Below are 56,597 nucleotides of genomic sequence, written 5' to 3' on the forward strand. Positions count from 1 at the left end.
AGGAGGCGCGGGTGGCATCGGCATAGCCGGGGAGGCTGATCGTGCGGCTCACCTGGCTGTCGTGCTGCGCCACCACCGCGCCCAGACGCAGGCTGAGGTTGCCCCACTGGCCGGCGCCATACAGCGCGCCGAACACGCTCTCGGTGGTGCCCGAGGACAGGCGGGCATCGACATCGAACGAGGTCGAGAGATAGCCGCCGGCCAGACCCAGGCGGATGCCGTCGGAGACCAGGGCATCGGCGCCGAGGAGAAAGCCGCCGGTGGCGGTGTCGAGCGCGGCGGCATTGCCATTGGCGCGGGTGTGGCCCCAGGCGCCGAAGCCTTCGCCCCACAGAGCATAGCGCGGCGCAACGGGAACCGGCGCCACCGCCACCGGGGCCCTTGTCTGGCCGGGGCGATCGGCGGCGAAGGCGGCCGGATACGCGCCCTGGGCGAGAGAGGGCAAGGCCGAGCCGGTGAGCGGCTGGCGCAGGCGGGTCAGAAGCGCCTCGCGCACCAGCCGCTCCTGCTCATAGGCCACGCTGACGGCCGAGGCATGGGCCTCGCCGGACAAGGCGTCAAAGGCCTGGCGGGCGCCGGCAACGCTGGATCCGAGCACGGTGTTGTAGAGCCGGTGGCCGGGCCGCAGCGCCTCGATGGCATCGGCGGTGCGGTACTGGTTCTCCGACAGCGCCACGGAATGGAAGGCGAGGGGATTGGTCGGCGGCTGGGGCGTTACCGGCGTTACCGGATCTGGCGTGGCCGACTTGCGCCGCATGGTCAGGGTGACGGCGTCGGTCGCGTAGCCGAGGGTGGGGGAGATGAAGGCGAACTCGGCGCTTTGCGTGCCGGCGAAGGTGCCGGTGACGCCGCCCTGGGCGGTGAGGATGGTGTAGGGGGTGTTTTCGACGAAGTTGATGCCCTGGTCGGGCAGCACCTGGACGGTGCCGCCAGTGAGCGTCGCGGTGCCGGTGGCGGCGATGCGGTCGCTTTGGCCGGCGCCGTTGATCTCAACCGCGTAAAACGAGCCGGGGCCAAACGCCACGTTGCCGTTGACGTTCAGCGTGCCGATCGAGTTGCCCGGTTTGACAAAGCCGCCGCTCTGCACGCTGAGGCCGCCGATCGTGCCCGAGCCGCCGAGCGCGGCACCGTTGAGCACTGTGACGGCGGAAGCCAGCGAACCGTTCACCCCCAGATAGCCGGCCCGCACGGTGGTCGGGCCCGTATAGGTGTTGATCCCGTCGAGGTTGAGCGGATTGGCCGAGATCTTGTCGAGCCCCATATTGCCGCTGAGGCGGCCGTCGAAGTCACCCGCCAGGATCTGCAGCGTGCCGTTGCTGTTGAGCGTGCCGGTACCGCGCAGATCCCGGACCGTGGCGCCGAAGGTCCCCAGATCCAGCGTGGCACCGCCGGCGATCGTCGTCCGGGCCGCCGCGAGCAGGGTGGGAAGCTGCCCGCTGCCGGCGCGGACGGTGCCGCCGTTCACCTCGAGGGTGGCGGAGCCGGCGGCGGTCAGGGCCGGGCCGGTGGCGACGAGGGTGCCGGTATCGGTGGCCGAGCCCAGGAGCACGATGGCGCCGTCGGCGACGTTGGCCAGGTTGATGTTGAGGGTCTGGCCCGGCGCTGCCGAGAGGAGGCTGGCGTTCACCAGGCTCAGGGGATTGGCCAGGGTCGTGGTGCCGGTGATGTTGGAGCGCAGATGGCCGCCATTGAGGGTGACGCCACCGCTGCCCAGCGCGGCGCCATTCTGGATCTCGAGGGTGCCGGTGAGCACGCTTGTGCCGCCAGAATAGGTGTTGGCGTTGGTGAGGGTAGCGGTGCCGGGGCTGGTCTTGGTGAGGGTGCCGGTGCCGGCGAGCACGCCGTTGACGGTGCCGGCCTGCAGGTCGAACGCGGTGCCGGCATTGATCGTCGCATCGGCAACGACGGTGCCGTCCGTCATCTGGAACTGGCTCACGTTCATGGTGCCGCCGCGCACCCTGCCGGAGAGATTGAGCGTGGCCTGGGTATGGGTTCTGCCGCCGAGATAAAGGGAGCCCGCGTCGAGGACGTTGGTGGTGTTGGTGGTCGCGCCCAGCGTGCCGTTGCCGTTGAGCATAAGGGTGCCGTTCTTGATCGTCGTGCTGCCGACGTAGGTATTGGCTCCCGTGAGCTCCAGCGGCGTGGTGCCGTCCTTGACGAGACTGCCGGTGCCGGAGATCGCACCCGCCATCGAGAAGCCGGTGATGTTCTCAACAGTGAGGGTTGCTCCATTGAGCGTGACCGCATTGGGGAGAGTCATGCCGCCCAGCGTGGCGGTGAGCGCCGCCGGGCCGTTCACGGCCAACGTGCCGGTGCCGAGAGCCGCGGCGTTGCTGACCACAAGCTTGCCGCTGTTGAGGTTCGTGCCGCCGCTATAAGCGTTGACGCCGGTCAGCGTGAGGGTGCCCGCGCCCAGTTTCGTCACACTTCCCGAGCCCGAGATGATGCCCGCAAAGGTGGGATTGTCGGAGCGGTTGAAGGCCAGCGTGCCGTTGTTGGTGACGTTGCCGAGGATCGATCCCGATGTTCCACCATTGCCGATCTGGAGTGTGCCTTGGGAGATCGTGGTCCCTCCCGTGAACGTACTCTCCCCGGTCAGGGTCAAGGTGGTGGCGCCTGTCTTGGTGACGAAGCCTGACCCGGTAATGGCACTCGACAGGACCACATCCGATGTCAATTGCTGGAGTTCGAGCTGTCCCGCCAGACCGATGTCGCCGATGATGTTGGAGGTATTGGACAGTGCCAGGATGTTGCTCCCGCCTGTGAACGTGATGGCGTTGGCCGTGCCGCCTCCGCCATTGGACCCACCCTGGATGACACCCGTGTTCTGAATATTCAGCCCCGAGCCGATGATTCCTGCGCCACCGCTGCCCGCGGTAGTGCCCTGGTCGGCACCGAAACCGACCATTCCTCCATTGCCACCCCGGATCGTTCCGGCGTTGGTGATGGTCAGGCTGTTGCCGACGACGCCAGCTCCGCCATCGCCACCAGCGCCGCGCGGCCCGCCATTGGTGGTGTTTCCACCCGCTCCACCGGCGCCACCGGTGATGAAGCCGGACAGAGTGTTGTTCAAGGTCGCCGAGGCGCCGGTGAACAGGATACCGACGCCGCCGTCGCCGGCGCTGCCGGCACCCCCTCCATTGATGGTAATGCCGCCGCGCCCACCGGCGCCACCGAGGATGAAGCCATTATTCGTGTTGAGAAATCCCCCCGTCACGATGGCGCCGTAGCCACCGGCTCCGCCGCCGCCAGCGTTGCCGCCGTTGTTCGTGTCGCCCCCACGGCCGCCATCCCCGCCGAAGAGCGTGGTGCTGTTGTTCAGAAATGTGGCGCCAGCGCCGTTGCCGTTGTAACCCCCACCGCCGCCGGCGCCCGCTGCTCCAAACATCGCATCGCCACCGGCCTGGCCATTGCGAGAGCCGGCGGTGCCGCCAAGGCCCGGCGCCGCTCCGTCCGCGTTTCCACCGCCTGATCCGCCGCCCGCTGCGCCACCGCCGCCACCGACGCTCGGAAAGCTGTTGCCGTCTTCGCCATTCTGGCCGGAATACCCTGTGCCTCCCGCTCCGCCGGTGCCCCCATACGCGTTGCCGCCCGCACCCCCGTCGGCGAGGGCGGAAACCTGCGAGCCCAACAGCAGCAGAAGCGCAAGGACAGATGCCACGTCATAGCGCATGCGCGCCGACAGCCTGCGACGGTCCGAATGTTCAGCAAGGGTTCGAGACGAAAGGTGCGTTGCATTCGCCACAGCGAATTCCCCCATTGCGAGCATTAGGCGTGACGGCAAAAGGTCGTTCAATCCGGTTCGACGCCGACGGTCGGAGGGCACTTTCTGGGTGTGCGCCTCAATGCGCTTTGCGGACTACTTTCCTGGCCTGAGTCGCATAAAAGCCATATGAGCGACTGCGTCGCTAGGAACTTTTGGGTGCTGTTAAAGGAAAAATCCGAATCTGTTGCCGTCCAGCAACGTAAATCGAGCGGTTTTTTCTTCGTTACATTGTAAACTCACGAGACATCATTCCATGGTCCCTCGTTTCGACCGAATTCTACTGGCGGATGCCGTATCCGTCACAGGGGGATATGCCAATTTATTCTTGATATAACATTATGTGACCTCGAGCTATGCACGGCAGGAGGGTGCGGTCATGGGACATCCCTGCGAAAGTTGACGCCGGGCGCGCATTCCCGCACAAGAGCGCGCCTTCTGGCGCGGAAGGAGCAGGGCGCGCCGTCTGACCCCTTTATTGTGCGATGCTCTTCAACTCATTCGTCTTTCTCTTTGCCTTTCTGCCGATCGCGCTCCTGGCGCATTGGCTTGTGGAGCGGTTCCGGCCCGAATGGCGCCTGCCGGTCCTGCTTCTCTTGTCCCTGTTCTTCTACGGCTACTGGGATTGGCGCTTCGCACCGCTTCTCGTCATCTCCATCCTGGTGAACTGGTTCATCGCCCAGGCCTTCGTCCGCTCCGGACGGGACGTGCTGATCCCCCTGGCCATCACCGCCAATCTGATCGTTCTGGCGATCTTCAAGTATTTCAATTTCTTCGCCGATGTCGCCAACCTCATCCCGGGCGTTGCCACGCCCCATTACGACATTGCGCTGCCCTTAGGCATTTCGTTCTTCACCTTCCACCACATCATGTATCTGACGGATCTGAAGGCCGGCAAAGCGCCGCGCTTCGATCTTGTCCGCTACGGCCTCTACATCGCGTTCTTCCCGCAGGTGCTGGCCGGCCCCCTGGTGCGCTGGAGCGAGATCATGCACCAGTTCGAGGAGCGGCCCTATGCGCGCCCGGACGCGGCGGAGCGGTTCGCCCGCGGATTGATGCTGCTGGTGATCGGCCTCGCCAAGAAGGTGTTTCTCGGCGACCAGCTCGCCGAGTACGCCAACCCGATCTATCAGGCCGCCACGGCCGGGCATGCGATCAGCATGGGCGAAGCCTGGCAGGCGGCTCTCGGCTTCACGTTCCAGGTTTATTTCGACTTTTCCGGCTACACGGACATGGCCCTCGGACTGGGGCTCCTGTTCGGCATCGTGCTGCCGCAGAATTTCGATGCGCCTTATCGGGCCGTGTCGCTGCAGGATTTCTGGCGGCGCTGGCACATGACCCTGTCGCGATTCCTGCGGGATTATCTTTACATCGCCATGGGCGGCAGCCGCAAAGGCCTTGCGGTGCAGATCGGTGCCCTGACAGCGACCATGACCCTCGGCGGCCTTTGGCACGGCGCGGGCTGGACCTATCTCGTGTGGGGAGCCCTTCACGGGGTCGGGCTTGCGGCGAACACGCTCTGGCGCAAGGCCGGCTACACCATGCCCAAGCTCCTCGGCTGGTTCCTCATGTTCAGCTTCTTCGTGCTGAGCATCATCGTGTTCCGGGCTCAGAGCTTCGACGCCACATGGCGGATTTATCAGGGTCTCATCGGCCTTGGCGGCGATGGCGCCGGAATGAAGTGGCGGGCCATCGCGGTCGGCGCCGCCTTCGCGTTCATCGGCCCGACGGCCTGGACTCTGGTCCACAAGCTGCCGCCTCGGCGCTGGATCGCGCTCGCCTTCGCACTCCTCTTCGTGATCGTATTGTTCAAGATCGGCGACGATGTGAATTATGAATTCATCTACTTCCAGTTCTGAGGTCTCGTCCGAAACCGCTTGGCGGCGCTTCGCGATCTTCCTTCTTGCCGTCACGGCCGTCGCGGTCGTCGGCATCATCGCGGCTGCCTATGTGATCGATCCCTACGATACGGGGCGATCCCGCCTATTCGCCCGTGACGGCGTTCGTCCGCAGGGTCCCCGGACGGCCAATGCCAGCCGGGGGCGCGATCCGTCCTACGATTCCGCCATCTTCGGCAATTCGCAGATCCAGCTCCTGTCTCCGGAGCGTTTGAACCAGCGCACCGGGTTCAATTTCCTGCAGCTCGCGGTTCCGGCGACGGGACCGAAGGAGCACTTTGTCCTCATCGACTGGTTCCTGAAGCACCGGACCGGGCCGGTGAAGGCGCTCGTGGTCGATTCCGACGAGACGTGGTGCACGTCGGATCCGGCGATGCCCAATTTCCGGCCCTTCCCATTCTGGCTCTATGCGGCGAACCCTCTGGAATACGCCAAGGGATTGATGCGCTACGATATTCTCGAAGAACTGCCGCGCCGCCTCGGCTATGTGTTCGGCAAGAAGCCGGAGCGCGCCCGTCCGGACGGGTATTGGGATTATGAGCCCAACTACCTCAACCTGGGCTACGATACGCGGCCGGAGATCCGGGCCCGGCTGGAAAAGCCGTATTACGCCAGCGAACCGACCTTCGAGCGCGATCCGAAGGAGGGACAGCGCACGTTCCCGGTGGCCGATAAGCTGAAGGAATTGGCCGGTTCGCTCCCGCCCGAGACCGCCCTGATCGTGGTCCATCCGGCGCGCTACAAGAATTATCTCCCGCCTCCGGGCACGGAGGAATGGTATCAGGACAAGGCCTGCAAGATGGCCATGAAAGCGGCTCTCTCGGGACATTCCCGGAGTGCCGTGGTCGATTGGCGAATCGACCGCCCGGAGAACCGTAATGCCGACTATTTCTTCGACCTGAGCCACTACCGCCAGCCCATCGCCATGGCTATCGAGGCGGATATAGCCAAGGCGCTTCAAGGACTGAACTGACGGTAAGACCGGGCCGCCCCAAGGATTCCCGGGGTTTCCTGCCCCCGGAACCGGGCGAGCCCTCCCGACCTGCGGCGTCTTAGACAAATCGATGACGCTCTTGCGCGTTGTCGTGGGCTTCGCTTGGCGATATAGGGGCGCCACAGTTCATCGGGGATACACGGCCCACAATGACAAACATCGTAATCGATGAGGGTTATCGTCCGACTGAGGACGAGCCTTTTATGAATGAACGCCAGCGGGAATACTTTAGACGTAAGCTTATTCGGTGGAAGGGAGAGATCCTGAAGGAGGCCCAGGAAACCTTGGCCGCTCTTCAAAGCGAGAACGAGAACCATCCGGATCTCGCGGATCGCGCCTCCTCGGAAACGGACCGGGCCATCGAGCTCCGGGCCCGGGATCGCCAGCGGAAGCTGATTTCCAAGATCGACGCCGCCCTCGCGCGGATCGACGATGGAACCTACGGCTATTGTGAGGAAACAGGGGATCCGATTTCGCTGAAGCGGCTCGAGGCGCGCCCCATCGCAACCTTGTCCCTCGAGGCGCAGGAGCGTCACGAGCGGAACGAGCGGGTTTATCGGGACGATTGATCCCATGAAAAAGGGCTCCGGTGACGGAGCCCTTTTTCATTCAGATAATCGAACCCAGCCCTGTCAGGCCTTGTTGGCGGGATCGCGCGGGCGTCCCAGCAGCCGGGCGAATTCCGCCTCGATCTCCTCGACCGAGAAGGGGTCGCTGACTTTCGGGTTCGGCGCTGCCTGCGGCTGAGCCGCTGGCGGTATCGGCGCAGGACCAGGAGCAGGAGCAGGAGCAGGAGCAGGATTTGGCGAAGCCGGCTGGGTCGGCGGCGCGACAGGTTGTGGCGCTGCGGCAGCGGGCCGTACGGGCTCGGGAGCAGGCCGCGGAGGCTCGGGCTTTTCGACAACAGGCTCCGGTTCGTTCCGGCTGTCGGAGGGCGGAACCAGGAGTTCATCCTCGTCGAGATCCGCTTCCGTCACATCGTCGTCTCGACCCTCGTCGAAACGATCGCTCAAGTCTTCATGGAACGCTGGCGCGGCAGGCGCAGCTTGAACCGCCTGCGGCGGAGCTGCGGGCTGGGCCGGTCGCTTCAGAGCTTCCTCGAGCTGCTTTGCCATGTCGGACAAAATGGCGGCATCCGGAGTCTTCGCTTCCGCGGGAGCCGGCTGCGGCGGACGAACCACCTCGGATGCCGAGACGGGCGGGGTCGGCGGGCTGGGCGGCGTCGGAGTCGGGCGCGACTGGAACGGGGTGGGGGGCACGGGACGGATATCGGCCCGCGGGGGTTCCGGACGCACCGGCGGGGGAGCCGGCGGCGTCGCCGGCGCGCGCAGGAAGCTCGAGGGTTGCGGTTCCGGGCGCAAAGGCTCCAGGGAGGGGCTGGCCGTGACCGTGACGTGATCCGGCTTGAGGACCGGTTCGGTTCTCGCGGGCGTCGGCATGCTGGCCGATGCGACGGGAGCAAGCTCCTGATCGGCGTCCGATTCTTCCGACGGCCGGCGGATAAAGGCGCCGAGCTGGGCGGCGAGCTGAGTCTCGATCGATGGCCGTCCGCCGGTCGCTTCGACTTGCGGGCGTGGGGCCTGATCGAGACTGGGCTCAAACCGTTCGGGCCCGGCTTCGTTCGTCGGTGCCGGGATGCGGGCGCCCGCGACGCGCACGATATTGGTTTCGATCACGACGTCGTTCAGGCCGCCAATGAGCAGCAGATGTTCGACATTGTCCCGGCGCAGCAGGACGAGTTGGCGCTGCCGGTCGAGATCGTAGATGTCAACGACGCCAAGGCGAGGCTGCCTGCCGCGCCCCCGGTCGTGACCGGGGATCATGAGGCGGCCACCTGTCAGCTTGCGAAGAACCAGTCCGAAGAGCGCAACCAGAACCAGGATGATCGCAAACGCGATGACATATTGGGCTGCGCGTGACGCTTCGATACCTAAAAGAGATGACACGATGAACTCTCAAGCGTTGTGGAGACCTTGTGAGGCCCTGTTCTTGACGCCGTTTGTACCACAATGGGGATCAAAGGGAGCCTCAAGGTTAACGGATGGTTAACGGGACGGGTTCTGCACCCATGTTCCCCTACGGCATGGATCTTGCATAATAACGGAACCGAAAGCGACAGATCGAGCGTGAGAAATCCTTGCCAAGCCCTTATCGATAAAGGCAGATGTGGCTCGACGCGCGCAAAGCTCAAGGGCGTCGGTCCCGAATGGGCGCCAATAGAAGACCGGGTTCTGGGTTCGCGCCTTAGAAGTCGGTCAATAATTTCCAGATATCGTTCCCGAAAGCGGCGGGGCGATTTTTTTGCAGTCCCGCGAGGTCAGTGCGGCCCGTGCGCCATTTCTTGGAGATGCTGAAGTTCCATGGCTCATCAAGGCGAGATGCCAAAGAGCGCAACGATCGACCGGTCCGACCGGCACGGCCATATCGGCTTGGTGCTGCTTCTGGCCGCCATTCTCGTGGGTGCGATTCTGGGCCTGCGCTTCCTCGAGGCGAACCAGGCCCAGCTCCTGATCCTCAGCCTTCTGGCGTTTTTCGCCATGGCGGGCGTGTTCTTCCTCTTCGCCTCGGCCATCGGTGTCATCCGCTTCTCGGGCCATACCGTCCGAAACGATATTACGCAGTCCATGATCGACACGTCCACCGATGGGGTGCTGGTCGTCGAGGATGACGGGCGGGTCGTTTATGCCAACCAGGCCTACCTTGCTCTCTCCGGCTCGGCCGCCGGTGGAGACGTGCGGCCGGTGGAGCGGCTTTTCATCGGCACGCCCGAGGTATCGGAGGCCATCTACCGCCTTGCCCAGGCGGCGCGGGAGCATCGGACGGGAGCGGAAGAGATTCGCCTCTCGCCATCCCTCGACGGGGCGCAGGAATTCGGCTGGTACCGGGTGCGGGTGCGGACCCTGCCGCGCCCGGGGGGGCGGACGGCATCCCTCTGGTCCATCGCCGACGTGACCCATGAGCGCGAGCGGCAGGAGAACGTCTTCCAAGAGCTTCAGCACGCGATCGACTATCTAGATCACGCGCCGGCCGGATTCCTGTCCATCGATCCGGACGGTCAGATCATCTACCTCAATGCCACGCTTGCATCCTGGTTGGACTATGACCTTGCTCAGGTCGGTTCGGGGGGCTTAAGCCTGGCGGATATCGTGCCGCGCAACGTGGTGGCGATGATGACATCGTTCTCCGGGGAGGCGGGGGGCGTGCGCACCGAGACCTTCGATCTCGACCTGCGCCGCCGCAACGGGCAGTTTCTTCCCGTGCGCCTCTACCACCGCATCGCCTTCGGCCAGGACGGACGCATGGGGGCGTCCCGGACGCTCGTTCTCAACCGCTCGCCGGGGGTCGACGTGGACGAGGGTCAGCGGGCGGCCGAGGTGCGCTTCGCGCGCTTCTTCAACAATACGCCGATCGCGATCGCGACCGTCAACCGTTCCGGTCAGATCGTTCAGGCGAACGCACCTTTCACGAAGCTGTTCGGGACTCTTCCGCGGGCAGCCGAGGCCGGGAAGGGGGCCTCCATCGCCGATGCGTTCCGCGACGGCGAAGGCACGCAAGTGGAGGCCGCCCTCAAGGCCGCCGCCGAAAACCGAAGCGATATCCAGCCCCTGGAACTGCATACGGGCGGCAGCAACGGCAGCTCAGTCCGGGTTTGGATCACCTCCGTGGACATGAGCGGCAACGATGGTGAGAGCGCCATTCTGTACGCCCTGGACACCACGGATTTCCGCAAGGTCGAGGAGCAGCTGGCCCAATCCCAGAAAATGAACGCGGTCGGCCAGCTTGCGGGCGGCGTGGCGCACGATTTCAACAACGTGCTGCAGGCGATCATCGGTTACAGCGACCTTCTGCTGGCCAACCATCGGCCGACCGATCCGTCCTTTCAGGACATCATGCAGATCAAGCAGAACGCCAATCGGGCTGCGAGCCTCGTGCGGCAGCTCCTGGCGTTTTCCCGGCGGCAGACGCTCAGGCCCGAGGTGCTCAACCTCAATGACCGGCTCTACGACCTGTCCATGCTGCTCAAGCGCCTGCTCGGCGAACGGGTGGAGCTCGATCTCAGCCACGGCCGCGACCTGTGGTTCGTGAAGGCGGATCTGAACCAGTTCGAACAAGTTGTCATGAACCTTGCGGTCAATGCCCGCGATGCGATGCCGGACGGGGGGCGGCTGGCGATCCGAACCGCGAACATCGCCGCCGCCGAGGCCGCAGGGCGGAGTGTGAGCGGCATGCCGCCGGCGGATTACGTGGTTGTCGAGGTGACCGACACGGGCACTGGCATGTCGCCCGACATCATCGAGAAGATCTTCGAGCCCTTCTTCACCACCAAGGAAGTCGGAAAAGGGACGGGCCTCGGCCTTTCGACGGTTTTCGGGATCGTCAAGCAGTCGGGCGGCTTCATCGACGTGGATTCGACGCTCGGACGTGGCACCACCTTCCGGATCTATCTGCCGCGCCACATTCCCGAGGCGCAGGAGGTGCCCGAGGTCGCCAAGGACGAGACCGCCAAGAAGCCGGCTGCGGACATGACCGGGCAGGGGACCATCCTGCTCGTCGAGGACGAGGATCCGGTCCGTGCGGTCAACGCCCGGGCCCTGTCCGCCCGCGGCTACACGGTCCTGGAGGCCGCCTCCGGCGTCGAGGCGCTTCAGGTCATGGAGGAGCGGGGTGAACCGGTCGACCTCGTGGTGTCGGATGTGGTGATGCCGGAAATGGACGGTCCGACCCTGCTCGTGGAGCTGCGCCGCCTTTACCCGGGCCTGAAGGTGATCTTTGTCTCCGGATATGCGGAAGATGCGTTCCGCAAGAATTTGCCCGAAGGCGAAGAGTTCAACTTCCTCCCCAAGCCCTTCAGCCTGCGCCAATTGGTGGAAACCGTGAAACAGGTGATGGGGCGGTAAGAGTGCCGTCAGGATCTGCGGAAGGGGAGACGAGCTAGTCCACGATGATATGGGGAACGAAGCGCGACAGGTTCATCGTAATCGCGGAGCGATCCTCACGCAGGCCGATACCGCAAGCTTCGTCGCCGACGATCCAGCTTCCGATAACGGCATGGCCATGTTCGCTTCGAAAAAGATCCGTTGCAGCTTGGCGGATCCAGGGGCCGTTGTCGTAGGGACCATCGACCGCTTCAACTGCGGCGCCGTCGCGATGCAACGTGATGTTCGCTCCTTCTCGGGAAAAGAGCGGTTTGCGTGCATAGCTCGTCATGCTGCCGCTACGCGGATCGTCCTCGAAATAGGCCTCGAGCAGATTGGGATGTCCGGGATGCCTTTCCCACAACAACGGCAGAATGGCCTTTGTGGAGAGCATGGCTTTCCATGCCGGTTCGATCATCTGTGTTCCTGAGCGCGGGATCTTGGGGCCGAACTCGTCGTCGAAAAACCACTCCCAAGGATAAAGGTTCGACAAGGTGTCGATGACCAGATCCTCCTTGTCGGTGAAGCGATCCATGAGATCGCAGCCGATATCCGTGATGTCGATGAACTTCACCGCGTGGCCGGCCTGGCTGGCGCAGTCCATCATGTAGGACAGAGTTCCGGAATCCTCGATATCCGAGCCATAGCCTGCAAAATGCATGATGGAGCGCTTGGCGAGGCGGTCATAGGCGTCGATCAGCTTTTCCTGGATGGAGTTGAACTGATCCGCCCCTGGAGGGACGATGCCCAGGGATTTGGCGTCCTGCATCCACATCCACTGGAAGAAGGCCGCCTCATAAAGTCCCGTTGGAGTATCCGCGTTGTATTCCAGCAGCTTCGCGGGTCCGGCTCCCGTGTAGGCCAGATCGAAACGGCCGAAGATGGTCGGGTCGCGCCGCCGCCAGGATTCCGAGACGTAATCACGAAAAGCCTCTGGGACGCCCAGCAGGTCGAGAAGCCGTTCGTCGCGGGAGGCCTGATCCGCCAGCTCGAGACACATCGCATGAAGCTCGGTGCTCGGCGCCTCAAGATCGTGCTCGATCTGGTCGAGGGTAAAAGCAAAGCATGCGCTTTCATCCCAATAGAGCTGTCCGTACATATGGGTGAAATGAAAGCCGTAAGCTTTCGCCTTTGCTTCCCAGTCGGGGCGCGGACAAACACTGAGCCTGCGCATCACCCGCCGCCGGCAAAGGACCGTCCGCCAAAGCCGCTCCGTGCGAAGGTATGGGTCCGGACATTGGGCGGGTTCGACGAGAACTTCGACGTTCTCAGCTCAGATGATCGCCAGTAGCCTTCGGCATGCTTCTGCGAATGATAAAGCGGACTTCCGTGGTATGTGCCTCCATTGTAGCGATAGCCGCCTCCACCGCCTCCGCCGCCTCCCGCGTTTTCGTTCTCGCGCCTCTCCCCTTGAGATTTTCCGATCATGTAACCCGCCATCAGGGGCAGAAAGACATGCCTCATGCTGCCGTCGCTTCCCACGGTGTTGAAGCCGGCGCATTGATCAACATCGATCTGAGCGCGGCACTCGGCTTCCGAACCGAAGGCAGGAGAGGATTTCAGGTGCTCCGCCAGTGCCTCGTTGTATGCGGACTGGCAAAGCGCCACAGGCTTGCCGTACTGAGTGCACTCGGTGACAGAAGTGAAGCTTTGGGGCGCTTCCGAGCATTGGGCGAGGGTAGCGCTTGCACCCATCATCAGAGTCAGACGCAGCGATTTGGAGCTTTTCATAAGGCGCCTCGACCGATTATGGCGTCATGCTTGCCGCGTTGATGAGCCCAAACGCGAGCGCCAGCCCCCCAAGAAGAACCCCGGCCCCGAGATCGTTCGCTGTGATGCGTTTCGAAATGTCAGGAATCAGAAACCGCGTGACGCCATAGGCCAGGATCTGAACCACTGCGGCGATGGACGCCCAGATGATAAAATCCCAGAGATTCGCACTCGACCTCATGGCCGCGGTCAGAGGAATGACATAGCCGAAGATGGCACCCAGAAAGGCCGGGACGGCGGCGGTGCAGCCGGCTCTAATAAGACTGAATTCCCGGTGGGGGGTGATGAGGGTATAGACGGCCCCGAATGCTCCGACCATGGCCAGAGCCGTGGCCAGATAAGCCGCGATGGCCGTTAGCCCTGCGAGGGACGAAGAGAACATCGGGATCTCCGGGGACGTTAAGGATGAAGGTGTAACTGTCGGTTGCTGCAACTTTATTATTCATTCTGCGGCGGGGCCAGCAAGGTCTGGGCGATGGAATTTTCAGACAATCACAGGAAAACAGCAAAGCTTGTTCAAAACCCCCTCTAGTGGCCCTCTGGATTGCTCCCGGAACAAAAAACGAACTTGCTTTTGAGAACAAAAAGGGTACATATATTCCCTCAACACCGCGTTGAGATTCAGTCCCCCTCCGTGCCATAAGGATTCGTGGTCATGTCGCAGTCTTCTCTGAGACTGGTGGAAAGCTCATCAATGGATAAAGATAAGTCGAAAGCTCTCGACGCGGCGCTCTCCCAAATCGAACGCGCCTTCGGCAAGGGTTCGATCATGCGGCTCGGCAAGGGCCAGCAGCCGGTGGAAATCGAGACTGTGTCGACCGGGTCTCTGGGTCTGGACATCGCTCTGGGTGTCGGCGGCCTGCCGCGCGGTCGTATCATCGAGATCTACGGGCCGGAATCGTCGGGTAAGACGACGCTTGCCCTGCACACCATCGCGGAAGCCCAGAAGAAGGGTGGCGTCTGCGCCTTCGTGGATGCCGAGCATGCCCTCGATCCGGTTTATGCCCGCAAGCTCGGGGTCAACCTCGACGACCTGCTGATCTCGCAGCCCGATACGGGCGAGCAGGCCCTCGAAATCGCCGACACCCTGGTCCGCTCCGGCGCGGTGGACGTACTGGTCATCGACTCGGTGGCGGCTCTGACCCCCAAGGCCGAGCTCGACGGCGAAATGGGCGAGGTCCAGCCGGGCCTCCAGGCCCGCCTCATGAGCCAGGCCCTGCGCAAGCTCACCGGTTCGATCTCGCGCTCGAACACGATGGTGATCTTCATCAACCAGATCCGCATGAAGATCGGCGTCATGTACGGCTCGCCGGAAACGACGACGGGCGGCAACGCGCTCAAGTTCTACGCCTCGGTCCGTCTCGACATCCGCCGCGTTTCGACCCTGAAGGACCGTGATGATCCGATCGGCAATCAGGTGCGCGTCAAGGTCGTCAAGAACAAGGTCGCTCCTCCGTTCAAGCAGGTCGAGTTCGACATCATGTTCGGCGAGGGCGTTTCAAAGGTCGGCGAATTGGTCGATCTCGGTGTCAAGGCCGGAATCGTCGAGAAGTCCGGTGCCTGGTTCTCCTATGACAGCCAGCGCCTCGGCCAGGGCCGCGAGAATGCCAAGCAGTTCCTGCGCGACAATCCCGAGGTCGCCGGCAAGATCGAGGCTCTCATCCGCCAGAATGCCGGCCTCCTGGCCGATCGCATCCTGGAGCAGGCGACCCCGACTGCCGAGGATCTCGACGAAGGCGCCGCATAAGGTTTTGCTCTCCTTCAAGGGCAAAGGAAGGGCCGTCGCGAGAGATCGCGGCGGCTTTTCTCATGTTCCGGCTTGTTGGTCTCAGTACCCGACCGTGAAGCGCTGTCGAATGTGCTCAGGATTTTCGATCTCGTCGAGCAGCGCAATCGCGTAATCTTCCGCGGAGATATGACTTTTGCCGGCACCATCCGTGAGAAGCTGGTCGGTGCCTCTCCGGAAACGGCCGGTGCGTTCGCCCGGCATGAACAGGGCCGAAGGAGACAGGAAGGTCCAGTCCAGATCGGCGGCTTGCTTCTTCAGGGTTTCGAGAAACGCCCGACCGCCGAGAGCTTCCGGTTTCCATTCCTCGTGGAATTCCGGCGTATCGACCAGCTGCACGCCCGGCGCCACTTCGAGGCTGCCCGCGCCGCCGACAACCACCAGGCGCTTCACCCCGGCCGCCCGAGCCGGCTCGAGCACCGCCTCGGGCGGCACGATGCTGAAATGCACAGCGCTGACCAGCACGTCGTGACCCCGCAGGAGATCTGACAGCCCCGCTGCCAGAGCATCGCCCTTCCGAAGCGTCAGTCGATCCTGAGGGGGCAGCTTTTCAGGGTTCCGGGCAATCCCGGTGACCTCGTGGCCCCGGCGCAGAGCCTCGGCGACAATACGGGATCCAGCCATACCGGTAGCTCCCAGGACAGCGATTTTCATGAGGTCATGCCTTGTGATGGTTACGATGCGTAACTATCAGCACAACTTGAACCTAGTTTGAAGAACGCACTATACTCTTCCTAAGGAACACCGGAGGTACCGTGACCCCCTTGACCCAGGCCGATCTGACCAAGCCTTGCCCCACCCGGGAACTCCTCGACCGGATCGGGGATGCTTGGAGCGTGCTTGTGGTGCTCAACCTGCAGATGGGCCCATGCCGCTTCAATCAGCTTCGGCGCCAGGTCGGACAGATCTCCCAGCGCATGCTGACCGTGACCCTTCGGCATCTGGAGCGGGACGGGATCGTCAGCCGCACGGTGTTTCCGACAAACCCGCCGCAAGTCCAATACGCCCTCACACCGCTTGGTCAGTCCTTGGCCGAGGTCGTGGTTGTTCTCCATCGTTGGGCGACGGCGAACCAGGGTTCCGTCGACGCGGCGCGAAAGCTCTTTGACGAGCCGGTCGGAGCCGGAATTCAGATCCGGGCCGCCTGAAGCGGAAGCGCTGCGCCTAAACAGGCGATTCCCGCCGAAAGTGCCCCAACCGTGCCTCGACAGCGGGACAGCCTGCGTCTAAAACCGGCCACCATCCTTAATTTTCGGGCTTTGCCCTTACCGAGCTTTGAATTTCATGAGCGGCGTCAACGAAATCCGGTCGACCTTTCTCGATTACTTCGCCAAGAACGGCCATGAGGTCGTGGCATCGAGCCCCCTCGTGCCGCGCAACGACCCGACCCTGATGTTCACCAATGCCGGCATGGTGCAGTTCAAGAACGTCTTTACCGGTGCCGAGAAGCGCCCCTATAGCCGCGCGGCGACGGCGCAGAAATGCGTGCGGGCAGGGGGCAAGCACAACGATCTCGACAACGTGGGCTACACGGCCCGCCACCACACCTTCTTCGAGATGCTCGGCAATTTCTCGTTCGGCGACTATTTCAAGGATCGGGCGATCGAGCTTGCTTGGAACCTGATCACGAAAGAGTTCGATCTGCCGAAGGACAAGCTCCTCGTCACCGTCTATCACGACGACGACGAGGCGGCGAACCTCTGGAAGAAGATCGCCGGCTTCTCGGATTCCAAGATCATCCGCATCCCGACCTCCGACAATTTCTGGCAGATGGGCGATACCGGCCCCTGCGGCCCGTGCTCGGAAATCTTCATCGACCAGGGCGAGAGCCTGTGGGGCGGCCCTCCGGGAAGCCCCGACGAAGACGGCGACCGGTTCCTGGAATTCTGGAACCTCGTGTTCATGCAATACGAGCAGATCGAGCCCGGCAACCGCATCGGCCTGCCCAAGCCGTCGATCGACACGGGCATGGGCCTGGAGCGCATCTCCGCTATTCTGCAGGGTGTTCATTCGAACTACGACACCGACCTTTTCCGCGCCCTCATCGAAGCCGTGGCGCATGCGACCGGCGTCGCGCCGGAGGGTGACCGCAAGGCTTCGCACCGCGTGATCGCGGATCACCTGAGAACCTCCTGCTTTCTCGTGGCTGACGGCGTGCTGCCGTCGAACGAGGGCCGCGGTTACGTTCTTCGCCGCATCATGCGCCGCGCCATGCGTCATGCGCAGCTCCTCGGCGCCCGGGATCCGCTCATGTACCGCCTCGTGCCGACGCTCGTGCGCGAGATGGGACAGGCTTATCCGGAGCTCGTGCGCGCCGAGGCGCTGATCACCGAAACGCTCAAGCTCGAGGAAAGCCGCTTCCGCAAGACCCTGGAGCGGGGCCTCCTGATCCTCGACGAGGAGACGCGCAGCCTCGACAAGGGCGAGAACCTCTCCGGAGAGACCGCTTTCACCCTCTACGACACCTATGGGTTCCCTCTCGACCTGACGCAGGACGCGTTGAAGCCGCGGGGAATCGGTGTCGATATGGAGGCGTTCAACGCCGCCATGGAGCGCCAGCGCGAAAAGGCCCGCGCCGCCTGGTCGGGCTCCGGCGAGGCTGCGACCGAGACCGTGTGGTTCGGAATCAAGGAGCGTGTCGGCGCAACCGAGTTCCTCGGCTACGACACCGAGACCGCCGAAGGTCTCGTTCTCGCGCTCCTGAAGGACGGCCGGGAAGTCACCGAGCTCAAGGCCGGCGAGACCGGTCTTGCGGTTCTGAACCAGACCCCTTTCTACGGCGAGTCCGGCGGGCAGGTCGGCGATACGGGCATCATGCAAGGCGAGGGCGCGCGTGCGCGGGTCACCGGCACCGAGAAGAAGCTCGGCGATCTTTTCGTCCACCACGTTCTCGTCGAGCACGGAACGCTGAAGCTGAGCCAATCGATGGAGCTCATCGTCGATCATGAGCGCCGCTCGGCCGTGCGCGCCAACCATTCGGCCACGCACCTCCTGCACGAGGCCTTGCGCCAGGTGCTGGGCGATCACGTCGCCCAGAAGGGCTCCCTCGTGGCTCCCGACCGTCTGCGCTTTGACTTCAGCCATCCCAAGCCCATCGGCGACGACGAGCTGGCGCAGGTCGAGGGCATCGCCAATCGGGTGCTTCTGCAGAACGAGCCCGTGGTCACCAAGTTGATGGGCGTCGAGGAAGCCATCGAATCCGGCGCTCGCGCGCTCTTCGGCGAAAAATACGGCGATGAGGTTCGCGTCGTCTCCATGGGCAAGGGCGACGGCAACAGGACTTTTTCGGTCGAACTTTGCGGCGGCACCCATGTGAACCGCACAGGCGATATCGGCTTCATCACCATCGTGTCCGAAAGTGCTGTCGCCGCGGGAGTGCGTCGTCTCGAAGCCATGACGGGCGATGCCGCCCGCCGCCATCTCGCCGATGAGAGCCGCAAGCTCCGTGAAATCGCGAGTCTTCTCAAAACGCCTGTGGACGAGGCCTCGGAGCGCCTTACGGCCCTGATCGAAGATCGGCGCCGGCTCGAACGTGAGCTGACCGAGGCGCGCCGGAAGCTCGCCATGGGCGGCGGTTCCAGCGAGAGCGATCCGGTTCGGGACGTGGGTGGAATCAAGCTCATGGCGCGCGCCGTCTCGGGCGTCGAGATGAAGGACCTCAAGAGCCTCGCCGACGAAGGCAAGAAGCGTCTCGGTTCCGGCGTCGTCGCGATCGTCGGCGTGGCCGAGGACGGCAAGGCCGGTATCGTGGTCGGCGTCACCGAAGACCTCACGGCGAAAGTCGATGCGGTGAGCCTCGTTCGCGCCGGCGCCGAGAAGCTTGGAGGCAAGGGCGGTGGCGGGCGTCGGGACATGGCGCAGGCCGGCGGACCCGACGGCGCGCAGGCGGAAGCGGCTCTCGCGGCCGTCGAGGCGGCACTCGCCACGGCGGCATAGGGAGGTTTCACGTGTCCCGGGAGCGGAAGCACCCGACACGACGCCGTCTCTACGAGATTCTCGAACGAAGCCGCGTGGATGAACCCATCGTCCACGCGGTTCATGCCGCCCTGATCGTTCTCATCGTGATCAACGTGGCGGCCGTGGTGCTCGAAAGCGAGCCCGATTTCCGGCACGCCTATCGCGGCCTCTTCATCCTGATCGAGGCCGTCAGCGGGATCCTGTTCACGGTGGAATACGCGGCCCGGCTGTGGTGCGCCCCCGAGCACGCGCCCTGGCGTCAGCTTTCGGCCCGTCGTGCCCGGCTCCGTTGGGCCATGCAGCCGCAATCCATCATCGATCTGCTGGCGATCCTCCCCTTCTATCTCGCCTATTGGGATGTGGGAGGCCTCCGGGCTTTTCTATTGCTGAGGCTTTTCCGCTTCTTCAAGCTCGCCCGTTATTCCCCAGGCCTGACGAGCCTCATGGAAGCGATCTATTCCGAGCGCCGCGCTCTCATCGCCTGCGGCGTCATCCTGCTCGGCGTGATGCTTCTGGCGGCGTCCGCCATGAACTTCGCCGAACGGGATGTGCAGCCCGAAAAGTTCGGCACGATCCTCAACGCGATGTATTGGGCGATCATCACTCTGACGACGGTCGGGTATGGCGATGTCGTGCCCGTCACTCCGTTCGGACGCATGATCGCCGGACTGACCGCTGTAGCAGGGCTGGTGATGCTCGCCCTCCCGGTCGGCATCATCGCGAGTGCGTTCTCGCGGGAGATCCATCGCCGGGATTTCATCGTCACCTGGAGCATGGTGGCGCGGGTGCCGCTCTTTTCGGATCTGAGCGTGGACGAAGTCGCTTCCATCATGCACCGGCTGCGCTCGCAAAGCTGTTCTCCTGGAGAAATCATCGTCCACAAGGGCGAGCATGCCCACGCGGTGTACCTGATCGCTTCAGGCGAGGTGGAGGTCGTTGTTCCGGGCGAGGATGTCCGCCTCGGGCCGGGAGACTTCTTCGGGGAGCATGGCGTTCTGGAACGCCGCCGCCGCACCGTCACCGTTCGCGCCGTGACACCTTGCAAGCTTCTTGTTCTCGACGCCGACGATCTGCATCAGCTGATCGCGGAAAATCCCGCAATGGCACGCCATATCGGGCAAAAGATGGAAGAGCGCCGCAACGGGCGTGAAGCCGTGTGACGTGCGAGAACGCGCCGTCACAGGAATCGGGCGTTGAAAACGGGTCGTGTCCCATCTGGAATTTTCGCAATCCTTCCGGCGTTCAAACCAGACAGGATTTCGTCCATGACAAGTCTCACCGACAAGACCGCGATCGTTACCGGAGCAAGCTCCGGAATCGGCTATGCCACCGCGAAACTTTTTGCCCGCGAGGGAGCAAACGTCATCGTGATCGCACGGCGTGCCGACGTGCTCGACCAACTGGTGCGCGAAATCGAAGGATCGGGCGGCAAGGCCGTCGCGATTGCAGGGGACGTGCGCGAGGAATCCCTGGCGCGGCATTCGGTGGAAACGGCCATCGATCGCTTCGGCGGTCTCGACGTGGCGTTCAACAACGCGGGCGTCAACGGAGAGATGGGACCGACGCCCAACGTCTCCCTTGAAGGCTGGAACGAGGCGCTCGCGGTTAATCTCACCGCCGCGTTCCTTGGTGCGAAGTACCAGATTCCCGCCATGGCGGCGCGGGGCGGCGGCTCCGTCATCTTCACCTCGACCTTCGTCGGTCATACGGTGGGAATGCCCGGTGCGGCGTCCTATGCTGCGAGCAAATCCGGATTGATCGGCCTGACACAGGCTCTCGCGGCGGAGTTCGGGCCCCAGGGCGTCCGGGTGAATGCGTTGCTTCCGGGCGGTACGGACACCCCGATGGCCGAGGCCTGGATGAGCACGCCCGAGGCGAAGTCCTTCGTGGAGGGGCTCCATGCCCTCAAGCGTCTGGCGCGCCCGGAGGAGATCGCCCGTTCCGCGCTTTATCTGGCCTCCGATGCATCGAGCTTCACGAGCGGCAGCGCTCTCCTGGCCGACGGGGGCGTGTCCATCAACAGAACCTGACCTCGGTTTACCGGCGGCCCGGCCCGTCAGTCGTGATCCGGATGCTGATAGGACACCATCGCGGCCAGTTCCTCAGGTGGTGTTCCGTCTTCCGTTCGCTCCCCCGGAAGGGTGTGAAGATGCTCGAAGGCCGGCAGCCGGTTCTCGATACCGTATTGGATTTCGGGCTGGATACGCTCCGGCTCGTCGAGGCTTCCAATCGAAACGGTGATCCGGTTGCCGCGCAGATAGCGATAGGTGAGGGGCGTGCCGCAATCCCGGCAGAAGCCGCGTTCAGCTGCCGATGAACTGCGGAAGATGCTTGGCGCGCCTTTCGTCCAGACGAGATCTTGCATCTCGATCCCTGTCAAGGCCGCGAAATAGTTCCCGAAGGCCTTTTGGCACATGCGGCAATGGCAGATGCTGGCGTGGGTCGGCTCCGATTGCAGCGCATAGCGCACGGCGCCGCATTGGCAGCCTCCGGTCATGACGGGACGAGAGTGTTGTTCCGACACGCGGTGATCCTCCTCGGCGGCTCTCCGCCGTCTTGTCTCTACATATCAGCTTCAGGGTGCGGATGGCGTAATGGCCGCTTCGAGCTCTTCAACGGTCACGCCCGTCTTCTGGGCCAGAGCGCGAAGGGTCGCCTGATGATCCCAGGGCCTTTCGCCGCGCCGGGCCTCGTCGAACAGACGGCGGTATTCCCGAATGGCATAATCCAGGGAGCTTTCGGGAGGGACGTTGTTGGTCATGCGCGCAGATCCTTGTTCTCGGGGAACTGAATTTGGAGCACCGCTCTATTCAGACAAGGATTATACGGGATGACCGACTGCTGATCCGGCGGATCGCCGCTATGAAATGGGAATGCTTGGGCGTCGGCAGGGTGTAGGGTCAGGGCATGAAAATGTCTCGCAAGCCCTGACCGATGGAATGATGCGGCGCGTCCGACGCGCCGCGGAACGGCTACTTAGGCCGACATCGCCTTCTTGAGGTTCTCGTCGATCTTGTCGAGGAAGCCGGTGGTGGAGAGCCACTTCTGCTCGGCACCGACGAGGAGAGCGAGGTCTTTCGTCATGTAGCCGGATTCCACGGTGTCCACGCAGACCTTCTCGAGAGTCGCGGCGAACTTGGCGAGCTCCGCATTGTCGTCGAGCTTGGCGCGGTGGGCGAGGCCACGGGTCCAGGCGAAGATCGACGCGATGGAGTTGGTCGAGGTCTCCTTGCCCTTCTGGTGCTCGCGATAGTGGCGGGTCACGGTGCCGTGGGCCGCTTCCGCCTCGACCGTCTTGCCGTCCGGCGTCATCAGCACGGAGGTCATGAGGCCGAGGGAGCCGAAGCCCTGCGCGACGGTGTCCGACTGGACGTCGCCGTCGTAGTTCTTACAGGCCCAAACATAGCCACCGGACCACTTGAGGGCCGAAGCCACCATGTCGTCGATCAGGCGGTGCTCATAGGTGATGCCGGCAGCATCGAACTTCGCCTTGAACTCGTTCTGGTAGACTTCCTCGAAGATGTCCTTGAAGCGGCCGTCATAGGCCTTGAGGATGGTGTTCTTCGTGGAAAGGTAGACCGGATACTTGCGGTTCAGGCCGTAATTCATCGAGGCGCGGGCGAACTCGCGGATCGACTCGTCGAGGTTGTACATGCCCATGGCGACGCCGGCATCCGGGAACTTGAAGATTTCCTTCTCGATGACCGTGCCGTCTTCGCCTTCGAACTTCATGGTCAAACGGCCCTTGCCGGGCACCTTGAAGTCGGTGGCCTTGTACTGATCGCCGAAGGCGTGACGGCCGACGATGATCGGCTGGGTCCAGCCCGGAACGAGGCGCGGCACGTTCTTGCAGATGATGGGCTCGCGGAAGATCACGCCGCCGAGGATGTTGCGGATCGTGCCGTTCGGCGACTTCCACATCTCCTTCAGGTTGAATTCCTTCACGCGGGCTTCGTCCGGCGTGATGGTGGCGCACTTCACGCCGACGCCGTACTTCTTGATCGCCTCGGCAGCCTCCACCGTCACCTTGTCATTGGTCGCATCCCGGTGCTCGACGCCCAGGTCGTAGTACTTGAGGTCGATGTCGAGATAGGGGTGGATCAGCTTTTCTTTGATGAAGTGCCAAATAATACGGGTCATCTCATCGCCGTCGAGCTCGACGACCGGATTGGCAACCTTGATCTTCGCCATGATCTCACCTTGCGCTTGAATCGGGAAAGTCGCCTGCCGGGCGGCAGACGTCGTGGCGCGGGCTATAGCGCGACTAGGCTCAGGGGGGAAGGGTCGACTTTCGGCGGGAACTCAGCGCTTTGCCGCCCGGGCACGGGGGCGCTGCGGCTCGACGCAAGGGGTGGCACTGAACAGGGAATTGGCGGTGGCGGCCTTGCTGCGGAGAGATTCGTCGGTCCGAGGGCTTTTAATGAGCCCGGCGGTCGACTTCAGAAAAGCCCGGTCGCAGGCGCAGGCGTTCCGGCCGAGACGCTCATAGCAGAGGTCGTGGGCCCGGCAGGCCGCATCGAGGGCATCGACCGGAGCCTCGCGGTTCTGGTCCCCCAGGCCGCACCAGTGGCCATGAAACAAGGGAGCGGGCGGTTCCGCCGCCGGAGCGTTCACGGGCGCGGCTGACGTCGCGCCGGCTGCGAAGAGCAGAAAGCCAAGGGCAGCCGGCAGGAGAAGCAGCCGAGACATCGGGCGGGACTCCGTAAAGACGGGATGATCGGAAAATAGTCGGACGACCTGAAAAATGACGAACCTGTTGGGAAGTTCCGATAAACCCGCCAAGCTCTATGCTCTCGTGTGCTGCCGCACCGCCTTCCGAGCTCGGCTGTTATGAATTTGTGCACAGCCCAGACTACCTAACGTAATATCGCTTGACTCCTGAGATGATATTTTATTTTGGATCACCTGGGCTATTTTGCTGAACTTCATACGGGGAGCTGACAATGCGTCTTGCCATCATCATCGGAATCGGCGTCACCGCCATGGCTCTGGCTGGCTGCCAGACGTCGGAACAATCCATGGCCAACGCTCAGAACGTCTGCATCGAGTCGGGCCTGAAGCCTGGCACGCGTGCCTATGAGCGCTGCACCAACGCCAACTTCCGCAACAACGTTGCTCAGTCGAACCAGGCTGCGTCGCAGGTTGCGGTCGGCACGGCTGTCGGCGTCCTCGGCGGTGCCGCCATCGGCGCTGCTGCCGCTCGTCCGCACTACTACTGCGGCTGGGGCTGCTGGTAAGCGTCCAATAGCGGTCTGAAAGACGAATTGTCGTCTTAAAGGTCCTGAAATTCGAGCCCTTCCCCGAAATCTCGGTGGAAGGGCTTTTTTGTACGCCGCTGCGGCGGCTTCAAGCCAGGATCTTCTTCATGGAGGGAGCAGGGTGGAACTCGAAGCCGATCCGTTCATAGAAGGGAATGGCGTCTTTTCTTGCGTCCAGGAATACGGATGACATGCCGCGAGAGCGAGCCTCTTTTTCGGCGAAAGTCATCAACGAGCGTCCCGCGCCTGTCGTTCGGCAAGAGGTATCGACCACCAGATCATCCACATGCAGATGCGACCCACGCGCAAGCGTGTGCACGGGCCTCATTCCCATCACGCCGATCAAGCGACCGTCGTCAAAGGCCCCCACAAGCTCGTACCCTGAATAGGTTTGCCGGCGAACGCGCTCTATGAACACGTCTTCCTGCAAGTTACGTAGTTGAGCAATGATCGGGTACGCGGCTGGCCATTCGTCCGGCGACAGTCGCCTGACAACTACTGAATTCATGAGCTTCCCCTTGGTTTATGGCACCATGTCGCTGAATGAAACCCGGCAATATCGTCCCGCTGGCTGCCCTTCATAAGAAGAGCGCATCTGTCTTTCGTACCGGGGCATGCCTGAGCCTAGCCGCATGTTCGTGAATTGACACCCCTCGTTCGAGCGGGGAAATAGTTCGAGGTGTTTCGTCGCGTGGCTGGAGAAGGGCCTGCTCCCGCATGACACCGTATTACAGCTATTCATGATCGCTCTCGTTGGCTTAGCGCTGAACAATCGGCCTTGGTCTGTGCCCCGTGGCCTTGGTACGACATTCCATTGACTTCGATCCCGGTCCCACGACATCCCTTCGGCTGCGTCCCGCCTTTTCGAGAGCCTCCATGCATCACCCCGTCATCATTCTCGTGGAACCGCAACTTGCCGAGAACATCGGCATGGTGGCTCGCGCCATGGCGAATTTCTGCCTGTCGGAACTGCGCCTCGTAGCGCCGCGCAACGGGTGGCCGAAAAAAGGGGCTCATTCGGCGGCTTCCGGTGCGACGCATATCCTCGAGAACGCGAAGCTTTTCGCGACGGCGCGGGAGGCGATCGCCGATCTCCACTATGTTCTGGCGACGACGGCCCGGGAGCGCGGCCAGATGAAGCGCGTCTTCGGCCCGGATGCCGCCATGGGGGAGGCGCAGGCGCGGATCGCGGCGGGGCAGGGGGTTGGGGTCCTGTTCGGGCGCGAGCGGACCGGGCTGGAGAATGACGAAATTTCGCTGGCCGATGCCATCGTGACCTTTCCGGTCGACCCGAAATTCTCGTCCCTCAATCTCGCGCAGGCGGTGCTCCTCATGTCCTATGAATGGCAGCGCCGGGCAACCGGCGGAGCGCTTCCCTTCGCCGGAGGGCAGCAGGCTCCGCCCGCCCCGCGGGAAATGCTCGTCTCGTTCTTCGACTATATCGAGACCGAACTCGAGGCAGTGAATTTCTACCCGGAAGACAAGAAGCCGATCATGGCGCGCAACATGCGTGACATTCTCCACCGCCTTGAGCTTTCCGAGCAGGACGTACGGACCCTTCGGGGAGCGATTCGTGCCCTTGCGGAAGGACGTCGCTTGAGAAACCGTTAAAGTTCCTATGTTTATATGGGGTGAGCGAAGTCCTCGCTCGTGGATCATCCCAGAGACGCATGATGCGCCGCCCCGTTGCCAGCTTTCTCCTCGCCTGCTCCTGCCTCCTTTCCTCATCGGCCTTTGCCGCTTCTCCGCCCAAGCAACCCGAGCAGGGGCCCGGCGGCACGGACTATCCCGTCGCCCAGGTGGTGAAACGGGCAGTCGGAACGGCGAGCGCCGCGACCTTCGCTTTCCACGGCTCGGAAACGGCGACCGCGCCGAGGCCGGTTGTCGTGTTCTTCCATTCCTGGGGAGCCACCAATCCGGGTGCCTATGGCGGCTGGCTCGATCATCTGGCGCGCAAGGGCTACCTGGTTCTCTTTCCCCGTTTCCAGGACGTGAACCGCACCCGTCCCGCCGACGCCTCGGCCATTGCTGGGGGGCTCGTCAAGAACACCCTCGAGACGCTCGCCTCCGATCCGGCCGCGCGGCCGGATCTCAACCGCGTTGCCTATATCGGCCACTTGGCCGGGGTGCCTATTGCCCTGAACCTTGCGGCGGCGGGAAAGGACGAAGGGCTGCCTACGCCGAAGCTGATCTTCGGCGTCATGCCGGGAGGCATCGCGTCCGATGCCAAGGCGCGGGGAATTCTTCTGGCGGATCTGTCCGCGCTCGACCCGTCCACGCTCCTGATCACCCTGAGCGGCGACCGCGACTATCTTCCGACCGATCGGGCAGCGCGGCGCATTCTGAAGGAGACGGAAACCGTTGCCGCCAGCCGCAAGCTGTTCATGCGCGCAGGCTCCGACGATCACGGCTTCCCCGCCCTGACGGCCACGCTTGCGTCGCCGGGGGCGCCCAAGCCCGATTACGATGCCGCGGCCATCAAGATACCGTCGGACCCGCCAAAGGATCCGAAGCAAAAAAACACCTGGCGCTGGAGCGCCGACATGGCGCTCTCCGGGGAACAGACCATCCTGACCGCCCAGCTCGGCAATAATCCTACCGATACCCTGGATTATCTGGCCTTCTGGAAAACGTTCGACATGGCGGCCGATGCCGCCTTCGCCGGCCGCGACGCGATGAGCCTCGCGCGCGATCCGAAGTTCATCGATATGGGGACATGGTCGGACGGCTGGCCCGTGCGCCGCCTCTCGGCACAGATTCCGAAAGGTCAGGCGGAGGAGGAAAAACCGGAAAAGGGCCCGCGCCGCAAGCTCAACCTCATCCCGACGGACAACCGGCAGAGCTTGTCGGAATTCCTCGGCAACCGGTCCTGAGACGGGGTTGGAGGTTTTGGATGCAGGTCGATCTTCTGGCCGGAACGGTCTATAACCCTGCCGCCATGCCGGCTCCCGTTCCCACGATCCTCGTCTTCGATTCAGGCCTTGGCGGCCTCACGGTATTCTCGGAAGTCCTGAGGGCCCGTCCGGATGCGCGCTTCGTCTACGCGGCCGACGATGCGGGCTTTCCCTATGGGCGGTTGAGCGAGGAGGCAGTGGTCGCCCGCGTTCAGACGGTCATGGAGCGACTGATCGGCCTCTACGACCCGCAGCTCGTGGTGGTCGCCTGCAACACCGCTTCGACCGTTGTGCTGCCGCATCTGCGGGCACGGTTCCCTGTGCCCTTTGTCGGCACAGTTCCGGCCATCAAGCCGGCGGCGCTCGCGAGCCGGACCGGCCATGTCACCGTGCTCGCCACGCCCGCGACGGTGGCGCGAGACTATACCCGCGATCTCGTCGAGACCTATGCGGGGCACTGCAAGGTCAATCTCGTCGGCTCCCGCCGCCTGGCGGGCTTCGCCGAGGCTGAAATGGCGGGGACGCCCGTCTCTGACGAGGAGCTGCTCGCCGAACTTCAGCCCTGCTTCATCGCGGGCGAGAGCGGCCGCACGGATGTGGTGGCCCTGAGCTGTACCCATTATCCGCTGCTCCTGTCGCGCTTCCGGACCCTGGCTCCCTGGCCCGTTACCTGGATCGATCCGGCTCCGGCCATCGCCCGGCGCGTCGTTCATCTCATGGGGGAACCTGTGCCCGGACATGAGGGGGACGACGATGAGGCCATCGCGGTCTTCACGGCGGGTACGGGTCTGAGCGCGCCCATGCGGACGGCGCTGCAGGATCGCGGTCTGCCTCAGGTCACCATTGAGGCGATGCCTCTTATGACCTTCTGAGAAGGGCTTGCCGTCGGATGTCGGCCGTTTCACGGTCGGCGAAGGAAAAACTCAACGCCGCGCACGAAAGCGTGTAGGCTCCGAGCCCGGATACGTTGACTGATCGCACCCTAGCTGCATGCGCATGCACAACGGGGAGAGCCATGGTTGAAAGGCCTCGTCAAACCGGAGGGGCGTCCCGAGCTGCAATCGCCGGTGCCGTCTTGCTTGCTGTTGCGTTCGGCGGTTGGTCCGGCTGGAAGTGGTACGACGGGCGGCGCGGGCAACCGGCTTCGGCTCGCACTCAGGCTGCAGCGTCCATCCCCGTTCAAGCGGCCCCGGTCGAGGCAAGCGATGTCCCGCTCTATCTCACAGGTCTCGGGTCCGTTCAGGCCCTCAATACGGTGACCATCCGCAGCCGGGTTGATGGTCAGATCGAGAAGATCGCCTTTCAGGAAGGGCAAATGGTGAAGGAAGGCGATTTGCTCCTGCAGATCGACCCGCGCCCATTCCAGGCCTCCCTCGATCAGGCCGTCGCCAAGAAAGCGCAGGATGAGGCCCAGCTCGTCAGCGTCAAGGCGGACCTCGAGCGGACCCGGCAACTTCTGACACGTGATTTCGCGTCCAAGCAGCAGTTCGACGAGCAACAGGCGAACATGAATGCCCTCGAGGCCCAGATCCAGGCGGACCAGGCCGCCATCGACAACGCCACGACCCAGCTCGGTTACACGACGATCCGCTCGCCCCTTTCGGGCCGCACGGGCTTGAGGCAGGTCGATCAGGGCAACATCGTGCATGCCGGCGATGCGAACGGAATCGTTCAGGTCGTCCAGATCGAGCCGATCGCCGTTCTGTTCACCGCACCCGAGGCGGAGCTTGTGGGCATCAACAGGGCGCAGGCACAAGCGCCCCTGAAGGTCTGGGCGACATCATCGAACGCCAAGGATCCTCCCGTGGAAGGAGAGCTGACGCTCGTCAACAATCAGGTGGATACGGCCACCGGCACCGTCCGTCTCAAGGCCCAATTCGCCAATAAGGATCATGCCCTGTGGCCGGGGATGACCGTCGACACGCGGCTTCTCGTGCGAACGCTGACGGGTGTCGCCGCCGTACCCAGCACCGCCGTGCAGCGGGGACCGCAAGGCCTCTACGCCTATGTCGTCAAGCCCGACAAGACCGTCGAGATGCGGGCGATCGAAGTCGGCCTGATCACCAAGGACAAGGCGGTCATCGAGAAAGGCCTCGCCATCGGCGAAACGGTCGTGACCGCCGGTCATTACCGGCTTCAACCCGGTGCGAGCGTACAGGTTGCCGACAACGCGCCGCAGCAGGTGGCGACCGAGGAGAAGTAGCATGGGCGGCGGTATTTCGGCGCCTTTCATTCGCTATCCGGTCGCGACAACGCTGCTGATGATCGGCATTCTCCTGGCAGGACTTGCGGCCTATCCGCTTCTGCCGGTCGCGCCGCTTCCGCAAATCGACTTTCCGACGATCCAGGTCTCCGCATCGCTTCCGGGGGCGAGCCCGGAGACGATGGCCTCGTCGGTCGCCCAGCCGTTGGAGCGGCAATTCGGTCAGATTCCCGGCGTGACGCAGATGTCGTCGGCGAGCGCTCTCGGCTCGACGTCGATCACGATCCAGTTCGACCTCGACCGCAATATCGATGCCGCGGCGCAGGACGTTCAGTCCGCCATCAACGCGGCCGGCGGGCAATTGCCGAAAAACCTGCCGTCGCCTCCCACCTATCGGAAGGTCAACCCGGCCGATACCCCGATCCTGATCATCTCGGCGACCTCGGACACGCTGCCGCTCACGGACGTGGACGACAACGTCGACACGAAGCTCGCCCAGCAGGTCAGTCAGATTTCAGGCGTGTCGCAGGTCGTGATCGGCGGCGAGCAGAAGCCTTCCATCAGAGTTCAGATCGATCCGACAAAGCTCGTCAACAAGAACCTCTCCCTTGAGGACATCCGCGCCCAGCTCGCCATTTCGACGGTCGACAGTCCGAAAGGCACCATCGACGGCGAGACGCGCAGTTTCACGATTTATGCCAACGATCAGCTCCTCAAAGCGGAAGAGTGGAACAACGTCATCGTATCCTACCAGAACGGAGCGCCGGTTCGTGTCCGCGACATCGGGCAGGCCGTCTCCGGCCCGGCGAACACGAAGCTTGCCGCATGGGCGAACGGGAAACGGGGAGTCTTCCTCATCGTCTTCAAGCAACCAGGGGCGAACGTCATCGAGACCGTCAATCGGATCAAGGCGGAGCTGCCACGGCTCCAAGCGGCTCTGCCGCCGGCGATCCAGATCGGAATCCTGAGCGATCGCACCCTGACCATCCGCGCGTCCGTGGCCGATGTGCAGTTCACTCTTCTGATCACCATCGCGCTCGTGGTGCTCGTGATCTTCCTGTTCCTGCGCCGGCTTTGGGCGACCGTCATCCCGAGCGTAACGGTGCCCCTCGCACTTCTCGGCACCGCGGGCTTGATGTACCTCGCCGGTTACAGCCTGGACAACCTTTCGCTCATGGCCCTCACGATCTCGGTCGGCTTCGTCGTCGACGATGCGATCGTGATGCTTGAAAACATCGTACGGCACGTGGAGGCCGGCGAGAATCCCGTGGAGGCCGCCTACAAGGGCGCGGGCGAGATCGGATTCACGATCCTGTCGATCAGCATTTCCCTCGTGGCGGTGTTCATCCCGCTCCTCCTGATGGGAGGTATCGTCGGGCGTCTGTTCCGGGAATTTTCGGTTGTCATGGCGATGACCATCGTCGTTTCGGCCGTCGTATCCCTGACACTGACGCCGATGATGGCGGCGCGGCTGCTGAAATCCCGCGATCAGGACGAGGGACATGGGCGGCTTTATGTCTGGATGGAAAGTCTCTTCAACAGACTGGAGCGCGCTTACGAACGCGGTCTCGATTTCGTCCTCCGCCACAGGTTCACGACGCTTCTTGTGTTTTTCGCCACTCTGGGAGCCACGGTCTGGCTCTTCATCGTGATTCCGAAGGGTTTCTTTCCGCAGCAGGATACGGGTTTCCTCGTCGGCACGACCGAAGCCGCGCAGGATATCTCGTTCGACGACATGTACAGGCGTCAGGAGGCGCTTGGCGCGATCATCGCCCAGGACCCGGCGGTTGCGACCTATGCGATGTCCATCGGCGCGGGCGGTGGCGCATCGACCCTGAACACGGGCCGCATGTACATCACTCTCAAGCCCAAATCCGAGCGGACCGAATCCGCGACGCAGGTCATCGCGCGCCTGCGCCCGCAGATCGACAAGGTCGAGGGGATCCGGCTTTTCCTTCAGGCGGCCCAGGACATCAACGTGGGCGGACGTCAATCTCGCACCCAGTATCAGTACACGCTTCAGGATGCGAACTTGGAGGAGCTCAATGAGTGGGCACCGAAAATTCTCGAAAAACTGAAGACCCTGCCGGAGCTGCGTGACGTCGCAACGGACCAGCAAGCGAGCGGGACGACGCTGACATTGACCATCAACCGGGATCAGGCATCGCGCTTCGGCTTCACGCCGCAACTGATCGACGATACCCTGTATGACGCCTTCGGACAGCGCCAGGTCACCCAGTATTTCACGCAGCTCAACAGCTACAACGTGATCATGGAGATCCTGCCTGAACTCCAGGGCGATACACAGACCTTGAGCAAGATCTATCTCAAGTCGCCCATCACCGGCGATCAGGTGCCGCTCTCAACCTTCACAAGCTGGACGACCCGCAAGACGGCTCCGCTGAGCATCAATCACCAGGGGCAGTTTCCGGCGATCACGATCAGTTTCAATCTGGCGGAGGATGCCGCCTTGGGAGAAGCCACGCAGGCGATCCAACGGGCGGTGGCCGAGCTCAATGTGCCGGGTTCCCTGTCCGGCACCTTCCAGGGCAACGCGCAGGCGTTCCAGGCTTCGCTCGCGACGGTTCCGCTGCTGATCGTGGCGGCGCTCGTGGTGGTTTATCTGATCCTCGGGATTCTCTACGAGAGCTATGTCCATCCCATCACGATCCTGTCGACGCTGCCCTCCGCGGGGCTCGGAGCCTTCGCGACCCTGATGCTCTTCGGAATCGACTTCAGCCTGATCGCCTTTATCGGCGTGATCCTGCTGATCGGCATCGTCAAGAAGAACGGCATCATGCTGGTGGACTTTGCGATCAGCGCCGAGCGTCACGAAAAGCTCCCGCCGGTTCAGGCCATTCGCCAGGCCGCTCTCCTACGCTTCAGGCCGATCATGATGACCACGATGGCGGCCCTGCTCGGCGGCGTGCCGTTGATGCTCGGCCACGGGACGGGTTCCGAAATCCGCCAGCCCCTCGGCTACGCCATCGTCGGCGGGCTCATCGTCAGCCAGGCTCTCACCCTCTTCACGACGCCGGTCATCTATCTCTACCTGGACAGCCTTTCCATTCGCCTCCGCTCCTGGTGGTCCGGTGCAAGCGTCGGGAACGAGAAGGAGACGGCCGCGCAAGCGGCCGAATGACGACGTCAGAGAGGATCGGTTCCATAGGCCCTCAGATACTTCATCCCGGTGTCGCACATGATCGTGACGATGCGGGCATCGGGTCCGAGACGCTCGGCTTCCCGCATCGCCGCGATGACGTTTGCTCCCGTGGACGTGCCCGCGAACAACCCTTCCTCGCGCGCCAGACGCAATGCCATGTCCTTCGCGTCCTCGGTTGAAACCTTCTCGATGCGATCAGGGATGTCATCCTGCCAGAGCGGCACTACATAGCCGGCGCCTATTCCGTCGATCTTGTGCGCGCCGGTGGGGCCCCCTGACAGCACCGCCGATTCCGAGGGCTCGACGGCGATGATCCGGATCTTCTCGCGATGACGGCGCAGACCCTCCGCCGTGCCCCGAAGGGATGCGGCCGTTCCGACGCTTTGCACGAACGCATCGATCCGGCCCTCGGTCTGGGACCAGATTTCATCGGCCAGCTTGTGATAGGCCGCCAACTGGTCCCGATTGTTCATCTGGTCCGTCCAGAACGAGCCTGTTTCCGATGCGATAATGCGGGCGGCCTCGATCATGTCACGGGTGAGTTTTTCCGTCATGCGGCCGCTGTCGCTCGTCAGGACGCGAAGCCTGGCACCGAGAATGCGCATATGATCGAGCTTCTCGCGGGCGAACGCATCCGACGTCACGATATGGAGGGGATATCCCTTCACGGCGCAAACCAGGGACAGGGAGACCCCCGTGCTGCCTCCGGTGTATTCCACAACCGATCCGCCCGGGGCGAGACGTCCGTCCGCTTCGGCGGCTTCGATCATCGCCAGAGCCATGCGGTCCTTCATGCTGCCGGTCGGATTCTCGTTCTCAAGCTTCAGCAGAATACGGGCTCCGTTGGACGGCGTGATCCTCCGCAAGGCGAGAAGGCGCGTCTTGCCGATGCTGTCGAGGATTGTGCTCTGCGCTTGACCCATGATGTCAGCCCCTGATCGTTCCATGGTGGATCGTCACGGCGTATTCCGGATGGATCGATGCGTCAGGTCCGGAATCCGGACTTCCTGGCCACCCGGGGCCGTGATAGCCCTCTGTCCATGACAGGATATGGCCAATTTTGTTCGATGGCCCGCGCCCACGAGGTTCTGGGCGGCCGGTGGACGCTGCTGATCGTGCGGGAGCTTTTGTGCGGCAGCCGGCGCTTCAACGACATTCGTCGCGGGATCCCGCGCATATCCAAGACCATGCTGTCGGAGCGGCTGCAGGACCTCGTGCATATCGGAGCGGTCGCCCGTATCGAAGGGGAGCACGGACCCGAATACGACCTGACCCAATCGGGACGAGAGCTGATGCCTCTGGTCAGCGCCCTCGGCACATGGGGACAACGGTGGCTGCCGCGGCGACCTGAGACGGAGGACCTCGATCTGGATCCCTTGCTGGTCGATATGCAGCGCAGAGTAAAGGCCGACGCCCTGCCGCGGGACCCGCTCGTCGTGCGCTTCGAGGTACAGGGGCACCGGTCGACGCGCTTCATGCTGCTGAGGTTGGAGGAGGTCTCCTTGTGCACGCAGAATCCCGGCTATCCGGAGCCTGTCGTGGTCAGCACTCCGCTGGCGGCCCTGGTCGCCTGGTGGCGAGGCGATGTCAGTTTCGGCGAGGCTCGGAAGCTGGGCTTGATCGTAAAGGGGACCCCGGCGCTCGTCCGCGCCTTCCCGACATGGTTCGACCGGTATCTGTTCGCGCCTGTCGAACCGGCATCGCGGGCAGGCGGGTAACGCCGCGCCTGTGCGGCCTGCCGCGGCACGTTTCCATGACCGCTTCCTTGACAGGCAGGCTCGTTTCCACTAGTGCATCCCGGTTCGCGCGGTCCGGCAACGGCCGCGCAAACTTTTTACGCACCCGTGGCCCGGCTCCGGTCGGCCTGTCGTCCCCTAGGGGAAGAGGAGGGCGCGTTCCTCGAAACCGTTCGACAACAAGAGGAACCGCGATGTCGAAGCGCATTCAGGCCAAGCATAAGCTTGACCGCCGCATGGGTCAGAATATCTGGGGTCGCCCGAAGAGCCCCGTCAATCGCCGCGAATACGGCCCCGGCCAGCACGGCCAGCGCCGCAAAGGCAAGCTTTCCGACTTCGGCACGCAGCTGCGCGCCAAGCAGAAGCTCAAGGGTTACTACGCCAACATCACCGAGAAGCAGTTCCGCCGGTACTACGCCGAAGCGATCCGCATCCGCGGCGACTCCGGTGAGAACCTGGTCGGCCTTCTGGAGCGCCGTCTCGACGCGGTCGTGTACCGCGCGAAGTTCGTCGCGACCCCGTTCGCCGCGCGTCAGTTCGTCAACCATGGTCACGTGAAGGTCAACGGCCGCCGCGTGAACATCCCGAGCTACCTTGTGAAGCCGGGTGACGTGATCGAGGTGAAGGAAAAGTCGAAGCAGCTCGAAGTCGTCATCGTGGCGAGCCAGCTCGCCGAGCGCGACGTGCCGGATTACATCGAGGTCGATCATTCCAAGATGACGGCCCGCGTGACCCGCATCCCGACCCTGTCCGAGGTGCCGTACCCGGTCCAGATGGAACCGAACCTCGTGATCGAGTTCTACTCGCGCTAAGCAGCGCGACGTTTGTTGCAGATACGAAAAGGCCGCCGAAAGGCGGCCTTTTCTTTTGCCTGGATTTCCTGTGAGGGAAGGAAAGGGTGCCCGATGAAAAAAGGCCGCCTCGCGGGCGGCCTTTCCTCTTCGTCACGGCTGCTTCGGCGGAGCCGGGGGCTGATCGCCGCCCGGCATGCCCGGTCCGTGGCGCATCATTCCCATTCCGCGGGGGCCATGATGTCCGTGCCAGGCTCCGCGCCCGGGGCGTCCCTCGCGCATGAGAACAGGGAGCAGGCGCTTCTGACGGTCGTCCAGGGAGGCCCAGAAGGGCTTCATGGCGGTGGACAGGGCATTCAGACTTTCCGCGCGCTTGGTCGCCATCTCGGCGCCGCGCTCGAGGCGCTGCATGAGGTCGGGCCGCTCCGCGCGGGGACCCTGCTGGCGCCGTTCCTCGAACCGTTGGATCCTGGCGGCGGACTGAGACCTTAGGGCCTGCTCGACCGGCCCCCAGAGCTTCTGCTGGTCGGCCGTAAGCTTGAGGCCCGCCTGGATGGAGGCGATTCGGGCGTCGGTCAGGGCTTCGAAATCCTCGCGGCTCATCTGTTGTCGCGGGCCGGGACCGCTCGAACCACCGGGGCCGCCTGGAGGCGGAGGAGCAGGCTGTGCGTAGGCCACCGTGCCGGCCAGCACCAGGGCGGACGCAGCAGAAAGGATGGCTAGGGTCTTCATGGAAACTCCTCCTGTACACGTTGAGGACATCAGGATCGGATGATCCTGCTGTCCCTCACGTGACTGGCACATGAACTTTTTGTCATGTGGACGACAGGGGGAGGTGGTCTGCTCAGAGGTGCTTCAGAAACCCGGCGAAGCGCATCAATCCCTCCGGCCAGGGCCCATGGCCGCTCGCCGTGTTGATGTGGCCCGCGTCTCCGGCATCGACGATCGCGGATCCCCAGGAATACGCAATGTCCTCGGCCTTATCGTAGTCGCAATTCGGGTCCGTGCGGCTGGCCACCAGAACCGACGGGAAGGGCAGGGGATCCCGGGGGATCGGCGCGAAGGATTTGTCGATCTCCGGCACGAATCCGGGCCGTTCCGCATCGGGCAAGCCAACCAGGAACGCGCCCTGCACCTTGTTGCGAGGCAGGAGCGGAGCCGCATGGGCAATGGCCAGGACTCCCAGGCTGTGACCGACGAGAACCACCGGCAGCTCCGCCGCCGTCACATCCTCGACGATCTTCCGGACCCATTCGTCCCTGTTGGGGGAAACCCAGCTTTCCTGCTTGACCCGGCGGGCCGTCGAGAGTTGCCGTTCCCAGCGGCTCTGCCAATGGTCGACGCCTGAGTCCTGATAGCCGGGAACGATGAGAATATCGCAGTCTGAAGTTTTCATAGTCCGGAGGTAGAGGTCCGCCGGGCCGCGTTCAAGATGAAAACGCCCGCGCATTGCGGAACCGGAGGTCCCCTTCGGCGAAAAGCGGCCCCGGTTTTTCGCGCCGGGCGATGCGTTCGTAGCCACGAGTGCGGCGTGCCCTTCGAGGTCCGGCGGCCTACGCGCTTTTCTTCAGCTCCGTCGTCTCGGCAAGCTTCAAGGCCGCTTCGCGCTCGGCGATATAGTCCCGCGTCAGGGGTACGGTATCGTTGCGCTTGGCGAGCTGGATCTGGAACACCACCGCATCCTGGAACCGGAAGGCCGATTCAGACATGGCGAGATAGCATTCCCACATCCGGCAGAACCGCTCGTCATACAGCCGCAGCACTTCCTCGCGCTGCGCCATGAACTTCTCGCGCCATTTCTCGAGGGTGAAGGCGTAGTGCAGCCGGAGGATTTCGACATCCGTGACGATCAGCCCTGCCTGTTCGATCGCCGGGGTGATCTCGGACAGGGTCGGCAGGTGCCCGCCAGGAAAGATGTAGCGGGCAATCCAGGGATTGGTCGGGTACGGCCTGCCGGTCCGGCCGATCGTGTGAAGCAGCATCACCCCATCGTTTTTCAAAAGGCGATGGACCGCCTGGAAATAGGTTTCATAGGATGGGACACCCACATGCTCGAACATGCCGACGGAAACGATGCGGTCGAATGTTCCTTGGGTGGACCGGTAGTCCTCCAGCTCGAAGCGAACCCTTTCGGGCAGGCCCGCCGCCGCCGCCCGCTTCCTGGAGACCTCGAGCTGTTCCTCCGAGAGCGTGACGCCCTTGACCGAGCCCGCACCGGCCGCCTGGGCCATATAGAGACCGAGCCCGCCCCAGCCGGAGCCGATATCGAGGACGCTCTGGCCCGGGTCGAGCAGCAGCTTGGCGGTGATGTGCCGCTTCTTGGCCATCTGCGCCTCCTCGAGGGTGGCGTCGGGATGGTCGAAATAGGCGCACGAGTATTGCTTGTCGCTGTCCAGAAAGAGGCTGTAGAGGCGGCCGTCCAGATCATAGTGATGGGCGACGTTGCGCTTCGAGCGGGCTGCGTCATTTTCGCTGCGCAGCTGCATCCAGGTCCGGATCCTGCGCAGGCGGTGGAGCGGCAGCTCGTCGAACTCCCCGTGCGTATCCTGCAGGAGAAGCTGAAGCAGATCGAAGATCGTACCGCTCTCGATCACCAGCCGCCCGTCCGTAAACAGTTCGCCCAGTTTCAGTTCAGGATGGAGGCAAAGGGCGAGCTGGGCGGCTTCGTCGGTGAAGCGGATCGCGACCTTCGGCTCGGTGCCGTCGCCGAAGGTGAAGTTCTGGCCTCCGGCGGTGGTGAGGGCCAACGTGCCGTGTTTCACGGCCCGGGCCAGGGCCGTCTTGAGAAGCGTCTCCGACAGCATGGAAAATCCCCGTCGTCGTTTATCTCCGGACGGGGATTTTCGCTCATTAGGGAAAGATTTCCACCCCTAAGCTATGCTTTGGACGCGCCGAAGACCCGCGTAAAGATCGTATCCACATGCTTGTAGTGGTAGCCAAGGTCAAAGCAGGCTTCGATTTCGGCGGGCGACAGGTATTGGGTCACGTCCCCGTCGTTCTTTAGTAGCGTTAGGAAGTCGCCTTCACCGCGCCAGACCGGCATGGCGTTGCGCTGAACCAGGCGATAGGCCTCCTCGCGGGAGGCGCCCTTCTGGGTGAGGGCGAGAAGAACGCGCTGCGAATGCACGAGGCCGCCGAGGCGGTCCAGGTTCTTCTGCATGTTCTCCGGGTAGACGACGAGCTTGTCGATCACGCCGGTCAGGCGCGCCAGGGCGAAATCGAGGGTGACGGTCGCGTCCGGTCCGATCATGCGTTCGACCGAGGAGTGGGAAATGTCCCGCTCGTGCCAGAGGGCGACGTTCTCCATGGCCGGCAGCGCATAGGCCCTGACCATGCGAGCAAGGCCGGTCAGGTTCTCCGTTAGCACCGGGTTGCGCTTATGCGGCATGGCCGAGGAGCCTTTCTGGCCTGCGGAGAAATACTCCTCCGCTTCCAGCACTTCGCTGCGCTGCAGGTGGCGGACTTCCGTCGCCAGACGCTCGATGGAGGACGCGATCACCGCGAGCGTCGCGAAATACATGGCGTGGCGGTCGCGCGGGATGACCTGGGTCGAGACCGGCTCGACCGAGAGGCCCATTTTCTCGGCCACATATTCCTCGACGCGCGGATCGATGTTGGCGAAGGTCCCGACCGCCCCGGAGATGGCGCAGGTGGCGATTTCCCGCTGCGCCTCGATGAGCCGGAGCTTGCAGCGCTCGAATTCCGCATAAGCCTGGGCGAGCTTGAGGCCGAAGGTCGTCGGCTCCGCGTGGATGCCGTGCGAGCGGCCGATGGTCGGCGTCATCTTGTGCTCGAAGGCCCGGCGCTTCAGAGCCGCGAGCAGCGCATCGATGTCCCGCAGAAGCAGGTCGGAGGCGCGCACCAGCTGGACGTTGAACGTCGTGTCGAGCACGTCCGACGAGGTCATGCCCTGGTGGACGAAGCGCGCCTCCGGCCCCACGATCTCGGAAAGGTGTGTCAGGAACGCGATGACATCGTGCTTCACCTCGCGCTCGATCTCGTCGATGCGCTCCACATCGAAGGTCGCCGCGGAGCCCTTGTCCCAAACACGGTCTGCCGCCTCCTTGGGGACGACACCGAGATCGGCGAGGGCCGTGGTGGCATGCGCCTCGATTTCGAACCAGATCCGGAACTTGGTTTCGGGCGACCAGATGGCCACCATCTCGGGGCGGCTGTAGCGGGGGATCACGGTCTTTCTCCTGCGTGCGAGATTACCTTGGGAGCTCGGAGCCTGCGCGTCGATCTTTGAAGGGATGCGAGCATTCGGCCGGCTCCGGCCACATGGCGCTGATCGCTATTGGATGATGCTCCGGAACACAAGCGACCACTTGGCCCTGAAGCCCTGGTTTCTGAAAGTGCGCACCGTCGCAAAAAATCCACTGCCGGATGAACGAGGAGAGACCCGCTCCTTGACCTGGCCTCAGTTTTGCCTCAAACGCCCGTTTGAAATTCATACGAATGTTTGAATTCTGCCTGCAACTTTCCGAGGATTCCATGCGGCCCACCATGAACCGGCTCGTGCGTAAAACGATCGATCTGAGCGAGAAGATCGTCCTTCAGGTTGTTGTGTCCGTGGCGGCGACCGTGTGCGTCGCGGCCATCTCCAATGCGTATCTGAAGCAGGACGCCGCGAGTACTGGAGCCGGGCCCACGGCGACGGAGAGCCTCGCCCCCCAAGCCGCGGCGAGCCTTCTGAACGCCAATTTCACGGCCGATTCCTTCCGGCCCCAGGTTGCCAGCCCGGCTGAATTTGCGGCGGTCTTCGGATTGACCGCGAGCGCCGCTCTTTCTGGTCAGGAGTGGCCGGTGGCGGAAGCGCGAGCCGATGAGAACTCTGGCAGCAAGATACGCCTGGCGGCTCTGGCTGGCTGCGCGGATGAGTGCGGTAAGTTCAGCCCGCATGCGGTTCTCCCGCCGGTGCGTCCGGTGATCGAGACGAGTATTCAGGCCGCGCAGGCTTCCCAGGAAACGGCTGAGGAAAGACGCCTGCATCTCCTGGGCATCCCGCTTCCGCACTTCGTGCCCTCCGGAGACCGGATCGTAACCGCCGTCGCGTCGCTGGGCGGCTCGCTCACCGACCTCGTGTTGAAATGATCCGACCGGCAGACAGGACGCGTCAGGCCCTGGTGGATGCGGCGGTCGCCGTCTTCGCCGAGAAGGGATACGAGGGCGCTTCCGTCCGCGAGATCACCCGCAAGGCACAGGCCAATCAGGCTGCCATCACCTACCATTTCGGCGGCAAGGAGGGGCTTTATCGAGAGGTGCTGCGCGCGACCTTTCAGGCGTTCAAGGCGTTCAATCTCCTGGAGCCCGAAAAGCTCGAAGCGATGGAGCCGCAGGAAGCGTTGCGGCTCTTCGTGCGTCAGCAGCTCCTGCCGCTTAACAAACGGGAGCAGCTGGCCCGTTTCATCCGGATCCTGAACTGGGAGGTCCTTCAGAGAACGGATGCGTTCCAAGAGCTGGTGGTTTCGGAAAACACGTCCGTGCTCCCTGTCGCGGAAGGCCTCGTGCGGCGGTTCCTGGGGGAGGATGCCGATCCGGAAGCCGTTGCCATTTCAACCCTCTGGCTGCTGCACCAGGGCTTTATCTTCGTGCGCGACTACGAGCATCTTGGACGGGCGCCGCTCAACTTCAAACTGGATGACGACTTCGTCGAACGCTTGGCCGATCTGCTCAGCAGGCTTCTGACCGCCGGCCTGTCAGGCGTGACCCGCGTCTGACGAATATCGTCCCAACAGGCTGAACAAAACCTGTGAAGCCATCGTTTTGAGGTCATGCCCGAATCGGGAGGTGAACCAGGATGAACCGCGACAGCCCGGACGATCAGGCTTTTCCCGTTTCCGCGGGCATTCTGCTCGGTCTTGGCCTTGGCGGATTTTTCGACGGCATCGTGCTCCACCAGGTGCTTCAATGGCACCACCTGCTCTCAAGCGCGGGCTATCCGCCGGTCAGCGTTCCCAATCTTCAGGTCAACGTCCTTTGGGACGGCCTTTTTCACCTGTCGACCTATGTGTTCACGGTTCTCGGGCTGTTCATCCTGTGGCGCCGGTCGCGACGGACGCATATCAGGTGGTCCGGCAAGCTTCTCGTCGCCACGATCCTCATGGGCTTCGGGATCTTCAACCTCGTAGAGGGAATTGTCGATCACCAGCTGCTGGGGCTCCACCATGTGAATGAAACGGTGCCGCGCGAGCAGTGGATCTATTGGGATATGGGATTTCTGGTCTGGGGCGCCGCCATGCTGATCGGCGGTTGGCTCCTTCTTCGTGCCGGCCGGCGCGACACCGACCGGAATGAGGCCATGCAGGTTCCGCGTTCAGGACGCCGCCCGTCCTAGCGGGCCTTTTCGGCGGCGTCGCGGATGGCTGCCATGTTGCGGCCGTAAGCGTCGGGCCCGCCCTTGAAGGTCGCGGATCCCGCCACCAGCACGTTCGCTCCCGCCGCCGTCACGAGAGGAGCGGTCTCGGGCGTTACGCCGCCGTCGATCTCGATGTCGATGTCCCGGTCGCCGACCATGGCCTTGATCCGGCGAACCTTATCGCAGACCGAACCGATGAAGGCCTGGCCTCCGAAGCCCGGATTGACCGTCATCAGCAGGATCAGGTCGACCATGTCCAGCACGGGCTCGATGGCGGATTCGTGAGTGCCGGGATTGAGGACGATGCCGGCCTTCTTCCCCAGGGCACGGATGGTCTGGAGGCTGCGGTGGAGATGAGGACCCGCTTCGGCGTGGATGCTGATGATGTCGGCCCCAGCCTTGGCGAAGGCTTCCAGGTACGGATCCACCGGCGCGATCATCAAATGGACGTCGAAGATCTTGCTCGTGTGCGGACGGAGGGCCTTCACGATATCCGGGCCCAGGGTGATGTTCGGCACGAAATGGCCGTCCATGACGTCGATGTGGATCCAGTCGGCGCCGGCCTTGTCGATGGCGCGGACTTCCTCGCCGAGCTTGGAAAAATCGGAGGCCAGGATGGAGGGGGCGATCAGCAGGGGACGTGTCATGCGGGCGCGGTAGCATGACCGTGGTCCGACGGCAACGGGCAGAGGCGGCAAGCCCGGCATCCGTCGCCGAGACAGTTGGGGAGAGGGCCATTTGCCACAGGAAATCCGTGGACGGCCCCGAACGTTCGGGAGTAAAGATGCCCACGCGCGAGGGGCTCTTTCGCCTCTCGATCTCTCGGGCCTGAGAGCATTTGAAACGAGGCAGGGTCTAGATGCGTAAGGATGTTGTGGTTCTGGGTGCCGGCATTGTCGGCGTATCGATCGCCGTGCACCTGCAGAAGCGGGGTCGTTCCGTGCTTCTCGTGGACAAGCGACAACCCGGTCTCGAGACGTCTTTCGGCAATGCGGGCCTGATCCAGCGCGAGGGTGTCTATCCCTATGGATTCCCGCACGATTTCGGTGCTTTGCTGCGCTACGCCCTGAACAACACCATCGATGCGCATTACCACCTTGCGGCCCTGCCGAAGATCGCGCCGTTCCTGTTCCAGTACTGGATGCATTCCCGTCCGGCGCAGCACAAGGCGATCGCGCGGCTTTATGCGCCCCTGATCGAACATAGCGTCACGGAGCACATGGCCCTGGCGGAAGAAGCCGGCTCGTCGCAGCTTATTCGCCCGACAGGTTGGATGAAGGTGTTCCGGTCCGATAAGGCCATGGAGACGCAGCTCCGGGACGCGGAAGCCGTGAAGCGCGATTTCGGGGTGAATTTCGATGCCCTCGACAGCCGGTCGGTGGCCGAGCGCGAGCCGCATCTCAAGGTTGCCCTGAAGGGCGGCATCCACTGGACGGATCCGGCTGCGATTTATGATCCGCACGCGCTCGTCATGTCCTATGTGGAGCTGTACGAACGGCTCGGAGGCGATATGGCCGCCGGGGATGCGAAGTCCTTGGAGCAGACCGCCGACGGATGGCGTCTTCAGACCGAGAAAGGACCGGTCGATGCGGGCGCCGTCGTCGTCGCCCTCGGTCCCTGGGCCGATGTGGTGACGCGCAAGTTCGGTTATCGCTTCCCGCTCGCCGTGAAGCGCGGCTACCATATGCACTACAAGGCGCAAGGGAATGCGGTTCTCAATCGCCCGACCCTGGATTTCGAGCGCGGGTACTTCCTGGCGCCCATGGCCCGCGGCATCCGCCTGACCACGGGAGCTGAATTCGCCGACCGCGATGCTCCGATGACGCCGGTGCAGCTCCAGCGGGCCGAGCCGATCGCCAAGGAGTTCTTCCCCCTGGGCGAGCGGGTCGATCCGGAACCCTGGATGGGCATGCGTCCCTGCACGCCGGACATGATGCCGATCATCGGCCAGGCGCCGCGCCATAAGAACCTCTGGCTCGGCTTCGGCCATGCTCACCACGGCATGACCTTAGGACCGATCACCGGGCGAATCCTCGCCGAGATGATCACCGGTGAAGCCCCGGTGATCGATCCCAAGCCATATCGGCCGGAGCGGTTCTGAACCTAGGGCCGCGGGCTTTCGGTGACCGCAGCCCAAATATCAGGGCTGCGGCGGTTGCACGGTCTTTCGACAGAACGCTCGGAGATCCTAGTCAAAGACTGAACCAAGATGCTTTAGGATCCATAATGCCTGACAGGACAATGACACCTTCAGGTGATGAATCCTTGTCTGTGTTCAAGAGCAGATAGGTATCGTTGCCCTTATGGATATACCTGATTTGCCCTGGAGCACTGAAATTTTCCGCTCCGATAAACGTGAAAGCCTGATTGCCGGAGCGCACGGTGGATGCGTCAAGAAGGTGTAGATCGATGAGATCTCCCTCCTTGCGCGAAAAGTCTTTGATAATATCAGTGGAGTTTCTCCATATATCTATGTCGGCAATGCCATCCCAAACGAAAGTATCGGCACCTTTGCCTCCGAAGAAGATGTCACCCCCTAGTCCTCCGTTCAGGGTATCGCTGCCAGCTCCACCGAGCATGAAATCTTGCCCGGCGGAACCATACATAAGATCGTTGCCTGAGTGGCCTATGATAATGTCGTTTGAATCGCTGCCGGCGAGTTGATCGTTGTTCGATGTTCCCAAAACCAGATCGGACCTCTCCTTCGATGGAATGGGAGTGCCGCTCTGCCAATCGATGTCGATCAATGTCCCATCGTCATAGGCGATCGATGTTTTTACGGTCGTGCCAGTGGGGTCGTATGTGTCTTGATAGCTGGTCCAAGATTGTTGATTAAGGTCATCCGCCTCGAAGTACCATGATGAGCCATCATCGTTTTTTATAAACTGATGATCGAGGTTCTTATAGTAAAACGTATCTCGAGATGACCACTTTTCATAAAGGGCCTTATCATACTCGATAGTCCGTAGAGTGCCGTCCTTATTGCGAATGACTTCATATTCGAGAATATTTTTTTCTGTCACGAAGCTTGTTTTCTTCGCAGCTGCTTCGTCTTTGTCCCGGCTCAATTCTACAAATCGTTGAGTCTTGTTGTCATAAAGAACGTGCTGAGCGTACAGCTTCTTATTGCCGTCGTAGAAATTGACAAGCTTGCTCCAATTGGAGGCTTTGTGCGTGTCGTATTTAACCTTCCAGCTTCTATCCGGCGTCGGCACCTTCGGGCTTTTGCCATCGACATAATATGTCGAAATAGGTCCAAAATACAGACTGTTGTATTCACCGCAAACGATGCCCTCATAATCATAAATGCTGAATGGAACTTGTGCGATGCTGTCATGCACAGTTGAGTAAGCAGACGGGCTGATTGTTTTTAGATCAGTGAACTTTCCCGTCCAACCTGGAAGGTCTGACTGTTTAATGTCGACATTCGGCCAGTTATTGCGTGCTTCTTCAATGGAGAGAGGTATATCGCTGCCCTTTTTCGTAAAATAGGTGCCATAGGTAGCATCGAAGAACATCCACTTGCCATTAATGAACAGTTCTGTGGCCGTATGCCCAGTCTGAAAAGGCACCTTTCCGAAGTTCGCCCGGCGGTGTTCGACTCCGATCTCGGCAAAGATCGTTTCAAGAAAATAATCTCGCCAGCCGCATTCACCGGTGAGCGCCTTTGGCACGTCATAAACATTCTTAGGTGCGGGCCCATGGTCCCTTGGCAGAAGTGAGTTCCAGACCCACGATGTCATAATCTTCGCAAGCGCCAGGGGGTTGGACTTGTGAGCGTGCATAAATTTCCTGATGGTATTGTAATCGTTCGCCATTTTGTGCCAGGTGACTAAGCGGAAAAGCCACCATCTACACTTCGTATCGCTCTTAAGCAACAATATAATATATCAAATATGTGTTAGATAAGCTCTGCCATGAGAGACCCGACTGATGATTAGTTCATGTTTTTCCCCGAGCAGAGGGATGCGCCGCGCATTTTGCGGCGCAGGTCGGCCCTAAACCAAACTGGGCCGTCAGGATTTGGCTCTTGAGAGTTCGGCCATGCCCATCTCATAAGGCAGACCATGGGACATATCCTGCACGACCCCGCTCAGTAGATTGCTAGGCATCGGTGATTGACCCGAAGCGTATCAGCTGAAGCGATTTGCTTGAGAGGAGCAGAGGCTCCGACCTTGCCACAAATTCGAGTAACTGAACTAAGTTCCCGTTCGCTTGAGGCTCCAGCAGGATACGACGCGGCTTGTCGCGAAGCTGTGATGATAGCAGACGTCCAGAGTATTCGGGTCGCGAAGCGCGAAGGTGAAGCTGCCGTCATCGTCCGTCATGATGCCGGTTTTGTTGTCGCCGCCGATCGCGCCGATCAGCGTCTCGGTGAAGCGGCCGTTGCTCGAGGTGCCGGCGAACCGGTTTCCCTGCTGTTCGGTGATCGCGAAGGTGAACTCGATTTCGTTGCTAGAGAAGTTCGGACCGTTCTTTTCGGCAACGCGATAAGGATTCGAGCCGATATGGACGGCTTGAGCCATTCCCTTCCAGGTGCCGACCATTTTCGGCGGCTCCTCGGCGTGCGCGATGGATGCTCCCGCCACGGCCGCCATTACCGCAATAAACATGCGTGTCTTCATTTTAGTCTCCCTCAGTACAAGGGCGGACCATACAGTCATAACCTGTGGTGAATATTGCGCGTCCCGCGGCTTTTCCACATTCGCGGAGCGGAAGCTTTCATGAGGCAAGATGAGCGGGAGACGAATCCCGCAAAGAGGTGACTTAAGAACGCTTTTGCCCAAACAGATCTTTCCATGCGGGTAAAGCTCCATCGAACGGAAGGGCCGTCGCCTCGTAGACGCCGCGGGCGATGGCGCGAGCGACGCAGTCCGCAGCGGCGATGGTCAGATGGGTGAAATCTGCGGCCTCGTCGTGGAGCGGCTTGCGGCCAGTTGCGGCGGTGAAGATCGTGTCGCCGTCGAAAAGGGCATGGGAGAAGCGCAGAGCCTTGGCAAAGCCGGCGTGAGACGACAGGGCCAGGCGCTTTGCCTGAGCTTTGGTCAGGACGGCATCGGTCGCCACAAGGGCGATCGTGGTGGCCGGTTGAGGTCCGCCTTTCCAGATCGGCCTGCGCTCATCCGAGGAGATTCGTGCGGGCATTCCAAGCCCTCCGAACTCCGCTTCTTCCTCTAATCCGGCGGCCCAGAAGTGCGGGCCGTTGCCGATGACGGCGGAAGCGATGCTGTTCACGATCACCACGGCTCCGACTGCATGGCCCGAGGGCGTAAAGGCGCTCGCGGAGCCGAGCCCGCCTTTCAGGTTCACTGTCGTGGCCCCAAAACCTCCGCCCACGGTTCCCATGGGGAAATCTACCCCGGCCGTACGGGCCGCCTCGTAGCCCAGTTCGCGGTAGGGCGGGTAGCGGCCCCAATTCTTGTCGCCGCCATTGAGCATGTCGAAGACGACGGCCTGGGAGACGAGCGGAACCCGGGTGTTGCCGACCGGAAAGCCAATTCCCTGTTCCCGCAGGAAAGCCTGGACGCCGCTGGCCGCATCGAGCCCGAAGGCAGAGCCGCCGGACAGAACGATGCCGTGGATGCCGGGCACCATCTTGTCGGGTTCGAGAAGATCTGTTTCGCGGGTCCCGGGCGCTCCCCCCAGCACGGCATATGAGGCGACGGCCGGCGCGTCGAACAGGGCCACGGTCACACCGGAGGCGAGGATCGGGTCATGCGCATGACCAATGGTGACGCCTACGACGTCGGTGATGAGATTGCGATGGCTGCTCATGCCCCTAGGCAATCCGAAAAAGCTCCGCTTCACAAGCTGGCGATCTGTCCGGGTTCGGCTTTCTTGTGAGAAGACGGGAGGCTAGAAGGGTCCCATGCTGAACGTCTCTCTCCCGGCCGCGGCTCTTGGCGGCCTCATCAGTTTCTTGAGCCCCTGCGTCCTGCCGCTGGTGCCGCCCTATCTGTCGTTCCTGGCGGGCACTACCTTCGATCAACTGACGGCGGGCGAAGGAGCCGTGCGCCGAAGAGCGCTGCTGGCGGCTCTGTTGTTCGTCGCAGGTTTTTCAACCGTCTTCGTTCTGCTCGGGGCGACGGCCTCGGCATTCGGGCAGGCGGTGCGGCAATATCTTGATGTCCTGAGCACCCTGGCGGGCCTCGCCATCATCGTGATGGGCCTGCATTTTCTCGGAGTCTTCCGGATCGGGCTGTTTTATCGCGAGGCGCGGTTTTCCGTGAACCGTCCCGTGGGGCTCTGGGGCGCCTACGTCATGGGGCTTGCCTTTGCGTTCGGCTGGACACCCTGCATCGGCCCGGTCCTGGCCGCCATTTTGGCGGTGGCCGGATCGGAGGCGAGCGTCTCCCGAGGAGCGCTGCTGCTCGCGGCCTATTCCGCGGGCCTGGGAATCCCCTTCCTACTCGCCGCCTTCGCGATGAAGCCGTTCGTGGCCTTCATGAAGCGGCTGCGTTCCCATTTCGCGACGGTGGAAAAGGTCATGGGCGTCCTGCTCGTTCTCACCGGCATCGCGTTCCTGACCGGCTGGATCACGACCATGTCGTTCTGGCTCCTGGAGACGTTTCCGATCCTGGGGCGGCTCGGCTGATCGCCTTTCTTCCGGCCCGCATCCCGGTCATATCTGTTTGTGAAAATAGGTCGTGTCGCAGAGCCCGCCCTCTGGCCAGAGGGCGTAGTTGGGAATCACGCCGACCCGCTGCCAACCGAGGCGCGCGTAAAGGCGTTCCGCGTCACTCCCCGTGACCGTGTCGAGCACGAGCACGGTTTTCCCGGCGGTGCGCGCCGCTTCTTCCGCTGCGCGCATGAGGGCCGCGCCGACGCCGCGCTTGCGCGCCCTGCTATGGACCAGCATCTTGGCGATATCGGCCCGGTGCGGCTGGTTTTCGGGCTGCTTCAGGACCACCTGAACCGTGCCGACGATCTCACCCTTGGTTTCGTCCTCCGCCACCAGGAGGATGCGTTCTCCGGAGGCCACTCCGCTGGCGACATGTCGCCAGAATGCGTCGGCCCGGTCCAGGGTCAGGGGGGCCATGAAGCTCACGGAGGCGCCACCCTCGACACAATCCATCAGGACGGCCGAAAGGGCCCCGATTCGCGCTTCGGCTTCTTCGGACGACAGAATTCGGAGGGCAACGGCATCGTTCATGAAATGCTCCTGGACGGAGAAGGCGCGCGCGAGGGATCGGCCGCGAGGGCCACCAGATAACGGGCCGGGCGTCTGTGCGGATTATGAAAGACATTCGGCCGGTCGATCCGCATGGCCAGGCAATCGCCAGCCTTCAGGTGGTGTGCGTCCTGTCCCGTGGTCAGGACGATCTCGCCCTCGATGACCCAAACCTGCTGGCCGATGTCGATGGAGCGCGGGCTCGGATCATAGGCGACACGCGCTTCCGGTGGGAGGATCACCTCCGCAAGCTCAAGCGGAGACGGGAAGCCCGGAGGGGAAAGAGAGCGGCGCTGGTAGCCGCTGCCGGGATCCTTCCAGACGCGCTGTTCGCTCCAACGCACGAGGGGTGAGGCGAGGGGGCTTTCGTCCTGAGCGAAAAGCGACGCAAGGCTGACGCCGAGGCCGCCGGCCAGCCTGTTCAGGACCGCAGCGGTGGGACTGCTTTCTCCCCGCTCGATAAGAGAGATCATGGAGCGGCTTACGCCAGCCCGGTCGGCCAGTGCATCCAGACTTAAGCCACGTGCGGTGCGCAAGCCACGCACACGGGCAGCCAGATGAGCATTCACGTCGGCTTCTGATTCCATGAAAAAAGAATAGTGGTCCAATATACTGGAGTAAAGCGCCGCCATCGCTTTTAGGGATGCTGCGCGCAACGAGCGGCGAAGCTGCCCGCCGTCAGACCACGACTTGGTTCCGGCCTTCGCCTTTGGCGCGGTAGAGCAGCTCGTCCGCCCGACCGAACACGGCGCCGATCGTTTCATCACCCGACCGATGGGCGGCGACGCCGAAGCTGGCCGTGACGAAACCCTGATCGAGGTCGCCGAACGCTTTTGCGGCAATTCCCCGCTGCAGCGTGCGCGCGACGTCCGCTGCTTGCGACAGCACGCTGCCGGGCAGCACGATGCAGAACTCTTCGCCGCCGGAACGCGCGAACAGAGAATTGCTCGGGATGGTGCTTTTCACGAACCGGCTGACACCGATCAGAACCGCGTCACCGGTGCCGTGACCGTATTGGTCATTGATGGATTTGAAGCGGTCGAGATCGAAGATGATGACCGACAGGGGGGCATCCTGCTGCTGGGCACGCTGAAAATGCTCCGCCAATTGACGCATCAGCCAGCGACGGTTTCCGATGCCCGTGAGGGCATCGGTGTCCGCCGCGCGGGCGAGATCGTGGATCGCCGTATCCAGTTCCACGAGGGTATCCTGGACCTGCGCCATCATCAGCCCGGCTTCATCCGTGAAATGACGCGGCAGGGCCGGCAACGTCCGGTGCTCCCGGTAAGCCTGCAGGGCAGCCGAGGCCTTTTGAACCGGCGCGAGCATTCCGTAGACACAGGAGAGGGTCACCGCCGTCGCCACCAGGGTCGCAACGAGCAGGGTCAGGATGGTGAGCCAGAAATCCGGCCCGGAAACCCCGCGCATCGCCAGCAGCGCGATGCACATCACGATAAGCGGAATGTGAGTTCCCACGAAGCAGATCAGCAGAACTCGCCCCATGTAACTGCGGGGCCGGCGCAGCCTGCTCAGCGCGCTGTAAACGCCCATGGACGCATAATCGGCGTTTGTTCTGCGCATGCAGGCTCCTGTGATGTGCCGAAGCGTCATGTCCGTCGCAGGCGTCTCCCGCAAAAGCGTGGGCGAATCAAGTCCTAAAGGCCGATTCCGATGCCGTGCCCTGAAATTCGTGGCTCCTGCGGCTTAAGAACCGGTCACCTTGTGACCTTCTCTTGTGAGGGCAGCAATCGCGCCGGAGAGATCCGTGGCTTTCACGAGAATGTAGTCAGTGCTGAACGTCGATGTGGCGAAGATGCCGATCCCGGCATTCGCCAGTGGGGTCAGTACCGACGCGAGGATCCCCGGCACGCTGAAGTCGAAAGTCTGCTCGATCCGAAAACAGCGCCAGCCACGATCCGCCTCGGCCTCCTCCGGCACCTCCGAGACCGGGCAAACGAGGGTCGTCTCGTCAGGCGCCTGCACAAGCAGCATCATGGCGCGCGAGGTCCGGGGCCGCAGGTTGAGATCGGCAGGAAGGCGGCAGACCGCAAAGGTCTCTTCCGCAAGGGACAAGGTCAGGTTCGGCATTGGTGCAGGTCCGTCATCGGTAGGGAGCATTCATGGAAAAGCCCGCCCTGTTGCCAGGGCGGGCTCTCGAGAGGTTCGGCTCTGATGGGCCGATGATTACATGCCGATCTCGTTGCCGGAGTAATCGATCTTGCCGTCGGTGCCCTTCTTCCAGACATACATGACGTAGTCCGGACGGGTGATGTCGCCCTTCTTGGTGAAGGAGAGATCGCCGATGACGGTCTTGATCGGCTTGCCGGAATGCAGAGCGTCCGCAACCTTCTTGCCGTCGACGCTGCCAGCCTGCTTTGCAGCCTCCGCCAGGACCTGGGTCGCAGCGTAAGAATACAGGGTGTAAGCTTCGGGGTCGTAGTTCTTGGCCTTGAACTTGGCCACTACGTCCTTAGCGTTCGGGTTCTTGCGCGGATCCGGCGAGAAGGTCATCAGGGTGCCCTCGGCGCCCGGGCCGGCGATCGAGGTGAACTCGGCCGACACGATGCCGTCACCGGACATGAGCGGGGCGTTCAGGCCCTGGTCGCGCATCTGACGGATGATCAGACCGGCTTCCGTATGGAGGCCGCCGAAATAGACCACGTCGACACCGGCCTGCTTCAGCTTCGACACGAGCGCGGAGTAGTCCTTCTCGCCCGGGTTGATGCCTTCGTAGATCACTTCCTTGAGACCCTTGGCGTTCATCGCCTTCTGGGTTTCGTCGGCCAGGCCCTTGCCGTAGGGGGTCTTGTCGTGAACGACGGCGACCTTCTTGCCCTTGAACTTGTCGGCCAGATAGCCGCCCGCGACGAGACCCTGCTGGTCGTCGCGACCGCAGGTGCGGAAGGTGTTCCACATGCCGCGCTCGGTAAAGGTCGGGTTGGTCGAGGCCGGGGAGACCTGGACGATGCCGGCTTCCTCATAGACCTGCGAGGCCGGGATCGACACGCCCGAGTTGAAGTGGCCGACGACCCACTTGACGCCCTCGGCTGCGAACTTGTTCGCGACCGACACGCCCTGCTTGGGATCCGACACGTCGTCGCCGACGACCAGCTGCAGCTTCTGGCCGTTGATGCCGCCAGCCGCATTGATGTCTTCGACCGCCTGCTCGACGCCGTTCTTGAGCTGCGCGCCGAAAGCGGCATTCGGGCCCGTGATGGGACCGGCGACGCCGATCTTGATCTGCGCGTTGGCCGCGCCGGAGAAGGCGAGGCCAAGACCGAGCGCAACGCCGGTCAACAGCAATTTCTTCATGAGGTCACTCCTCTGGGTGGTTTTGTAGGCCCCCTTCCTTGGGGCCGGTTCAGCAAGCTTAAGGGCCCGCCGTCCGCGTGACATCATGACTCTTTTTGAGCGGAAGTCACGCTGGAATTTCTGACGCTTAGCCGTTGGTATGAGACGCTTTTGCCTTCCAGCCGAAAGGTCCCGTCCGTTCATAGAGCCAGCGATACTGGGTCGTCATCTGGCGGGCGCGATTGTACTGAAACCCAAGCGCGCCAATGATCAGAACCACGATCGCGTCGATCGCATAGTAGTGAAACGACAACAGGGTTCCGGCGAAAAGCGCGAAATGGATGAAGCGCACCGCCGCCGCCAGGATCAGCAGATAGATCACGAGCTGCCAGAACGGGCGCCAGGTGATGGCGATGGCCCGGCCGGTCATCCAGGCGGCTGATCCACCCAGAATCACCGTCACGAAGAGGAAGAGCCAGATCGAGGGTTCTTCGTAGAGAAAGCCCTGCATCAGTGATGTCCCCCTTCGAGATAGGCGGCTTTGACCTGCGGGTTTTCAAGCAGTTCCTTGCCCGTGCCGCTCATGGTGATGTTGCCGGTCACCATCACGTAGCCCCGGTGAGCGAGGCGCAGGGCGTGATAGGCGTTCTGCTCCACGAGGAAGACGGTCATGCCGTCCCGTTCGTTGAGTTCCTTGATGATCGAGAAGATCTGCTTCACGATCAGGGGGGCGAGACCGAGGGACGGCTCGTCCAGAAGCAGGAGCTTCGGGCGGCTCATGAGCGCCCGGGCGATTGCCAGCATCTGCTGTTCGCCCCCCGAGAGTGTTCCGCCGCGCTGGTTCAGGCGCTCCTTCAGCCGCGGGAAGAGCGTGCAGACACGCTCCAGGTCCTGGTCGAAATGGGCGAGACCGTTCATCGACGCGCCCATCTGGAGGTTCTCGAACACGGTCATGCGCGGGAAAATGCGCCGTCCTTCGGGAGACTGGGCGATGGACAGACGCGCGATCTCGTGGGTCGGCATCTTGGTGATGTCCTGACCCCCGAAGGTGATGCGGCCTTCCCGGGCTCTCGGATTCCCGAAAATGGTCATCATCAGGGTGGATTTGCCGGCGCCGTTGGCGCCGATCAGGGTGACGATCTCACCCTCGTGCACATCCATGTCCACGCCCTTGAGGGCGATGATGTTGCCGTAGAAAGTCTTGACGCCCCGCACGCTGAGCAGAGGCTGGCGCGCCGCGCCGGCCTGCGTCGACGACGAATTGATGGCAGAGGTGCTCATGCGCGGATCTCCGCTTCGACCTGTTCCACTTCCTCGTCCGCGACGCCCAGATAGGCGGCGATGACACGAGGGTCGTTCCTGACCTCGGCGGGAGTCCCGTCCGCGATCTTGGTGCCGTAATCGAGCACCACCACGTGGTCCGAGATTTCCATCACCACCGACATGTCGTGCTCGATCAGAAGGATCGAGGTGCCGTGATCCTTGCGGATCGACAGGAGCAGCTGGTTGAGCTCGAGGGATTCGCGCGGGTTCAGGCCCGCGGCCGGCTCGTCGAGGCAGAGCAGGAGAGGGTCCGTGCACATGGCGCGAGCAATTTCCAGACGGCGCTGGTCACCGTAAGGCAGATCGCCGGCCGGATCGTCCGCCCGGTGGATGAGGCGGGTCTTCTCGAGCCAGAAGCGCGCGCGCTCGATCGCCTCCTTCTCGGCCTTGCGATAACCGCCGACGCCGAGAATGCCCAGGACCGTGAACCCGGAGGCGATCATGAGGGAGTTGTGCTGCGCCACCAGGAGATTCTCCAGCACGGTCATGCCGGAGAACAGCCGAATGTTCTGGAACGTGCGGGCAACTCTGCCCTTCCAGTTGATGTTGTGCCCGGGCAGGCGCTCGAGGAGCAGCTCGTCGCCGTCCGGCTTGCGCAGGGCCACCATGCCTTCGGTCGGTTTGTAGAAGCCGGTGATGCAGTTGAACACCGTCGTCTTGCCGGCGCCGTTCGGGCCGATGAGGGCGGTGATGTCTCCACGTCCGGCTTGAAACGACAGGTCGTTGATGGCGACCAGTCCGCCGAAGCGCATCGTCAGATGCTGGACATCGAGAAGGGGATTCTGAAGCCAGCGCATTAGCCGTGTCCTTCTTTTACGAACGAGCCCGAGATCGCTTTGCGCTCCTTCAGGATCACCGAGGGTTCACGTTCCGAGATCAGGCCGCGCGGGCGCCACACCATCATGGCCACCATGCCCATGCCGAAGATCAGCAGGCGGTATTCGTTGGGGTCGAAGCCTTGTCCGAACACGGCTTTCAGGAAGTCCAGGTTGCGGAGCATTTCAGGACCGCCCACGAGGACGAGGGCCGCAATCGCGACGCCGATCTGCGAGCCCATGCCGCCCATCACGACGATGGCGAGGATGATCGCCGATTCCAGGAAGTTGAAGCTTTCCGGAGAGACGAAGCCCTGGCGCACCGCGAAGAAGGAGCCGGCGAAGCCGCCGAACATGGCGCCGATGGCGAAGGCCGTCAGCTTGGTGTTGGTTGTGTTGATCCCGAGGGACCGGCAGGCGATTTCGTCCTCGCGGAGGGCTTCCCATGCCCGCCCGATCGGCAGACGTCGCAGCCGCATCGTCACGAAGTTCGTCAGCAGGGCGAGCGCGAGGATGAGATAGTACAGGAAGATCATCCTGTGCATCCCGTTGAACTCGAGCCCGAACGTGCTCGCGAAGCCGCCTTCGCCCGCCGTGAACGGGAGGCCGAAGAACGTTGCCCGGGGGATCGACGAGATGCCGGCGCCGCCATTCGTCAGGTCCGTCCAGTTGATCAGCACGAGACGGACGATTTCACCGAACGCGAGGGTCACGATGGCCAGATAGTCGCCGCGCAGGCGCAGGACCGGGAAGCCGAGGATCATGCCCCAGAAAGCCGCCAGGATGCCGGCGAGGGGCAGGCAGATCCAGAACGACAGGCCGAACGTGGTCGACAGAAGGGCATAGGAATAGGCGCCGACCGCATAAAAGGCGACGTATCCCAGATCCAGCAGGCCGGCGAGACCCACCACGATGTTGAGACCCCACCCCAGCATCACGTAGGTCAGAATGAGAATGCCGAGATCGACCCAGTAGCGGGACTCGTTCAAGCCGCCCTGAACCACATAGACCAGAAGCGGGAAGGCGAGGGCGATGCCGAGGAAGAAGGGGATCGCGAAGCGCGAGACCTTCTGATAGGCGCTGGGCTCGGCGTGAACCGCTTCAGTGGCCTGATGCGGATCGGGCATGGCCTGACGGGCCGCCCGCGTCGCCATGAAGGCATGCTGGAGCATGCGCAGGCCGAAGATGATCGCGCACATGATGGCGACCAGGCCCCAGCGCGACATCAGAAACAGCTCGGCGCCGTTCTGGACCGTCTTGTAGGCGAGGATCGGGATCGAGAGCCCGAGGGTGATCAGCGCCGTTATGAAGGAATCCTTCAGAGCGGCGCCAAAGTCGAACCGGCTGGGGGCCGCTACCTGAGCGGTCGAGGCGGAGGCGATGGGTGGAGCGTTCATGGGCAGTGCTCCTTAAACCTTCTCGACCTCAGGCCGTCCGAGAATGCCGGAGGGCATGAAGATCAAGACGATGGCGAGGATCGAGAACGCAGCCACGTCCTTGTACTCGATGGTGAAATAGGCCGACCAGAAGGTCTCGATGAGGCCAATGATCAGTCCGCCGAGCACAGCGCCCGGGAGCGAGCCGATGCCCCCCAGAACTGCCGCCGTGAAGGCTTTCACCCCGGGCACGAAGCCGTCGTTGAAGCTCACCACGCCATAATACAGCAGGTACATCGTGCCTGCGACCGCCGCGAGGGCAGCGCCGATCACGAAGGTGAGGGAAATCGTCCTGTCGACGTTGATTCCGAGCAGGGCGGCCATCTTGCGGTCCTGTTCACAGGCCCGCTGGGCGCGGCCGAGCGACGTTTTCTGGACGATGTACCAGAAGATGGTCAGCAGAACGGCCGTCGAGACCATGATGATGATCTGCTTGTAGGAAAGGGCCACGTTGTAACCGCTTTCGCCCTGGAACAGCACGACCACGTCGCCCACCATGGGAGGGGTCGGCTTGTTGCGGGCGCCCTGGGCGACCTGGACGAAGTTCGACAGGAAAATCGACACGCCGATGGCGGAAATCAGGGGCGCCAGTCGGAACGAGCCGCGCAGGGGCCTGTAGGCGATGCGCTCGATCGCCCAGCCCCACAGGGATGTCAGCGCCATCGCGACCACGAGCACGATCAGGAGCGCCAGCGCGATGGAGGAGATCCCGAGCCAGGTGGTCAGGATCAGAAAGAAGATCAGCGCGATGAAAGCGGAGAGCATGAAGACGTCGCCGTGGGCGAAGTTCACCATGCCGATGATGCCGAACACCATCGTGTAACCAATAGCGATGAGGCCGTAGATCGACCCCAGCGTCAGCCCGTTGATGAGCTGCTGCACAAAAATTTCCATGTCCTACCCTTGCCCCTCTGGAAGGGGTCATTCTTAGAGCCGTCCCAACAAAGCACGATGCATGCACCAGGCCAAGCGGGACATAAGGTGGAGGGGTCTCTAGCAAACCACGGTCTCCACGACAACATTCTGTTAAGTTTCCTATCAAGCCGGCTGATGGGAAGAGCATCTTTCGGGCCT

At 62.7% G+C, this 56,597-nt stretch carries 52 protein-coding genes; 22 read left to right on the forward strand and 30 right to left on the reverse strand.

Annotated elements, in window-relative coordinates; translation table 11 throughout:
- Positions 1-3,673, reverse strand: a 3,673-nt coding sequence (locus LJD17_RS24130; RefSeq protein ID WP_264478486.1) for an autotransporter-associated beta strand repeat-containing protein, incomplete at its 3' end; no start/stop codon positions are given.
- A gap of 575 nt (positions 3,674-4,248) precedes the next feature.
- On the opposite strand from LJD17_RS24130, the gene LJD17_RS18830 reads away from it, so the two are divergent.
- From LJD17_RS18830 to dksA, 3 genes are all read left to right on the forward strand, one after another.
- Positions 4,249-5,622: an MBOAT family O-acyltransferase gene (locus LJD17_RS18830; RefSeq protein ID WP_227385753.1), complete on the forward strand. Its 1,374-nt coding sequence runs from the start codon at positions 4,249-4,251 to the stop codon at positions 5,620-5,622.
- On the forward strand, positions 5,597-6,634 hold the full coding sequence (locus tag LJD17_RS18835) for a hypothetical protein (RefSeq protein WP_227385754.1): 1,038 nt from the start codon (positions 5,597-5,599) through the stop codon (positions 6,632-6,634). The genes LJD17_RS18830 and LJD17_RS18835 overlap by 26 nt, the downstream gene beginning before the upstream one ends.
- Before the next feature lie 170 nt (positions 6,635-6,804).
- Positions 6,805-7,224, forward strand: a complete 420-nt coding sequence (gene dksA / locus LJD17_RS18840) for an RNA polymerase-binding protein DksA (protein ID WP_227385755.1) — start codon at positions 6,805-6,807, stop codon at positions 7,222-7,224.
- A 63-nt stretch (positions 7,225-7,287) separates the two neighbouring features.
- Here the strand turns inward: dksA and LJD17_RS18845 are convergent, their stop codons facing one another.
- Positions 7,288-8,601 carry a flagellar biosynthetic protein FliO gene (locus tag LJD17_RS18845; RefSeq protein WP_227385756.1) on the reverse strand — a complete coding sequence of 438 codons (1,314 nt, stop codon included), beginning with the start codon at positions 8,599-8,601 and terminating at the stop codon, positions 7,288-7,290.
- 414 nt (positions 8,602-9,015) lie between these two features.
- Here LJD17_RS18845 and cckA point away from each other — a divergent pair, with 414 nt between their 5' ends.
- Positions 9,016-11,553 carry a cell cycle histidine kinase CckA gene (gene cckA / locus LJD17_RS18850; protein WP_227385757.1) on the forward strand — a complete coding sequence of 846 codons (2,538 nt, stop codon included), beginning with the start codon at positions 9,016-9,018 and terminating at the stop codon, positions 11,551-11,553.
- A gap of 34 nt (positions 11,554-11,587) precedes the next feature.
- Here cckA and LJD17_RS18855 read toward each other — a convergent pair whose 3' ends face one another.
- Genes LJD17_RS18855 through LJD17_RS18865 form a run of 3 tightly spaced genes read right to left on the reverse strand, consistent with a single transcriptional unit; the run spans position 11,588 to position 13,723 of the window.
- A complete protein-coding gene (locus tag LJD17_RS18855; RefSeq protein WP_227385758.1) occupies positions 11,588-12,745 on the reverse strand; it encodes a glutathionylspermidine synthase family protein in 1,158 nt (385 codons plus the stop codon).
- Entirely contained in the window at positions 12,745-13,302 is a 558-nt protein-coding gene (locus LJD17_RS18860; RefSeq protein WP_227385759.1) for a DUF1190 domain-containing protein, read from the reverse strand. The genes LJD17_RS18855 and LJD17_RS18860 overlap by 1 nt, the downstream gene beginning before the upstream one ends.
- A 16-nt stretch (positions 13,303-13,318) precedes the next feature.
- Positions 13,319-13,723, reverse strand: a complete 405-nt coding sequence (locus LJD17_RS18865) for a DUF350 domain-containing protein (protein WP_227385760.1) — start codon at positions 13,721-13,723, stop codon at positions 13,319-13,321.
- Positions 13,724-13,996: 273 nt separating this feature from the next.
- Between LJD17_RS18865 and recA the strand changes: the two genes are divergently transcribed.
- A complete protein-coding gene (recA, locus tag LJD17_RS18870; RefSeq protein ID WP_227385761.1) occupies positions 13,997-15,088 on the forward strand; it encodes a recombinase RecA in 1,092 nt (363 codons plus the stop codon).
- An 81-nt stretch (positions 15,089-15,169) separates the two neighbouring features.
- Here the strand turns inward: recA and LJD17_RS18875 are convergent, their stop codons facing one another.
- Complete coding sequence (locus LJD17_RS18875; RefSeq protein WP_227385762.1) at positions 15,170-15,781, reverse strand: NAD(P)-dependent oxidoreductase; 612 nt, start codon at positions 15,779-15,781, stop codon at positions 15,170-15,172.
- 101 nt (positions 15,782-15,882) lie between these two features.
- Between LJD17_RS18875 and LJD17_RS18880 the strand changes: the two genes are divergently transcribed.
- The 4 genes from LJD17_RS18880 (at position 15,883) to LJD17_RS18895 (ending at position 21,114) form a co-directional block, all read left to right on the forward strand.
- Positions 15,883-16,275, forward strand: coding sequence for a winged helix-turn-helix transcriptional regulator (locus LJD17_RS18880; RefSeq protein ID WP_227385763.1), 393 nt, complete (start codon positions 15,883-15,885; stop codon positions 16,273-16,275).
- A gap of 136 nt (positions 16,276-16,411) precedes the next feature.
- A complete protein-coding gene (alaS, locus tag LJD17_RS18885) occupies positions 16,412-19,063 on the forward strand; it encodes an alanine--tRNA ligase (protein ID WP_227385764.1) in 2,652 nt (883 codons plus the stop codon).
- A gap of 11 nt (positions 19,064-19,074) precedes the next feature.
- Entirely contained in the window at positions 19,075-20,244 is a 1,170-nt protein-coding gene (locus LJD17_RS18890; RefSeq protein WP_227385765.1) for a cyclic nucleotide-gated ion channel, read from the forward strand.
- Positions 20,245-20,349: 105 nt separating this feature from the next.
- Positions 20,350-21,114 (forward strand): SDR family oxidoreductase, encoded by a 765-nt coding sequence (locus tag LJD17_RS18895; RefSeq protein ID WP_227385766.1) that lies wholly within the window; start codon positions 20,350-20,352, stop codon positions 21,112-21,114.
- Positions 21,115-21,140: 26 nt separating this feature from the next.
- Here the strand turns inward: LJD17_RS18895 and LJD17_RS18900 are convergent, their stop codons facing one another.
- The 4 genes from LJD17_RS18900 to LJD17_RS18915 form a co-directional block, all read right to left on the reverse strand.
- Entirely contained in the window at positions 21,141-21,581 is a 441-nt protein-coding gene (locus LJD17_RS18900) for a GFA family protein (protein ID WP_227385865.1), read from the reverse strand.
- Between the two features lie 78 nt (positions 21,582-21,659).
- Positions 21,660-21,845 carry a hypothetical protein gene (locus tag LJD17_RS18905; RefSeq protein WP_227385767.1) on the reverse strand — a complete coding sequence of 62 codons (186 nt, stop codon included), beginning with the start codon at positions 21,843-21,845 and terminating at the stop codon, positions 21,660-21,662.
- 215 nt (positions 21,846-22,060) lie between these two features.
- The gene (locus LJD17_RS18910; protein WP_227385768.1) at positions 22,061-23,275 is read right to left on the reverse strand and encodes an NADP-dependent isocitrate dehydrogenase; all 1,215 of its coding nucleotides are present in this window, start codon (positions 23,273-23,275) and stop codon (positions 22,061-22,063) included.
- 111 nt (positions 23,276-23,386) lie between these two features.
- Positions 23,387-23,773, reverse strand: a complete 387-nt coding sequence (locus tag LJD17_RS18915) for a phospholipase A2 family protein (RefSeq protein ID WP_227385769.1) — start codon at positions 23,771-23,773, stop codon at positions 23,387-23,389.
- A gap of 254 nt (positions 23,774-24,027) precedes the next feature.
- Between LJD17_RS18915 and LJD17_RS18920 the strand changes: the two genes are divergently transcribed.
- The gene (locus LJD17_RS18920) at positions 24,028-24,321 is read left to right on the forward strand and encodes a hypothetical protein (RefSeq protein WP_227385770.1); all 294 of its coding nucleotides are present in this window, start codon (positions 24,028-24,030) and stop codon (positions 24,319-24,321) included.
- 109 nt (positions 24,322-24,430) lie between these two features.
- Here the strand turns inward: LJD17_RS18920 and LJD17_RS18925 are convergent, their stop codons facing one another.
- Positions 24,431-24,850, reverse strand: coding sequence for a GNAT family N-acetyltransferase (locus tag LJD17_RS18925; RefSeq protein WP_227385771.1), 420 nt, complete (start codon positions 24,848-24,850; stop codon positions 24,431-24,433).
- A gap of 368 nt (positions 24,851-25,218) precedes the next feature.
- Here LJD17_RS18925 and LJD17_RS18930 point away from each other — a divergent pair, with 368 nt between their 5' ends.
- The 5 genes from LJD17_RS18930 (at position 25,219) to LJD17_RS18950 (ending at position 32,581) form a co-directional block, all read left to right on the forward strand.
- A complete protein-coding gene (locus tag LJD17_RS18930) occupies positions 25,219-25,953 on the forward strand; it encodes an RNA methyltransferase (protein ID WP_227385772.1) in 735 nt (244 codons plus the stop codon).
- A 62-nt stretch (positions 25,954-26,015) separates the two neighbouring features.
- On the forward strand, positions 26,016-27,215 hold the full coding sequence (locus LJD17_RS18935) for a dienelactone hydrolase family protein (protein ID WP_406600851.1): 1,200 nt from the start codon (positions 26,016-26,018) through the stop codon (positions 27,213-27,215).
- A 20-nt stretch (positions 27,216-27,235) separates the two neighbouring features.
- Positions 27,236-28,108 carry a glutamate racemase gene (gene murI, locus LJD17_RS18940; RefSeq protein WP_227385774.1) on the forward strand — a complete coding sequence of 291 codons (873 nt, stop codon included), beginning with the start codon at positions 27,236-27,238 and terminating at the stop codon, positions 28,106-28,108.
- Positions 28,109-28,251: 143 nt separating this feature from the next.
- Positions 28,252-29,439, forward strand: coding sequence for an efflux RND transporter periplasmic adaptor subunit (locus LJD17_RS18945; protein ID WP_227385775.1), 1,188 nt, complete (start codon positions 28,252-28,254; stop codon positions 29,437-29,439).
- Between the two features lies 1 nt (position 29,440).
- Positions 29,441-32,581 carry a multidrug efflux RND transporter permease subunit gene (locus LJD17_RS18950; RefSeq protein WP_227385776.1) on the forward strand — a complete coding sequence of 1,047 codons (3,141 nt, stop codon included), beginning with the start codon at positions 29,441-29,443 and terminating at the stop codon, positions 32,579-32,581.
- Positions 32,582-32,586: 5 nt separating this feature from the next.
- Here the strand turns inward: LJD17_RS18950 and LJD17_RS18955 are convergent, their stop codons facing one another.
- Positions 32,587-33,525 (reverse strand): PLP-dependent cysteine synthase family protein, encoded by a 939-nt coding sequence (locus tag LJD17_RS18955; RefSeq protein ID WP_227385777.1) that lies wholly within the window; start codon positions 33,523-33,525, stop codon positions 32,587-32,589.
- Positions 33,526-33,582: 57 nt separating this feature from the next.
- Between LJD17_RS18955 and LJD17_RS18960 the strand changes: the two genes are divergently transcribed.
- Both LJD17_RS18960 and rpsD read left to right on the forward strand, forming a co-directional pair.
- The gene (locus tag LJD17_RS18960; RefSeq protein WP_227385778.1) at positions 33,583-34,320 is read left to right on the forward strand and encodes a winged helix-turn-helix transcriptional regulator; all 738 of its coding nucleotides are present in this window, start codon (positions 33,583-33,585) and stop codon (positions 34,318-34,320) included.
- A gap of 212 nt (positions 34,321-34,532) precedes the next feature.
- Positions 34,533-35,150, forward strand: a complete 618-nt coding sequence (rpsD, locus tag LJD17_RS18965; RefSeq protein ID WP_227385779.1) for a 30S ribosomal protein S4 — start codon at positions 34,533-34,535, stop codon at positions 35,148-35,150.
- A gap of 132 nt (positions 35,151-35,282) precedes the next feature.
- Here rpsD and LJD17_RS18970 read toward each other — a convergent pair whose 3' ends face one another.
- The 4 genes from LJD17_RS18970 to purB all read right to left on the reverse strand — a co-directional run bounded on the left by LJD17_RS18970 (position 35,283) and on the right by purB (position 39,318).
- Positions 35,283-35,861, reverse strand: coding sequence for a Spy/CpxP family protein refolding chaperone (locus LJD17_RS18970; RefSeq protein ID WP_227385780.1), 579 nt, complete (start codon positions 35,859-35,861; stop codon positions 35,283-35,285).
- A gap of 112 nt (positions 35,862-35,973) precedes the next feature.
- Positions 35,974-36,525: an RBBP9/YdeN family alpha/beta hydrolase gene (locus tag LJD17_RS18975; protein ID WP_227385781.1), complete on the reverse strand. Its 552-nt coding sequence runs from the start codon at positions 36,523-36,525 to the stop codon at positions 35,974-35,976.
- Positions 36,526-36,682: 157 nt separating this feature from the next.
- Positions 36,683-37,933 carry an SAM-dependent methyltransferase gene (locus LJD17_RS18980; protein ID WP_227385782.1) on the reverse strand — a complete coding sequence of 417 codons (1,251 nt, stop codon included), beginning with the start codon at positions 37,931-37,933 and terminating at the stop codon, positions 36,683-36,685.
- 71 nt (positions 37,934-38,004) lie between these two features.
- Positions 38,005-39,318: an adenylosuccinate lyase gene (gene purB / locus LJD17_RS18985; RefSeq protein WP_227385783.1), complete on the reverse strand. Its 1,314-nt coding sequence runs from the start codon at positions 39,316-39,318 to the stop codon at positions 38,005-38,007.
- 305 nt (positions 39,319-39,623) lie between these two features.
- Between purB and LJD17_RS18990 the strand changes: the two genes are divergently transcribed.
- From LJD17_RS18990 to LJD17_RS19000, 3 genes are all read left to right on the forward strand, one after another.
- Positions 39,624-40,223: a hypothetical protein gene (locus LJD17_RS18990; protein ID WP_227385784.1), complete on the forward strand. Its 600-nt coding sequence runs from the start codon at positions 39,624-39,626 to the stop codon at positions 40,221-40,223.
- Positions 40,220-40,849 carry a TetR/AcrR family transcriptional regulator gene (locus tag LJD17_RS18995; RefSeq protein WP_227385785.1) on the forward strand — a complete coding sequence of 210 codons (630 nt, stop codon included), beginning with the start codon at positions 40,220-40,222 and terminating at the stop codon, positions 40,847-40,849. The genes LJD17_RS18990 and LJD17_RS18995 overlap by 4 nt, the downstream gene beginning before the upstream one ends.
- An 80-nt stretch (positions 40,850-40,929) precedes the next feature.
- The gene (locus LJD17_RS19000) at positions 40,930-41,466 is read left to right on the forward strand and encodes a DUF2243 domain-containing protein (RefSeq protein ID WP_227385786.1); all 537 of its coding nucleotides are present in this window, start codon (positions 40,930-40,932) and stop codon (positions 41,464-41,466) included.
- Here LJD17_RS19000 and rpe read toward each other — a convergent pair.
- Entirely contained in the window at positions 41,463-42,134 is a 672-nt protein-coding gene (rpe, locus tag LJD17_RS19005; RefSeq protein WP_227385787.1) for a ribulose-phosphate 3-epimerase, read from the reverse strand. The two genes, LJD17_RS19000 and rpe, sit on opposite strands and share 4 nt — an antisense overlap.
- 212 nt (positions 42,135-42,346) lie before the next feature.
- Between rpe and LJD17_RS19010 the strand changes: the two genes are divergently transcribed.
- The gene (locus LJD17_RS19010; RefSeq protein ID WP_227385788.1) at positions 42,347-43,588 is read left to right on the forward strand and encodes an NAD(P)/FAD-dependent oxidoreductase; all 1,242 of its coding nucleotides are present in this window, start codon (positions 42,347-42,349) and stop codon (positions 43,586-43,588) included.
- A gap of 91 nt (positions 43,589-43,679) precedes the next feature.
- Here LJD17_RS19010 and LJD17_RS19015 read toward each other — a convergent pair whose 3' ends face one another.
- The 3 genes from LJD17_RS19015 to LJD17_RS19025 all read right to left on the reverse strand — a co-directional run bounded on the left by LJD17_RS19015 (position 43,680) and on the right by LJD17_RS19025 (position 47,262).
- Entirely contained in the window at positions 43,680-45,272 is a 1,593-nt protein-coding gene (locus LJD17_RS19015) for a calcium-binding protein (protein WP_227385789.1), read from the reverse strand.
- Positions 45,273-45,686: 414 nt separating this feature from the next.
- On the reverse strand, positions 45,687-46,112 hold the full coding sequence (locus LJD17_RS19020) for a hypothetical protein (protein ID WP_227385790.1): 426 nt from the start codon (positions 46,110-46,112) through the stop codon (positions 45,687-45,689).
- Between the two features lie 142 nt (positions 46,113-46,254).
- Positions 46,255-47,262, reverse strand: a complete 1,008-nt coding sequence (locus LJD17_RS19025) for a P1 family peptidase (protein WP_227385791.1) — start codon at positions 47,260-47,262, stop codon at positions 46,255-46,257.
- A gap of 94 nt (positions 47,263-47,356) precedes the next feature.
- On the opposite strand from LJD17_RS19025, the gene LJD17_RS19030 reads away from it, so the two are divergent.
- Complete coding sequence (locus tag LJD17_RS19030; RefSeq protein ID WP_227385792.1) at positions 47,357-48,082, forward strand: cytochrome c biogenesis CcdA family protein; 726 nt, start codon at positions 47,357-47,359, stop codon at positions 48,080-48,082.
- Positions 48,083-48,109: 27 nt separating this feature from the next.
- Here LJD17_RS19030 and LJD17_RS19035 read toward each other — a convergent pair whose 3' ends face one another.
- From LJD17_RS19035 to LJD17_RS19080, 10 genes are all read right to left on the reverse strand, one after another.
- The gene (locus LJD17_RS19035) at positions 48,110-48,640 is read right to left on the reverse strand and encodes a GNAT family N-acetyltransferase (RefSeq protein ID WP_227385793.1); all 531 of its coding nucleotides are present in this window, start codon (positions 48,638-48,640) and stop codon (positions 48,110-48,112) included.
- The gene (locus LJD17_RS19040; RefSeq protein ID WP_319799706.1) at positions 48,637-49,227 is read right to left on the reverse strand and encodes a helix-turn-helix domain-containing protein; all 591 of its coding nucleotides are present in this window, start codon (positions 49,225-49,227) and stop codon (positions 48,637-48,639) included. The genes LJD17_RS19035 and LJD17_RS19040 overlap by 4 nt, the downstream gene beginning before the upstream one ends.
- 109 nt (positions 49,228-49,336) lie before the next feature.
- Positions 49,337-50,239 carry a GGDEF domain-containing protein gene (locus tag LJD17_RS19045; RefSeq protein ID WP_227385795.1) on the reverse strand — a complete coding sequence of 301 codons (903 nt, stop codon included), beginning with the start codon at positions 50,237-50,239 and terminating at the stop codon, positions 49,337-49,339.
- Positions 50,240-50,362: 123 nt separating this feature from the next.
- Entirely contained in the window at positions 50,363-50,746 is a 384-nt protein-coding gene (locus LJD17_RS19050; protein WP_227385796.1) for an ACT domain-containing protein, read from the reverse strand.
- A gap of 96 nt (positions 50,747-50,842) precedes the next feature.
- The gene (locus LJD17_RS19055; protein ID WP_227385797.1) at positions 50,843-51,970 is read right to left on the reverse strand and encodes a branched-chain amino acid ABC transporter substrate-binding protein; all 1,128 of its coding nucleotides are present in this window, start codon (positions 51,968-51,970) and stop codon (positions 50,843-50,845) included.
- Positions 51,971-52,097: 127 nt separating this feature from the next.
- Positions 52,098-52,460 (reverse strand): DUF6867 family protein, encoded by a 363-nt coding sequence (locus tag LJD17_RS19060; protein ID WP_227385798.1) that lies wholly within the window; start codon positions 52,458-52,460, stop codon positions 52,098-52,100.
- Positions 52,460-53,230, reverse strand: coding sequence for an ABC transporter ATP-binding protein (locus LJD17_RS19065; protein WP_227385799.1), 771 nt, complete (start codon positions 53,228-53,230; stop codon positions 52,460-52,462). Before LJD17_RS19065 ends, LJD17_RS19060 begins: the two co-directional genes overlap by 1 nt.
- Complete coding sequence (locus LJD17_RS19070; protein WP_227385800.1) at positions 53,227-54,069, reverse strand: ABC transporter ATP-binding protein; 843 nt, start codon at positions 54,067-54,069, stop codon at positions 53,227-53,229. The genes LJD17_RS19065 and LJD17_RS19070 overlap by 4 nt, the downstream gene beginning before the upstream one ends.
- Positions 54,069-55,484: a high-affinity branched-chain amino acid ABC transporter permease LivM gene (livM, locus tag LJD17_RS19075; RefSeq protein WP_227385801.1), complete on the reverse strand. Its 1,416-nt coding sequence runs from the start codon at positions 55,482-55,484 to the stop codon at positions 54,069-54,071. Before livM ends, LJD17_RS19070 begins: the two co-directional genes overlap by 1 nt.
- A gap of 12 nt (positions 55,485-55,496) precedes the next feature.
- Positions 55,497-56,417, reverse strand: a complete 921-nt coding sequence (locus tag LJD17_RS19080; RefSeq protein WP_227385802.1) for a branched-chain amino acid ABC transporter permease — start codon at positions 56,415-56,417, stop codon at positions 55,497-55,499.
- Positions 56,418-56,597: the final 180 nt, after the last annotated feature.

The organism is Microvirga rosea, from assembly GCF_020595095.1.
Lineage (GTDB): Bacteria > Pseudomonadota > Alphaproteobacteria > Rhizobiales > Beijerinckiaceae > Microvirga > Microvirga rosea.

Coding starts and splice junctions, on each gene's coding strand:
- LJD17_RS18830 (WP_227385753.1), top strand. CDS start 4,249: ATGCTCTTCAACTCATTCGTCTTTCTCTTTGCCTTTCTGCCGATCGCG.
- LJD17_RS18835 (WP_227385754.1), top strand. CDS start 5,597: ATGAATTCATCTACTTCCAGTTCTGAGGTCTCGTCCGAAACCGCTTGG.
- dksA (WP_227385755.1), top strand. CDS start 6,805: ATGACAAACATCGTAATCGATGAGGGTTATCGTCCGACTGAGGACGAG.
- cckA (WP_227385757.1), top strand. CDS start 9,016: ATGGCTCATCAAGGCGAGATGCCAAAGAGCGCAACGATCGACCGGTCC.
- LJD17_RS18855 (WP_227385758.1), bottom strand. CDS start 12,745: ATGCGCAGGCTCAGTGTTTGTCCGCGCCCCGACTGGGAAGCAAAGGCG.
- LJD17_RS18860 (WP_227385759.1), bottom strand. CDS start 13,302: ATGAAAAGCTCCAAATCGCTGCGTCTGACTCTGATGATGGGTGCAAGC.
- LJD17_RS18865 (WP_227385760.1), bottom strand. CDS start 13,723: ATGTTCTCTTCGTCCCTCGCAGGGCTAACGGCCATCGCGGCTTATCTG.
- recA (WP_227385761.1), top strand. CDS start 13,997: ATGTCGCAGTCTTCTCTGAGACTGGTGGAAAGCTCATCAATGGATAAA.
- LJD17_RS18875 (WP_227385762.1), bottom strand. CDS start 15,781: ATGAAAATCGCTGTCCTGGGAGCTACCGGTATGGCTGGATCCCGTATT.
- alaS (WP_227385764.1), top strand. CDS start 16,412: ATGAGCGGCGTCAACGAAATCCGGTCGACCTTTCTCGATTACTTCGCC.
- LJD17_RS18895 (WP_227385766.1), top strand. CDS start 20,350: ATGACAAGTCTCACCGACAAGACCGCGATCGTTACCGGAGCAAGCTCC.
- LJD17_RS18900 (WP_227385865.1), bottom strand. CDS start 21,581: ATGACCGGAGGCTGCCAATGCGGCGCCGTGCGCTATGCGCTGCAATCG.
- LJD17_RS18905 (WP_227385767.1), bottom strand. CDS start 21,845: ATGACCAACAACGTCCCTCCCGAAAGCTCCCTGGATTATGCCATTCGG.
- LJD17_RS18910 (WP_227385768.1), bottom strand. CDS start 23,275: ATGGCGAAGATCAAGGTTGCCAATCCGGTCGTCGAGCTCGACGGCGAT.
- LJD17_RS18915 (WP_227385769.1), bottom strand. CDS start 23,773: ATGTCTCGGCTGCTTCTCCTGCCGGCTGCCCTTGGCTTTCTGCTCTTC.
- LJD17_RS18920 (WP_227385770.1), top strand. CDS start 24,028: ATGCGTCTTGCCATCATCATCGGAATCGGCGTCACCGCCATGGCTCTG.
- LJD17_RS18925 (WP_227385771.1), bottom strand. CDS start 24,850: ATGAATTCAGTAGTTGTCAGGCGACTGTCGCCGGACGAATGGCCAGCC.
- LJD17_RS18930 (WP_227385772.1), top strand. CDS start 25,219: ATGCATCACCCCGTCATCATTCTCGTGGAACCGCAACTTGCCGAGAAC.
- LJD17_RS18935 (WP_406600851.1), top strand. CDS start 26,016: ATGCGCCGCCCCGTTGCCAGCTTTCTCCTCGCCTGCTCCTGCCTCCTT.
- murI (WP_227385774.1), top strand. CDS start 27,236: ATGCAGGTCGATCTTCTGGCCGGAACGGTCTATAACCCTGCCGCCATG.
- LJD17_RS18945 (WP_227385775.1), top strand. CDS start 28,252: ATGGTTGAAAGGCCTCGTCAAACCGGAGGGGCGTCCCGAGCTGCAATC.
- LJD17_RS18950 (WP_227385776.1), top strand. CDS start 29,441: ATGGGCGGCGGTATTTCGGCGCCTTTCATTCGCTATCCGGTCGCGACA.
- LJD17_RS18955 (WP_227385777.1), bottom strand. CDS start 33,525: ATGGGTCAAGCGCAGAGCACAATCCTCGACAGCATCGGCAAGACGCGC.
- LJD17_RS18960 (WP_227385778.1), top strand. CDS start 33,583: ATGCGTCAGGTCCGGAATCCGGACTTCCTGGCCACCCGGGGCCGTGAT.
- rpsD (WP_227385779.1), top strand. CDS start 34,533: ATGTCGAAGCGCATTCAGGCCAAGCATAAGCTTGACCGCCGCATGGGT.
- LJD17_RS18970 (WP_227385780.1), bottom strand. CDS start 35,861: ATGAAGACCCTAGCCATCCTTTCTGCTGCGTCCGCCCTGGTGCTGGCC.
- LJD17_RS18975 (WP_227385781.1), bottom strand. CDS start 36,525: ATGAAAACTTCAGACTGCGATATTCTCATCGTTCCCGGCTATCAGGAC.
- LJD17_RS18980 (WP_227385782.1), bottom strand. CDS start 37,933: ATGCTGTCGGAGACGCTTCTCAAGACGGCCCTGGCCCGGGCCGTGAAA.
- LJD17_RS18990 (WP_227385784.1), top strand. CDS start 39,624: ATGCGGCCCACCATGAACCGGCTCGTGCGTAAAACGATCGATCTGAGC.
- LJD17_RS18995 (WP_227385785.1), top strand. CDS start 40,220: ATGATCCGACCGGCAGACAGGACGCGTCAGGCCCTGGTGGATGCGGCG.
- LJD17_RS19000 (WP_227385786.1), top strand. CDS start 40,930: ATGAACCGCGACAGCCCGGACGATCAGGCTTTTCCCGTTTCCGCGGGC.
- rpe (WP_227385787.1), bottom strand. CDS start 42,134: ATGACACGTCCCCTGCTGATCGCCCCCTCCATCCTGGCCTCCGATTTT.
- LJD17_RS19010 (WP_227385788.1), top strand. CDS start 42,347: ATGCGTAAGGATGTTGTGGTTCTGGGTGCCGGCATTGTCGGCGTATCG.
- LJD17_RS19015 (WP_227385789.1), bottom strand. CDS start 45,272: ATGCACGCTCACAAGTCCAACCCCCTGGCGCTTGCGAAGATTATGACA.
- LJD17_RS19020 (WP_227385790.1), bottom strand. CDS start 46,112: ATGAAGACACGCATGTTTATTGCGGTAATGGCGGCCGTGGCGGGAGCA.
- LJD17_RS19025 (WP_227385791.1), bottom strand. CDS start 47,262: ATGAGCAGCCATCGCAATCTCATCACCGACGTCGTAGGCGTCACCATT.
- LJD17_RS19030 (WP_227385792.1), top strand. CDS start 47,357: ATGCTGAACGTCTCTCTCCCGGCCGCGGCTCTTGGCGGCCTCATCAGT.
- LJD17_RS19035 (WP_227385793.1), bottom strand. CDS start 48,640: ATGAACGATGCCGTTGCCCTCCGAATTCTGTCGTCCGAAGAAGCCGAA.
- LJD17_RS19045 (WP_227385795.1), bottom strand. CDS start 50,239: ATGCGCAGAACAAACGCCGATTATGCGTCCATGGGCGTTTACAGCGCG.
- LJD17_RS19050 (WP_227385796.1), bottom strand. CDS start 50,746: ATGCCGAACCTGACCTTGTCCCTTGCGGAAGAGACCTTTGCGGTCTGC.
- LJD17_RS19055 (WP_227385797.1), bottom strand. CDS start 51,970: ATGAAGAAATTGCTGTTGACCGGCGTTGCGCTCGGTCTTGGCCTCGCC.
- LJD17_RS19060 (WP_227385798.1), bottom strand. CDS start 52,460: ATGCAGGGCTTTCTCTACGAAGAACCCTCGATCTGGCTCTTCCTCTTC.
- LJD17_RS19065 (WP_227385799.1), bottom strand. CDS start 53,230: ATGAGCACCTCTGCCATCAATTCGTCGTCGACGCAGGCCGGCGCGGCG.
- LJD17_RS19070 (WP_227385800.1), bottom strand. CDS start 54,069: ATGCGCTGGCTTCAGAATCCCCTTCTCGATGTCCAGCATCTGACGATG.
- livM (WP_227385801.1), bottom strand. CDS start 55,484: ATGAACGCTCCACCCATCGCCTCCGCCTCGACCGCTCAGGTAGCGGCC.
- LJD17_RS19080 (WP_227385802.1), bottom strand. CDS start 56,417: ATGGAAATTTTTGTGCAGCAGCTCATCAACGGGCTGACGCTGGGGTCG.